At 66.8% G+C, this 54,821-nt stretch carries 60 protein-coding genes (1 of these 60 only partly in view); 24 read left to right on the forward strand and 36 right to left on the reverse strand.

Translation table 11 applies throughout. The annotated features are described in order from the left end of the window. Position 1 precedes the first annotated feature (1 nt). The 8 genes from AEB_RS14195 to AEB_RS14230 form a co-directional block, all read right to left on the reverse strand. Positions 2-397, reverse strand: coding sequence for a MerR family transcriptional regulator (locus tag AEB_RS14195; RefSeq protein ID WP_231958746.1), 396 nt, complete (start codon positions 395-397; stop codon positions 2-4). A 4-nt stretch (positions 398-401) separates the two neighbouring features. Further along, the gene (locus tag AEB_RS14200; RefSeq protein WP_119084651.1) at positions 402-698 is read right to left on the reverse strand and encodes an integration host factor subunit alpha; all 297 of its coding nucleotides are present in this window, start codon (positions 696-698) and stop codon (positions 402-404) included. Between the two features lie 102 nt (positions 699-800). Beyond that, positions 801-1,763 carry a beta-ketoacyl-ACP synthase III gene (locus AEB_RS14205; RefSeq protein WP_119083726.1) on the reverse strand — a complete coding sequence of 321 codons (963 nt, stop codon included), beginning with the start codon at positions 1,761-1,763 and terminating at the stop codon, positions 801-803. Then, a complete protein-coding gene (gene plsX, locus AEB_RS14210; RefSeq protein ID WP_119083727.1) occupies positions 1,760-2,818 on the reverse strand; it encodes a phosphate acyltransferase PlsX in 1,059 nt (352 codons plus the stop codon). Before plsX ends, AEB_RS14205 begins: the two co-directional genes overlap by 4 nt. A 24-nt stretch (positions 2,819-2,842) precedes the next feature. Then, positions 2,843-3,022, reverse strand: coding sequence for a 50S ribosomal protein L32 (rpmF, locus tag AEB_RS14215; protein WP_119083728.1), 180 nt, complete (start codon positions 3,020-3,022; stop codon positions 2,843-2,845). 149 nt (positions 3,023-3,171) lie between these two features. After that, positions 3,172-3,858 (reverse strand): MBL fold metallo-hydrolase, encoded by a 687-nt coding sequence (locus AEB_RS14220; protein ID WP_269461547.1) that lies wholly within the window; start codon positions 3,856-3,858, stop codon positions 3,172-3,174. A 280-nt stretch (positions 3,859-4,138) separates the two neighbouring features. Next, on the reverse strand, positions 4,139-4,426 hold the full coding sequence (locus tag AEB_RS14225; protein WP_119083729.1) for a GIY-YIG nuclease family protein: 288 nt from the start codon (positions 4,424-4,426) through the stop codon (positions 4,139-4,141). A gap of 77 nt (positions 4,427-4,503) precedes the next feature. Continuing rightward, complete coding sequence (locus AEB_RS14230) at positions 4,504-5,130, reverse strand: LexA family transcriptional regulator (RefSeq protein WP_119083730.1); 627 nt, start codon at positions 5,128-5,130, stop codon at positions 4,504-4,506. A 127-nt stretch (positions 5,131-5,257) separates the two neighbouring features. Between AEB_RS14230 and AEB_RS14235 the strand changes: the two genes are divergently transcribed. Then, positions 5,258-5,446 carry a hypothetical protein gene (locus AEB_RS14235; RefSeq protein WP_119083731.1) on the forward strand — a complete coding sequence of 63 codons (189 nt, stop codon included), beginning with the start codon at positions 5,258-5,260 and terminating at the stop codon, positions 5,444-5,446. Then, positions 5,436-5,792, forward strand: coding sequence for a hypothetical protein (locus AEB_RS14240; protein WP_231958747.1), 357 nt, complete (start codon positions 5,436-5,438; stop codon positions 5,790-5,792). Before AEB_RS14235 ends, AEB_RS14240 begins: the two co-directional genes overlap by 11 nt. Before the next feature lie 12 nt (positions 5,793-5,804). Here AEB_RS14240 and AEB_RS14245 read toward each other — a convergent pair whose 3' ends face one another. The 5 genes from AEB_RS14245 to AEB_RS14265 form a co-directional block, all read right to left on the reverse strand. Next, positions 5,805-6,743, reverse strand: a complete 939-nt coding sequence (locus tag AEB_RS14245; protein WP_119083732.1) for a D-2-hydroxyacid dehydrogenase — start codon at positions 6,741-6,743, stop codon at positions 5,805-5,807. A gap of 29 nt (positions 6,744-6,772) precedes the next feature. After that, entirely contained in the window at positions 6,773-8,221 is a 1,449-nt protein-coding gene (gene cysS, locus AEB_RS14250) for a cysteine--tRNA ligase (protein ID WP_119083733.1), read from the reverse strand. A gap of 59 nt (positions 8,222-8,280) precedes the next feature. After that, entirely contained in the window at positions 8,281-10,104 is a 1,824-nt protein-coding gene (cobT, locus tag AEB_RS14255; protein WP_119083734.1) for a cobaltochelatase subunit CobT, read from the reverse strand. 8 nt (positions 10,105-10,112) lie between these two features. After that, positions 10,113-10,766, reverse strand: a complete 654-nt coding sequence (gene fsa, locus AEB_RS14260) for a fructose-6-phosphate aldolase (protein ID WP_119083735.1) — start codon at positions 10,764-10,766, stop codon at positions 10,113-10,115. An 82-nt stretch (positions 10,767-10,848) separates the two neighbouring features. Further along, complete coding sequence (locus AEB_RS14265; RefSeq protein ID WP_231958748.1) at positions 10,849-11,532, reverse strand: DUF4197 domain-containing protein; 684 nt, start codon at positions 11,530-11,532, stop codon at positions 10,849-10,851. 87 nt (positions 11,533-11,619) lie between these two features. Between AEB_RS14265 and AEB_RS14270 the strand changes: the two genes are divergently transcribed. Further along, positions 11,620-13,785 (forward strand): primosomal protein N', encoded by a 2,166-nt coding sequence (locus AEB_RS14270; RefSeq protein ID WP_119083737.1) that lies wholly within the window; start codon positions 11,620-11,622, stop codon positions 13,783-13,785. Positions 13,786-13,800: 15 nt separating this feature from the next. Here the strand turns inward: AEB_RS14270 and AEB_RS14275 are convergent, their stop codons facing one another. Both AEB_RS14275 and AEB_RS14280 read right to left on the reverse strand, forming a co-directional pair. Further along, a complete protein-coding gene (locus tag AEB_RS14275) occupies positions 13,801-14,871 on the reverse strand; it encodes a methylated-DNA--[protein]-cysteine S-methyltransferase (RefSeq protein ID WP_119083738.1) in 1,071 nt (356 codons plus the stop codon). Further along, complete coding sequence (locus AEB_RS14280) at positions 14,835-15,308, reverse strand: DUF1203 domain-containing protein (protein WP_119083739.1); 474 nt, start codon at positions 15,306-15,308, stop codon at positions 14,835-14,837. The genes AEB_RS14275 and AEB_RS14280 overlap by 37 nt, the downstream gene beginning before the upstream one ends. Positions 15,309-15,402: 94 nt before the next feature. Here AEB_RS14280 and AEB_RS14285 point away from each other — a divergent pair, with 94 nt between their 5' ends. The 6 genes from AEB_RS14285 to AEB_RS14310 all read left to right on the forward strand — a co-directional run bounded on the left by AEB_RS14285 (position 15,403) and on the right by AEB_RS14310 (position 22,018). After that, on the forward strand, positions 15,403-16,968 hold the full coding sequence (locus AEB_RS14285; protein WP_331851743.1) for a S1 family peptidase: 1,566 nt from the start codon (positions 15,403-15,405) through the stop codon (positions 16,966-16,968). A gap of 130 nt (positions 16,969-17,098) precedes the next feature. Continuing rightward, positions 17,099-17,653 (forward strand): F0F1 ATP synthase subunit delta, encoded by a 555-nt coding sequence (locus tag AEB_RS14290; protein WP_119083740.1) that lies wholly within the window; start codon positions 17,099-17,101, stop codon positions 17,651-17,653. A gap of 30 nt (positions 17,654-17,683) precedes the next feature. Beyond that, complete coding sequence (gene atpA / locus AEB_RS14295; RefSeq protein WP_119083741.1) at positions 17,684-19,213, forward strand: F0F1 ATP synthase subunit alpha; 1,530 nt, start codon at positions 17,684-17,686, stop codon at positions 19,211-19,213. A 124-nt stretch (positions 19,214-19,337) separates the two neighbouring features. Then, positions 19,338-20,213 carry a F0F1 ATP synthase subunit gamma gene (locus AEB_RS14300; protein WP_119083742.1) on the forward strand — a complete coding sequence of 292 codons (876 nt, stop codon included), beginning with the start codon at positions 19,338-19,340 and terminating at the stop codon, positions 20,211-20,213. A gap of 24 nt (positions 20,214-20,237) precedes the next feature. Next, entirely contained in the window at positions 20,238-21,695 is a 1,458-nt protein-coding gene (gene atpD / locus AEB_RS14305; RefSeq protein ID WP_119083743.1) for a F0F1 ATP synthase subunit beta, read from the forward strand. A gap of 65 nt (positions 21,696-21,760) precedes the next feature. Further along, positions 21,761-22,018, forward strand: a complete 258-nt coding sequence (locus tag AEB_RS14310; protein WP_119083744.1) for an ATP synthase F1 subunit epsilon — start codon at positions 21,761-21,763, stop codon at positions 22,016-22,018. Between the two features lie 94 nt (positions 22,019-22,112). Here the strand turns inward: AEB_RS14310 and AEB_RS14315 are convergent, their stop codons facing one another. Next, on the reverse strand, positions 22,113-22,397 hold the full coding sequence (locus tag AEB_RS14315; RefSeq protein ID WP_119083745.1) for an HNH endonuclease: 285 nt from the start codon (positions 22,395-22,397) through the stop codon (positions 22,113-22,115). 64 nt (positions 22,398-22,461) lie between these two features. Next, positions 22,462-23,364 carry a DMT family transporter gene (locus AEB_RS14320; protein WP_119083746.1) on the reverse strand — a complete coding sequence of 301 codons (903 nt, stop codon included), beginning with the start codon at positions 23,362-23,364 and terminating at the stop codon, positions 22,462-22,464. Positions 23,365-23,566: 202 nt separating this feature from the next. Here AEB_RS14320 and AEB_RS14325 point away from each other — a divergent pair, with 202 nt between their 5' ends. Continuing rightward, positions 23,567-25,084: a CpaF family protein gene (locus tag AEB_RS14325; RefSeq protein ID WP_119083747.1), complete on the forward strand. Its 1,518-nt coding sequence runs from the start codon at positions 23,567-23,569 to the stop codon at positions 25,082-25,084. A gap of 29 nt (positions 25,085-25,113) precedes the next feature. On the opposite strand, the gene AEB_RS14330 is transcribed toward AEB_RS14325, so the two are convergent. Further along, positions 25,114-25,344 (reverse strand): hypothetical protein, encoded by a 231-nt coding sequence (locus AEB_RS14330; RefSeq protein WP_119083748.1) that lies wholly within the window; start codon positions 25,342-25,344, stop codon positions 25,114-25,116. 73 nt (positions 25,345-25,417) lie between these two features. On the opposite strand from AEB_RS14330, the gene AEB_RS14335 reads away from it, so the two are divergent. Next, the gene (locus tag AEB_RS14335; RefSeq protein ID WP_119083749.1) at positions 25,418-26,332 is read left to right on the forward strand and encodes a DMT family transporter; all 915 of its coding nucleotides are present in this window, start codon (positions 25,418-25,420) and stop codon (positions 26,330-26,332) included. Positions 26,333-26,558: 226 nt separating this feature from the next. Here AEB_RS14335 and AEB_RS14340 read toward each other — a convergent pair whose 3' ends face one another. The 8 genes from AEB_RS14340 to AEB_RS14375 form a co-directional block, all read right to left on the reverse strand. Further along, positions 26,559-27,152: a DUF938 domain-containing protein gene (locus AEB_RS14340; protein ID WP_119083750.1), complete on the reverse strand. Its 594-nt coding sequence runs from the start codon at positions 27,150-27,152 to the stop codon at positions 26,559-26,561. Continuing rightward, positions 27,149-27,838, reverse strand: coding sequence for an NAD(P)H-binding protein (locus AEB_RS14345; RefSeq protein ID WP_119083751.1), 690 nt, complete (start codon positions 27,836-27,838; stop codon positions 27,149-27,151). The genes AEB_RS14340 and AEB_RS14345 overlap by 4 nt, the downstream gene beginning before the upstream one ends. Then, the gene (locus tag AEB_RS14350; RefSeq protein WP_119083752.1) at positions 27,831-28,991 is read right to left on the reverse strand and encodes a deoxyguanosinetriphosphate triphosphohydrolase; all 1,161 of its coding nucleotides are present in this window, start codon (positions 28,989-28,991) and stop codon (positions 27,831-27,833) included. Before AEB_RS14350 ends, AEB_RS14345 begins: the two co-directional genes overlap by 8 nt. A gap of 70 nt (positions 28,992-29,061) precedes the next feature. Next, positions 29,062-29,757 (reverse strand): aspartate/glutamate racemase family protein, encoded by a 696-nt coding sequence (locus tag AEB_RS14355; RefSeq protein ID WP_119084655.1) that lies wholly within the window; start codon positions 29,755-29,757, stop codon positions 29,062-29,064. A gap of 87 nt (positions 29,758-29,844) precedes the next feature. After that, positions 29,845-31,302 carry an NAD(P)(+) transhydrogenase (Re/Si-specific) subunit beta gene (locus AEB_RS14360; protein ID WP_231958751.1) on the reverse strand — a complete coding sequence of 486 codons (1,458 nt, stop codon included), beginning with the start codon at positions 31,300-31,302 and terminating at the stop codon, positions 29,845-29,847. Positions 31,303-31,490: 188 nt separating this feature from the next. Continuing rightward, positions 31,491-31,775 (reverse strand): NAD(P) transhydrogenase subunit alpha, encoded by a 285-nt coding sequence (locus AEB_RS14365; RefSeq protein ID WP_119083754.1) that lies wholly within the window; start codon positions 31,773-31,775, stop codon positions 31,491-31,493. A gap of 38 nt (positions 31,776-31,813) precedes the next feature. Continuing rightward, entirely contained in the window at positions 31,814-32,935 is a 1,122-nt protein-coding gene (locus AEB_RS14370; protein WP_119083755.1) for an NAD(P) transhydrogenase subunit alpha, read from the reverse strand. 19 nt (positions 32,936-32,954) lie between these two features. Then, a complete protein-coding gene (locus tag AEB_RS14375) occupies positions 32,955-33,047 on the reverse strand; it encodes an aa3-type cytochrome c oxidase subunit IV (RefSeq protein ID WP_231958752.1) in 93 nt (30 codons plus the stop codon). A 160-nt stretch (positions 33,048-33,207) separates the two neighbouring features. On the opposite strand from AEB_RS14375, the gene AEB_RS14380 reads away from it, so the two are divergent. Next, positions 33,208-34,626, forward strand: a complete 1,419-nt coding sequence (locus AEB_RS14380; protein WP_119083757.1) for a sigma-54-dependent transcriptional regulator — start codon at positions 33,208-33,210, stop codon at positions 34,624-34,626. Positions 34,627-34,775: 149 nt separating this feature from the next. Then, entirely contained in the window at positions 34,776-35,420 is a 645-nt protein-coding gene (locus tag AEB_RS14385) for a hypothetical protein (protein WP_119083758.1), read from the forward strand. A gap of 3 nt (positions 35,421-35,423) precedes the next feature. Here the strand turns inward: AEB_RS14385 and folP are convergent, their stop codons facing one another. Both folP and AEB_RS14395 read right to left on the reverse strand, forming a co-directional pair. After that, positions 35,424-36,536, reverse strand: a complete 1,113-nt coding sequence (gene folP, locus AEB_RS14390) for a dihydropteroate synthase (RefSeq protein ID WP_119083759.1) — start codon at positions 36,534-36,536, stop codon at positions 35,424-35,426. Positions 36,537-36,703: 167 nt separating this feature from the next. Further along, a complete protein-coding gene (locus AEB_RS14395; RefSeq protein ID WP_119083760.1) occupies positions 36,704-37,831 on the reverse strand; it encodes a site-specific DNA-methyltransferase in 1,128 nt (375 codons plus the stop codon). 486 nt (positions 37,832-38,317) lie between these two features. On the opposite strand from AEB_RS14395, the gene AEB_RS14405 reads away from it, so the two are divergent. Then, entirely contained in the window at positions 38,318-38,995 is a 678-nt protein-coding gene (locus AEB_RS14405) for a sulfotransferase family protein (protein ID WP_119084657.1), read from the forward strand. 257 nt (positions 38,996-39,252) lie between these two features. On the opposite strand, the gene AEB_RS14410 is transcribed toward AEB_RS14405, so the two are convergent. Further along, positions 39,253-39,888, reverse strand: coding sequence for a ribonuclease HII (locus AEB_RS14410; protein WP_119084658.1), 636 nt, complete (start codon positions 39,886-39,888; stop codon positions 39,253-39,255). Between AEB_RS14410 and AEB_RS14415 the strand changes: the two genes are divergently transcribed. From AEB_RS14415 to AEB_RS14440, 6 genes are all read left to right on the forward strand, one after another. After that, a complete protein-coding gene (locus tag AEB_RS14415; protein ID WP_119083761.1) occupies positions 39,887-41,068 on the forward strand; it encodes a PQQ-dependent sugar dehydrogenase in 1,182 nt (393 codons plus the stop codon). The two genes, AEB_RS14410 and AEB_RS14415, sit on opposite strands and share 2 nt — an antisense overlap. Before the next feature lie 64 nt (positions 41,069-41,132). After that, the gene (locus AEB_RS14420) at positions 41,133-41,648 is read left to right on the forward strand and encodes a GNAT family N-acetyltransferase (RefSeq protein WP_172593113.1); all 516 of its coding nucleotides are present in this window, start codon (positions 41,133-41,135) and stop codon (positions 41,646-41,648) included. 25 nt (positions 41,649-41,673) lie between these two features. Continuing rightward, positions 41,674-42,222, forward strand: a complete 549-nt coding sequence (locus AEB_RS14425) for a DUF1285 domain-containing protein (RefSeq protein ID WP_119083762.1) — start codon at positions 41,674-41,676, stop codon at positions 42,220-42,222. Continuing rightward, positions 42,219-42,821, forward strand: a complete 603-nt coding sequence (locus AEB_RS14430) for a CoA pyrophosphatase (protein WP_119083763.1) — start codon at positions 42,219-42,221, stop codon at positions 42,819-42,821. The genes AEB_RS14425 and AEB_RS14430 overlap by 4 nt, the downstream gene beginning before the upstream one ends. After that, positions 42,814-43,983 carry a CCA tRNA nucleotidyltransferase gene (locus AEB_RS14435; protein WP_119083764.1) on the forward strand — a complete coding sequence of 390 codons (1,170 nt, stop codon included), beginning with the start codon at positions 42,814-42,816 and terminating at the stop codon, positions 43,981-43,983. Before AEB_RS14430 ends, AEB_RS14435 begins: the two co-directional genes overlap by 8 nt. 270 nt (positions 43,984-44,253) lie before the next feature. Then, entirely contained in the window at positions 44,254-44,799 is a 546-nt protein-coding gene (locus AEB_RS14440; protein ID WP_119083765.1) for a hypothetical protein, read from the forward strand. A 54-nt stretch (positions 44,800-44,853) separates the two neighbouring features. Here the strand turns inward: AEB_RS14440 and parC are convergent, their stop codons facing one another. Continuing rightward, the gene (gene parC / locus AEB_RS14445) at positions 44,854-47,145 is read right to left on the reverse strand and encodes a DNA topoisomerase IV subunit A (protein ID WP_119083766.1); all 2,292 of its coding nucleotides are present in this window, start codon (positions 47,143-47,145) and stop codon (positions 44,854-44,856) included. A 101-nt stretch (positions 47,146-47,246) separates the two neighbouring features. Between parC and AEB_RS14450 the strand changes: the two genes are divergently transcribed. After that, complete coding sequence (locus AEB_RS14450; RefSeq protein ID WP_119083767.1) at positions 47,247-47,792, forward strand: type 1 glutamine amidotransferase domain-containing protein; 546 nt, start codon at positions 47,247-47,249, stop codon at positions 47,790-47,792. Positions 47,793-47,832: 40 nt separating this feature from the next. Here AEB_RS14450 and AEB_RS14455 read toward each other — a convergent pair whose 3' ends face one another. The 3 genes from AEB_RS14455 to AEB_RS14465 are packed head-to-tail and all read right to left on the reverse strand — an operon-like array spanning position 47,833 to position 50,290. Next, positions 47,833-48,162, reverse strand: a complete 330-nt coding sequence (locus tag AEB_RS14455) for a 2Fe-2S iron-sulfur cluster-binding protein (protein WP_442858064.1) — start codon at positions 48,160-48,162, stop codon at positions 47,833-47,835. A 5-nt stretch (positions 48,163-48,167) separates the two neighbouring features. Continuing rightward, positions 48,168-49,253: a cysteine desulfurase family protein gene (locus AEB_RS14460; protein WP_119084660.1), complete on the reverse strand. Its 1,086-nt coding sequence runs from the start codon at positions 49,251-49,253 to the stop codon at positions 48,168-48,170. Then, complete coding sequence (locus tag AEB_RS14465; RefSeq protein WP_119083769.1) at positions 49,250-50,290, reverse strand: cysteine desulfurase family protein; 1,041 nt, start codon at positions 50,288-50,290, stop codon at positions 49,250-49,252. Before AEB_RS14465 ends, AEB_RS14460 begins: the two co-directional genes overlap by 4 nt. Before the next feature lie 97 nt (positions 50,291-50,387). On the opposite strand from AEB_RS14465, the gene AEB_RS14470 reads away from it, so the two are divergent. Both AEB_RS14470 and AEB_RS14475 read left to right on the forward strand, forming a co-directional pair. Further along, on the forward strand, positions 50,388-51,044 hold the full coding sequence (locus AEB_RS14470; RefSeq protein WP_119083770.1) for an alpha/beta hydrolase: 657 nt from the start codon (positions 50,388-50,390) through the stop codon (positions 51,042-51,044). A gap of 145 nt (positions 51,045-51,189) precedes the next feature. Next, on the forward strand, positions 51,190-51,873 hold the full coding sequence (locus tag AEB_RS14475) for an energy transducer TonB (protein WP_119083771.1): 684 nt from the start codon (positions 51,190-51,192) through the stop codon (positions 51,871-51,873). Positions 51,874-51,876: 3 nt separating this feature from the next. Here AEB_RS14475 and AEB_RS14480 read toward each other — a convergent pair whose 3' ends face one another. Continuing rightward, on the reverse strand, positions 51,877-52,089 hold the full coding sequence (locus tag AEB_RS14480) for a hypothetical protein (protein ID WP_119083772.1): 213 nt from the start codon (positions 52,087-52,089) through the stop codon (positions 51,877-51,879). Positions 52,090-52,172: 83 nt separating this feature from the next. Here AEB_RS14480 and AEB_RS14485 point away from each other — a divergent pair, with 83 nt between their 5' ends. Next, positions 52,173-54,041 (forward strand): DUF885 domain-containing protein, encoded by a 1,869-nt coding sequence (locus AEB_RS14485; protein ID WP_119083773.1) that lies wholly within the window; start codon positions 52,173-52,175, stop codon positions 54,039-54,041. A 99-nt stretch (positions 54,042-54,140) separates the two neighbouring features. Here the strand turns inward: AEB_RS14485 and AEB_RS14490 are convergent, their stop codons facing one another. Both AEB_RS14490 and AEB_RS14495 read right to left on the reverse strand, forming a co-directional pair. Next, positions 54,141-54,404 (reverse strand): hypothetical protein, encoded by a 264-nt coding sequence (locus tag AEB_RS14490; RefSeq protein ID WP_119083774.1) that lies wholly within the window; start codon positions 54,402-54,404, stop codon positions 54,141-54,143. A gap of 190 nt (positions 54,405-54,594) precedes the next feature. Then, positions 54,595-54,821, reverse strand: the end of a protein-coding gene (locus tag AEB_RS14495; RefSeq protein WP_119084661.1) for a phosphoenolpyruvate carboxykinase. 1,369 nt of this gene lie beyond the right edge of the window; 227 of the gene's 1,596 nt are visible here — the last part of the coding sequence; its start codon lies off the right edge, out of view; it ends in the stop codon at positions 54,595-54,597.

The following is a 54,821-nucleotide window of genomic DNA, read 5'->3' on the forward strand; positions in this document are numbered from 1 at the left end:
CTCAGGACAATGCGCTGGATAGTCGCGCGCGAATCGCCTGCAATTGCGGCAACACGTCCCCGGTTGCGGCAGAGAACTGCGGCGCACGGCGGTGTTCCTGCCCCTCGCCAACGGCGGCGCCTTCCTTCCCCTGATCGAGCAGCTGGCGCGCGCCTTTCAGCGTATAGCCTTCGCGATTGACCAGCCGGTCGATGGTGGAGAGCAACTCCACATCCTCCGTCCGGTAGTAGCGGCGGCCGCCGCTGCGCTTCAGCGGGCGGAGCGCGGGAAACTGCTGTTCCCAATAGCGGAGAACATGCTGCTTGATCCCCAGCGCGGCGGCCACCTCCCCGATGGTGCGCAGCGCCTGCGGATCCTTCCCGTCGTCGAAACGCAGCTGGCGGGGCTCGTCACTCACGCCGTCAGGCCCCGGCCACGCGGTCCTTCAGCTTCTGGCTGGCGCGGAAGGTCAGCACCCGGCGCGGGGTGATCGGCACTTCCACCCCGGTCTTGGGGTTGCGGCCGACGCGTTCCTTCTTGTCGCGCAGCACAAAGCTGCCGAAGCCCGAAATCTTCACATTCTCGCCGTCGCTCATCGCATCGCACATCTTCTCGAGAATCGACTCGACAAGGTGCAGGCTTTCGGCGCGCGAAAGGCCCATCTTGCGGTTCACTGCTTCAGCCAGGTCAGCGCGGGTGAGTGTTCCCACGGATCGCATCATAGAAATGCGCCCCCTCTCATAAGTGCATGAACAACCCGCGGGCACGAATGGCGGATTTGCGCCGCTTTGGCAAGCGCACCCGCGGAAATCGCCTGGCCGTCAGACGCGCAACAGGCTTGCCCCCCAGGTGAAGCCGCCGCCCATCGCTTCCAGCATCACCAGATCGCCCGGCTTGATCCGTCCATCGCGCCGGGCGACGTCGAAAGCCAGCGGGACCGAGGCGGCCGAGGTGTTGGCGTGGCGATCCACGGTGACGACGACCTTTTCCGCCGGCAAGCCGAGCTTGCGCGCGGTGGCATCGAGGATGCGCAGATTGGCCTGGTGCGGCACCACCCAGTCCACATCTTCCGCGGCAGTACCGGTCGCTTCCAGCACCTCTTCGAGAACCTGCGCCAGATTGACGACGGCGTGGCGAAACACCTCCCGTCCCTTCATCCGCACCTTGCCGACCGTTCCGGTGGTGGACGGACCGCCATCGACGTAAAGCAGTTCGCGATGCTGGCCATCGGCGTGGAGCCGGCTGGCAAGCACGCCCGGCCCGTCCTCCGTCACATCCTCCGCCCGCAGTACGAAGGCACCCGCGCCATCGCCGAACAGCACGCAAGTGGTGCGATCCTCCCAGTCGAGGATGCGGCTGAACGTTTCCGCCCCGATGACCAGCGCCGTCCGCGCAAGGCCGGTGCGCAGCATGGCATCGGCCGTCGCCAGCGCATAAAGGAAGCCGGAACATACGGCTGCCACATCGAAGGCCGCGCCGTGGCAGCCGAGCGCCGCCTGTACCTGCGTGGCCGTAGCGGGAAAGGTGCTATCGGGCGTCGCGGTGGCGAGCACGATCAGATCGACCTCGCCCGCGTCGATTCCCGCATCTGCCAGTGCAGCCCGCGCCGCAGCGGTGGCGAGCGAGCCGGTGGTCTCACCCTCCCCCGCGATATAGCGATTGGTGATGCCGGTCCGCTCGCGAATCCACTCGTCGCTGGTGTCCACCGTCTTCGCCAGCTCCGCATTGGAGACGGCGCGTTTCGGCAAGGCAGAGCCCGCCCCCTTCAAGACGCTGCGAATCACTTGCCGGCCCCGACCATTCCGTTCTCGCGCAGTCGCTCCTCACCCAGTTCGGCAAGGTCGGCGGTAATGCGCTCCGTAAGACTTTCCTCCAGCAGCCGCGCCGCGACCGCCACCGCATTGGCGACGCCCCCGGCGGTGGCACTGCCGTGCGATTTCACCACCACGCCGTTGAGGCCGAGGAAGACCGCGCCGTTGTGATTGTTGGGATCGAGATGATGGCGCAGCAGTTCGGTGGCCGGCCGTGAAATCAGGAAACCGATCTTGGACCGGAGCGAGCTGCGGAAGGCATCCTTCAACAGGTCGGTAACGAAGCGGGCCGATCCCTCGATCGCCTTCAAGGCGATATTGCCGGAGAAGCCATCGGTCACCACCACGTCCACATCGCCGCGGTTGATCTTGTCGGCTTCCACGAAGCCTTCGAAGCTCAGCGAAAGGCCGTGCGCTGCACGCAGCATCTGCGCGGCGTCCTGCAGCCGGTCAGTGCCCTTGATCTCTTCCGTCCCGATGTTCAGCAGCCGCACTCGCGGCGCCTCGCGCCCGGTGACGATGCGCGCATAGGCCGCGCCCATGATGGAAAACTGCACCAGATTGCGCGCGTCGCATTCGGTGTTGGCGCCGAGATCGAGCATGATCACGTCATTCTCGCCCAGCGTGGGCATCAGCGCCGCCAGCGCCGGGCGATCGATGCCCGGCATGGTGCGCAGGGCGAGCTTGCTCATCGCCATCAGCGCGCCGGTATTGCCCGCGCTCACCGCGGCGCCGGCATCGCCGCGCTTTACCGCATTGATCGCCAGCCCCATGGACGTGGTCTTTGCGCGGCGCAGCGCCTGGGTGGGGCGTTCATCCCCGCCCACGACATCCTCGCAATGGAGGATTTCAGACGCCTCGCGCATGTTCGGGTGACTTTCCAGCGCGCGTTCGATGCGTGCCTGGTCACCCACCAGCAGGAATTTGAACTGTTCATGGCGACGGCGCGCGAGCGCCGCGCCCGAGATCATCACGCGCACGCCCTCATCGCCGCCCATCGCATCCACAGCGATACGCGGCAGGCTCATGCGTTCATTCCTTGACCAGAGGGCTTAGAGCCCGACCGAGACGATCTCGCGCCCGTTGTAATGGCCGCAATGATTGCAAAGGTTATGCGGACGCTTCAGTTCCCCGCAGTTCGAACATTCATGGAATGCCTCGACCTTCAGCGAATCATGCGACCGGCGGTTGCCCCGGCGATGCGGCGATACTTTTCTTTTAGGGACAGCCATTGAGGCACCTGTTCCTTGAAATCTTGTCGTCTTTTGCGGTCGCCCTAGGCCATGCACCTTGCATAGGCAAGGGCAGTGGCGGCAGGTGCAACCATGCGGCGAAGGCGCGCGCTATAGCGATTTTTCAGCCATGCGCAAGGCATCCGGCATCACTTCCCTGCCGCGATCGCAGCATCGCCGACATAGGGATTGCTACGCCTTTCCTGCCCGAAGGTGCTGTGCGGGCCATGCCCCGGCACGAAGGTGACATCATCGCCCAGCGGCCACAGCTTGCCCGTGATCGCATCCAGCAGATCCTGGTGGTTGCCCATGGGGAAATCGGTGCGCCCGATCGAGCCCTGAAACAGCACGTCCCCCACGAAGGCGAAGCGCGTGGGGCGATGAAAGAACACCACATGGCCCGGCGTGTGACCGGGGCAGTGAATCACTTCCAGTTCCACCTCGCCGAAGGACACGGTGTCGCCATCCTCCAGCCAGCGTGTCGGTTCGAACACTTTGGTGTGCATCTGGAACCGCGGCCCGTCGTCCTCCAGCCGCGAAATCCAGAACCGATCATCCTCATGCGGGCCTTCGATCGGCAGCGCCAGTTCGGCCGCCAGCATCCCCGCCTGCCCGCAATGATCGGCATGACCATGGGTGAGCAGGATCTTCTCCAGCGTCACCCCCGCCCGCTCAACCGCGTCCTTCAGCTTGTCGAGATCACCCCCGGGATCGATCAGCGCGCCCCGCATCGTCCTGCTGCACCATACCAGCGAGCAGTTCTGCTGGAACGCGGTGACGGGAATGATCGCGGCGCGCAACGGCGCCTCCTGCCGGCTGTCCTGAGTGGCTGTCATGCCCCCGAAAGTGGCGGCACGATCCGCCGATTGCAAGCCAGGCCTGGAACACGCTGGAACAGGGTTCATGGCAGAAAATCCTGGGGCAGCAGGACGGGGTGTTTTGTCGGGGTTACAGAAGGTTGGGCGGGGTTTTTGCGCATTGGTGGAAGAAGGCACAGAGGTGGCGGTGTAGGAAAATGTGTTGGATTGTTTGGCGAGGCAGCGGCGGGATCGCCAGCACCCTCTCGTCATCCCAGCGAAAGCTGGGATCGCTATCGGCCCGGCAGATCCACCCGCTTCACGCGAGCAGCACCTCGAACAGATCGCGCCATTCCGGATTGCTGCGCTCGATCAATTCGATCTTCCACGCCCGCTTCCAGGCCTTCAGGGCTTTCTCGCGGGCGATCGCTGTGGCGATGTCGGTATGCTCTTCCGCCAACACCAACTGCCTCAGGCCATAGCGGCGGCAGAAAGCCGAGCCGGTGCCCGCTCGGTGCTGCATCATTCGCGCGGCCAGATCGGCCGTGACGCCGATGTACAGCACGCCATGAGGCTTGTTGGTGAGGATGTAGGTCCAGCCGCTCATCGGAAAGCTTATACCAAGAGGCCAGCGATCCCAGCTTTCGCTGGGATGACGATGGGGTTTGACTGGGCCATCAACCCCTACAACCGCCCGCTCTTCCACACCACGCGCCCCACCAGATCGACCTCGTCCAAACCCACTTCAATCGGATCATAGGCCTCGTTCGCGCTGATCAGGCGCAGCGTGCCGGGGGCGCCGGACTGGACGCGCTTCACATGCAGTACCTCGCCCATGCGCAGCACGTGCACACCTTCGCGGAAAGGGCGCGGGGTGCGGTCCACCAGGATCTCGTCGCCATCGCGCAGCAGGGGGTCCATCGAATCGCCCATCACACGGATCGAGGACAGCATGGCCGGGTCCAACCCCTGTTCGCGCAGCCAGCGGCGCGAGAAGCGGAAGGCGTCGAAGGGAATTTCCTCCGCTCCCAAGGCGCCGGGCCCGGCCGAGGCGTCGAGCGGCAGCCGCGGCACTTCCACCCATTCGCCTGTCTCGGCGTAGGACATTTCCTCCGAACCGCCGAGTTCCGATTCGGCCACGCCGAAGAAGCGGGCGAGATGCCGACGATCCTCCTCCTCCAGCTTTCGCGGGCTGCCTTTGGTGATATATTGCTGCAAATAGCTGGAATTGCGCCCCAACATACGAGAGAGGGCAGCCAGGCTGCTGCCCCGCTCCCGCGCCAGAGCAGCAAGTTTTTCACGCGCGGACATGGCGGATTTCCTGCGATGTGATCACGCATTCTTCCTACACGTAGGATTTTTCCTAGACAAGTAGGATTTCCCGCGCGAACTGATTCCCTGTCGATTCGCCCGCTACGGGTTCAGCAGAGGACAGGCCATGCTCATCCGCAAGATCGAGGTTTTCCTGCGCCACACCGGCATGACGGCCACCCGCTTCGGCCGGATGGCAACGCATGATCCGCGTTTCGTGCTCGACCTCCGCAACGGCCGGACGCCGCGCCCGCATACGGAAAAACGGGTGGAACATTTCATGAACATTTATTGGGGAAAAGGCGATGTATTCTGATCTGACCTTCGCGAACGGCCTGCCGCGGCCATTCCGCCGCGCGCCGGGCGAACGACTGCGCGATGCGGTGCTGGCGCTCGCGCAAGGCAAGGCGCGGCTGGTGCGCCACAGCGAGAATAGCTGGGCAAGCATCACCTTCGCCGGGGCGCGGCATCGCCTGACGCTGCAATTCGCCGGGTCGGAGGCAGTGCAGGCGGGGGAGAATTTCATCGCCTTCCTGCCCGAGCATGAATTCGCCCTGCCCGGCCAGCTGGTGGCCGATGCGGCGGTGACCGAGGTGGACCATCATCTCGAGCCGCCGCTGCTGGTGATTACCTGCGAGGTGCTGGTGGTGGAGGAAGGGTGAAGGGGGCGCCCCTCAGTATCCGCGGCCCAGCTCCACCTGCGCTTCCAGCAGTTCGCCGGCCCGGAACCGCGCGCAATTGCGCAGGAAGCGCTCGGCCGCGCGCGCCTGGCTCGCCGGAGTGGGAATGCCGGACAGATGCATGGTGATATGCGCATTTTCCAGCTGCCACAGCGGATGGTCGGCCGGCAGCGGCTCGGGATCGGTGAGGTCCAGCACGGCAGCGTGGATGCGCCCTGTGCTGAGCGCCTCGACCAGCGCGGGCTGGTCCACCACATCGGCGCGGGCGAAATTCACCAGCACCGCTTGGGGATGCATGGCCGCCAGTTCCGCCGCGCCGATCGTGCCGCGCGTGCCCGGCGTTCCCGGCAAGGCCAGCACGATCCAGTCGAAGCTGCCGAGCGCCCCGCGCCAGTCGTCGGGGCCGAGCGCACCTTCGCCGGCGCGGCTGCGCACCGGCACAACCTCCACGCCGAAACCCTGCAGCGCGCGGCCAATCGCCTGCCCGATCGCCCCATGGCCGAGGATCAGCGCCCGGCTGCCCGCCAGATCGCGGACGGCGGGCGGCACGGCCAGCCATTCGTGCCGCGCCTGCGCCTGCACCACGGCGCGATAATCCTTGGCGATGGCCAGCATGGTCATCACCGCGAATTCCGCCACCTGCCCGGAGGTAAGGCCCGATCCGCAGGTGACGGCGACGCCCCGCCGCGCAAAGTCGGCCAGCGGCATCCAGTCCACCCCGGCATAGGAGCTGTTGAGCCAGCGCAGGCCCCGCGCCAGCTCCACCCCGCGCAGGGCAGCGGCCTTCTCGTGCAGGTCGAACCAGCCGATCTCGGCCTGTGGGGCGAGCTCCACCAGCATCTCCGGATCGCGCCACCAGCGGGGCTCCAGCCATTCGGGCAGGCGCTGCTCCACCAGCGGGCGCAAGCTTTCGGGCAGCACGGCGATCGTCATTCCATCCCCTCCTGACCGCGCGCCGGGCCTCAGCCCAGCTTCCATTCCCAGCCGAGCGGATCGCCGTCCATCACTTCGACGCCCTGCGCCGCCAGCTCGTCACGGATCGCATCGGAGGCGGCGAAATCCTTCTCCGCCCGCGCCCCCTTGCGGCGGGCAAGCGCGGCGTCGATGTCGGCTTCGGTGATGACCGCAGCTTTCGGCCGCAGGCGCAGATCCGCGCGCGCAAGGTCGAGCAGGCCGAGCCCCAGCACCGCATCCATCTTCGCCACCACCGCGCGCTTCACCCCGGCATCGACCTTCTTCATCGCCAGCACCTCTTCCAGCGCGGTCAGGGCGATGGCGGTGTTGAGATCGTCGCTGATCGCGGCATCGAACTTCGCCAGCAGCGGCGCGAATTTGGGATGGTCGGGATCGCCCTCCCCCGCATCGGTAAGCCGCTCCGCCGCCATGACCATGCGCTTGAGCCGGGTCAGCGCCGCCGCCAGCCCGTCCCAGCTGAATTCCAGTTCGCTGCGATAGTGCGCCTGCAGGCACATCAGGCGGTAGGCCAGTGGATGATAGCCCCAGTCGATCAGCAATTGCAGGCGCAGGAACTCGCCCGCGCTCTTGCTCATCTTGCCGGTGCGATCGACCAGGAAATTGTTGTGCATCCAGATCCGCGCGCCGGAATTGGCCGGCACGGACAGCCCGTTGGTGCAGCAGAAGGCCTGGTTCTGCGCGATCTCGTTCGGATGGTGGATCTCGCGATGGTCGATCCCGCCAGTGTGGATGTCGAAGGGAAAGCCCAGCAACTGGCCGCTCATCACCGAACATTCGAGATGCCAGCCGGGCGCACCCTTGCCCCAGGGCGAATCCCATTCCATCTGCCGCGTCTCGCCCGGCGGGGTCTTGCGCCAGATGGCGAAATCCGCGGCATTGCGCTTGCCGGCCACGGCCTCGATCCGCCCTTCCCCCTCTTCCGTCACCGCACGGGCAAGCCGGCCGTAATCATCCACGGTGGAAACGTCGAAATAGAGCCCGCTGTCGAGTTCATAGCAGTGCCGCGGCGCGATCTGCTTCGCGAAGTCGATCATCTGTTCGATGTAATTGGTGGCGATCGACCATTCGGCCGGCTCGCGGATGTTGAGCGCCTTCACATCGGCCCAATAGGCTTCCGTATAATGGCGGGCGATATCCCAGATGGACTGCGCCTTCGCGGCCGCCATCTTCTCCATCTTGTCCTCGCCCGCATCGGCATCGTCGGTGAGGTGGCCGACGTCGGTGATGTTGATCACATGGGTCAGCCGGTAGCCCTTCCAGCTGAGCGTGCGGCCGAGCACGTCAGCGAAGACATAGGCGCGCATATTGCCGATATGCGGATAATTATAGACCGTCGGCCCGCACGAATAGACCCGCGCCTCACCGGGATGAACCGGCTCGAAGGTTTCGAGCTTGCGGGTGAGGCTGTTGAAGAGCTGGAGCGGGGCGTCGTTCATGGCGCGGGGGATAGGTGCGTGCGCACCCTTCGACAAGGGCAGGATATACCCGCCCAGCGTCACTCCACCTCGAACAGATCCGCCAGCTGTTCGATGATCGTGCCGCCGAGTTGCTCTACGTCCATGATGGTGACGGCGCGCTTGTAATAACGGGTCACGTCATGGCCGATACCGATGGCGACCAGCTGGACAGGGCTCTGCCGCTCGATCCAGTCGATCACCTTGCGCAGATGGGTTTCGAGATAGCCCGCGTTGTTCACGCTCAGCGTGCTGTCGTCCACCGGGGCGCCGTCGGAGATCACCATCAGGATGCGGCGGTCTTCCGCCCGGGCAAGCAGGCGGCTGTGCGCCCACAGCAGCGCTTCCCCGTCGATATTTTCCTTGAGCAGCCCCTCGCGCATCATCAGGCCGAGATTGCGCCGCGCGCGGCGCATCGGCTCGTCCGCCTTCTTGTAGATGATGTGGCGCAGGTCGTTGAGCCGGCCGGGACTCGCCGGGCGGCCCCCCGCCAGCCATTTCTCGCGGCTCTGCCCGCCTTTCCAGGCGCGGGTGGTGAAGCCGAGGATCTCCACCTTCACGCCGCAGCGTTCCAGCGTGCGGGCCATGATGTCCGCGCTGATCGCCGCGATGGAGATCGGCCGGCCGCGCATGGAGCCTGAATTGTCGATCAGCAGGGTGACGACGGTGTCCTTGAAATCCTGCTCATGCTCGACCTTGTAGGACAGCGAATGGCCGGGGCTGACGATCACGCGGGCGAGCCGCGCGGCATCCAGCAGGCCTTCTTCCTGGTCGAAATCCCAGCTGCGGTTCTGCTGCGCCATCAGCCGCCGCTGCAGGCGGTTGGCGAGGCGCGTGACGATGCCCTGCAGCCCCGTGAGCTGACTGTCGAGATAGGCGCGCAGGCGGGCGAGTTCGTCCTGGTCGCAGAGTTCCTGCGCCTCCACGACCTCATCGAATTCCTCGGTGAACACCTTGTAGTCGAAGCTGTCGGGCAGGTCGGTCCACGGGCGGTTCGGGCGCACGGGCATCATGCCCTCCTCGCCCTCGTCGCCGATGTCCCCCTCGGTCATCTCCTGATCCTGCTCGATCTCCTGCTGCGAATCCTCGTCGCCTTCCCCTTCACCGCTTTCGGAGGAGGTCTGCTCGCTGCGCGTTTCCTGATCGCTGCGCTGGTCTTCGCTCTCGTCGCTCTGCTGCTCGTCCGGGCCTTCCTGCTCCTCGCCCGAATCGTCCGTCGCCGGCTCGTCCACCTCTTCGGCGCGGACGAGTTCGAGATGGCGCAGCATGTCGAGCGACAGCGACTGGAAGGCGCGCTGGTCGGTGAGCGATTCGGACAGCCGCTCGAAATCGTCGCCGGTGCGGCTTTCGATGAATTCGCGCAGCATCTCCACGCCCGGCCGCGCGGCCTGCGGGATCGGCTGCCCCGTCAAATTCTCGCGCAGCATCAGCGCCAGAGCGGTCTCGATCGGCACCTCGTCCGCACTGGCGGCACGGGCGATGGGATCGGAGCGCATGCGCATTTCCAGCGCCGCATCCAGATTGGCGCGCATGCCCGCGTAATTGTTCTCGCCCAGCGCCTCGTAACGGACCTGCTCGATCGCATCGTAGCAGGCGCGTGCGCCCGGCTCGGCCGGCATGTTGCGACGATGCAGCCCCTCATTGTGGTGGCGCAGCCGCAAGGCATAGGAATCGGCAAAGCCGCGCGCTTCCCGCGCCTGTTCGGGCGGCAGGCTGCGCGGCGGCATGGGGACGCGGATCGCGTCACCCTGCATGCCCGGCCCGTCCGGCGACCACGACACATCGACTTCCGCATCATGGGAAATCGCGCGCGCGGCGCCGGTCAGCGCATGCCGGAACCGGTCGAGAGGCGTTTCTTCTGCCAAGTCGTGCCTTAGCCGATGGTCTGCCCGGTCTTGGCCCAATCGGCCAGGAAGCCGTCGATGCCCTTGTCCGTCAGCACATGCTTCACCAGGCTCTTGATGACGGCCGGCGGCATGGTGGCGACATCGGCGCCGATGCGGGCGCTTTCCAGCACATGGGTGGCATGGCGCACGCTGGCGACGAGGATCTGCGTTTCGAAGGCGTAATTGTCGTAGATCAGGCGGATGTCGCGGATCAGATCCATGCCATCGAAGCCATTGTCGTCATGCCGGCCGACGAAGGGGGACACGAAAGTGGCCCCGGCCTTGGCGGCGAGCAGCGCCTGATTGGCGGAGAAGCACAGGGTGACGTTCACCATCGTGCCATCGTCCGTCAGCGCCTTGCAGGTCTTCAGGCCGTCGATCGTCAGCGGCACCTTGATGCACACATTGTCCGCGATCTTGCGCAGGACTTCGGCCTCTTTCATCATCGTCCCATGGTCCAGCGCGACCACTTCGGCGCTCACCGGCCCATCGGTGAGGGCACAGATTTCCTTCGTCACTTCCATGAAGTTCCGTCCGGACTTGTGGATCAGCGAAGGATTGGTGGTAACGCCATCGAGCAAGCCCGCTTCGGCCAGTTCCTTGATGTCGGCAATTTCGGCGGTGTCGGCGAAGAATTTCATCTACTGCTCCGGTCGGTGCGAATCTCGTGTGCGGCTATAGGTTCCGCTGCTGCCGGGGGCCACCCCTCACACGTGGGGCAGCTCACAAGGCCGCTCCGGCCCCGAATACTGCGGTGAGCAGCGGATCACGCGTGGCAGCAGGATCGGCACGGATCGCCGCCTCTTCCCGCCCGATCTCCTGCCAGATCACCTCCTCCACCTCTCCGGCGAAGCCGCGCGCGACCCCCGCCACATCCACGCCGGTGAGGCCGGCCAGCAGCTGGCCGACCAGCGGATCGTCCGCCACGCGCAGCGCATCGCCGACTTCAGGAACCATGGCGTCGATCAGGCGCATGCCCATCTCCTGCCGCAGGAAGGCGGTGGCCGCCGTGGGGCCGCCGCGCACCAGCGCCACCGCGTTGGTAATGCCGATCGCGCGCACCGTGTCCGTCACCACCGGCGCGGCGCGATAGGATGCGTCCACGGCGATTTCCGCCACTGCATCTTCCAGGCGCGATTTGAACAGCGCGGAAGTGAGTATCCGCGACAGCACATCACCGCGCGCGCCGAGAAACTCGTCGAGCCCCAGCCGGGCGACCGACTCGTCCCAATAGCCCCCGGGTGCAGTCAGGCGGGTGAAGGCCCGTTCGCTCGACAGCACCAGCAGGCGCCGCACCGCCTCCGTCAGGCTGATGCCCCCGCCATAGGTGGCGCAGCCCGACAAGGCGAGGACGCTGCCCGCCCCGAGGGCGGCGAGGAAGCCCCTCCGGCGGACCGGCCCCGTCATATTCGTCTCTCCCCACATTTCCTTGCTCCTCTTTGGCGCGCGGTCCTTGCTGCGCGGGCGCTGCCAAGCCCATATAGGCAGGCATCCATGAACCGCGTCCGACTTCTCATCTTCAACGCCGCGCTCGGCGCGCTCGACTATCGCGTGCCGGACGGCATGGATGTCGTGCCCGGGTCGGTGGTGGTGGCGCCGCTGGGCCCGCGCCAGATCGTCGGTATCGTCTGGGACGATGGACGCCTGCCGGGCGACCCCGTTCCCGATGCGCGGCTGCGCCCGCTGCTGGGCCGGCTGCCCGTGCCGCCGCTGCGTGCCGAATTGCGGCGGCTGATCGAATGGACAGCAGACTATTATTGCGCGCCGCTTTCGGCAGTGGCGCGGATGGTGCTGTCGAGCGGCGGGGCGTTGAAGGGCCCCGCGACCATGACCGAATATCGCCTCTCGGGCGGATTGCCGGAGCGAATGACGCCAAAGCGAGAGCTTGCGCTGGCTGCGCTGGAGGGGGAGCAGGCGACGCTGCGCGAACTGGCGGCAATCGCCGGCGTGAGCGAGGGCGTCCTGCGCGGGTTGGTGAACCAGGGCGCGCTGGAGCCGGTGGAGGTGGATTGCGATCGCCCCTACCCCCGCGCCGGCGCGAGCTTCTCCGAACCGGAGCTGAGCGCCGAGCAGGCCGAGGTGGCCAGCCGCTTCGTGGCGGCGACGCGCGACGGGGGCTTCGCGCCCTTCCTGCTCGACGGCGTGACCGGCTCCGGCAAGACGGAAACCTATTTCGAAGCCATTGCCGAATCTCTGCGGAACGGGCGGCAGACGCTGGTGCTGCTGCCCGAAATCGCGCTCACCGAAGCCTTCCTGCGACGGTTCGAGGAGCGCTTCGGCGCGCCGCCGGTTGTGTGGCATTCCTCGCTCAAGTCCACCGAGCGGCGGCGGGCCTGGCGGGCGATCGCAAGCGGAGCGGCACAGGTGGTGGTGGGCGCGCGTTCGGCGCTGTTCCTGCCCTATGGCCAGCTCGGCCTCATCGTGGTGGATGAAGCGCATGAGGTGAGCTTCAAGCAGGACGAAGGCGTGCGTTATAACGCGCGCGACGTGGCGGTGATGCGTGCGCGGTTCGAACACATTCCGGTGATCCTCGCCAGCGCCACCCCCGCCCTCGAAAGCCTGCAGATGGCGGAAGCGGGCATCTATGAACGGCTGGTGTTGCCCAGCCGCTTTGGCGGCGCGAGCATGCCGAAGATCGAGACGGTCAACCTCACCGAGGAACAGCCCGAGCGCGGCCGCTGGCTGGCGCCGCGGCTGGCGCGCGAATTGTTCGCGCGGCTTGAGCGCGGCGAACAGTCGCTGCTGTTCCTCAACCGCCGGGGCTATGCGCCGCTGACGCTGTGCCGGCATTGCGGCTATCGCTTCCAGTGCCCCAACTGCAGCGCCTGGCTGGTGGAGCACCGCCTCAGCCGCCGCCTCGCCTGCCACCATTGCGGGCATCAGGCCGAAACGCCCGACCGCTGCCCCGAATGCGGCGAACCCGATTGCCTGGTCGCTTGCGGGCCGGGCGTGGAGCGGATCGCGGATGAAGTGGCCGAGATCCTGCCCGACGCGCGGGTGGCCGTGGCGACCTCCGACACGCTCAATTCGCCGGAAAAAGCCGCGGCTTTCGTCGCGCAGGCGGAGGCCGGGGCAATCGATGTGATCGTGGGCACGCAGTTGGTCACCAAGGGGTTCCACTTTCCCGAACTGACGCTGGTGGGCGTGGTGGACGCCGATCTCGGGCTGGAAGGCGGCGATCTGCGGGCGGCGGAGCGGACCTATCAGCAGGTAGCGCAGGTGGCGGGCCGGGCCGGACGCGGCGCCAAGCCGGGCGAAGTGCTGATCCAGACGCGCCACCCCGACGCGCCGGTGATCGCCGCCCTCGCCGCAGGGGATCGCGATGCGTTCTACGAAGCCGAGACCGAAGCGCGCCGCCATGCTGGCGCCCCGCCCTTCGGCCGCTGGGCCGCCATCATCGTCTCCAGCGAGGACGAGTCCGAGGCGCGTGAGGCGGCCAACCGCATCGGCGCCACCCGTCCGCAGCTGCCTGATGTGCAGATCCTCGGCCCCGCGCCGGCGCCGATGTCACTGCTGCGCGGCCGCTATCGCTATCGCCTGCTGCTGAATGCCCGGCGCAGCGCGGAAGTGCAGAAGGTGATCCGCGAATGGCTGGGCGCGCTCAGCTTCCCGCAGGGCGTGCGGGTGGGCGTGGATATCGACCCCTACAGCTTCGTGTAGCGGCCCGCCGCGCGATCAGCCCTTGCGCTCCCGCGCCAGCAGTTCGCGCTTGATCTCCAGCCCCCAGGCATAGCCGCCCAGCGAGCCGTCGGAACGGATCACCCGGTGGCAGGGGATCAGCACGGAGACATGGTTGGCTCCATTGGCGCTGCCCGCCGCCCGCACCGCACCGGGATTGCCCGCGGCGGCCGCGATTTCGGCATAGCTGCGCGTCTCCCCCGGTGGGATACGCCGCAATTCGCGCCATACCTTCTCCTGGAAGGCTGTGCCCTGCACGTCGAGCGGAATGTCGGCGCCAAGGCCGGGCCGCTCCACTTCGGCAACGACGGCGGCGAGCAGCGCGGCGAAGGCCTCGCCTCCCTCAACCAGCTCCGCGGCGGGGAAGCGGGCGCGCAGTTCCGCCTCCCCTTCCCCGAAGGAAAGGCGGCAGACGCCCTTCTCCGTCGCCGCGACGAGCATCGGCCCGAGCGTCGTGTCCACCACTGCCCAGTGGATCGCCACGCCGCGTCCGCCGTTCTTCCATACCGATGGCGCCATGCCCATCCGCTCCTTATTATCTGCGTAGAACCGCGATGCCGCGCCATAGCCCGCCTCGTAAAGCGCCCCCGTCACCGAATCGCCGCCGCTGAGGGCGTCGCCCGCCCTTTCGCGGCGCAAGGCCCGGGAATATTCGGCGGGCGAGAGCCCGGTCGCGCGCTTGAAGATGCGCTGGAAGTGGCTCGGCGAGTAACCTGCTGTGGCCGCGAGATCGACCAGCGCCGGCGGGGTTGCGGCGTCCTTGATCGCCGCGATGGCCGCCAGCACAGCCTGCCCATCGCGCGCCGCGTCGTCCGGAAGGCAGCGCAGGCAGGGCCGCAGCCCGGCCTCTCGCGCGGATTCGCCATTCGCGAAGAAGCGGACATTCTCGCGCCGCGGATGGCGCGCCGCGCAGGACGGCCGGCAATAGATCCCGGTAGAGAGAACGCCGGTCACGAAGCGGCCGTCATAGGCTCGGTCCCGCCGCAGCACCGCCGCCCATGCATCTTCCGCCTCGATCTGCTGCGCGAGAATCACGGCTGGTCCCTCTCGATGCGAGCCGCGAAGCATCCATAGGCGGCATTGTGTGCATCGATATAGGCGATGCGCCCGTCCGCCTCCAGCAGCGCCCTGATCGCTTCATCGGCCTCGCCCGGCATGGCGAGCCGCGCACTCACCAGCGTGCCTTCGTGATCGAACCCCCGCAGCGAAAGAATGCGGCCTTCGAATACCGGGGGCGTGCAATCGACGAATTCGGCGCGCTCGGCGCCCTCGCGGATATAGATGGCGAAGCCGGCGCGATAGGGCGTCTCGACATCATGATGGATGTGGTGGACGAGCAGCACCCGGTCGCCCCGGCGCGCTTCACTCAGGCTGGCGCGGCAGGGGTAACCGCGATCCGCATCGGCAATCGCAAGGCGGGCGCGGCGGCGATGCAGTGCATCCTCCTCCATGGCGAAGAGTGGCATGAACGGGGCGGGGTCGAGCCCGGCAATGCGATAGGCCATTCCGATTTCCTTTCATGGATCGGATATCGCGCCTCCGGGTGACATGCTTCCCGCGTCTTGCGCTCAAAGCAATAGACAGCAAGAAGGCGCAGCCATGGCGCAGATGCCCCGACTCCTTGCTTGGCTCGTGCGGCTGCTTGTCGCCGCGGCGGTGCTTGCCCCTTTGCCGGCCCTGGCCGATCCCGGGGATATAGAAGCCGCCTCGCGCGGGGTCGTGCGCATCGTGATCGTGGAGCACGATGGCGATGACGTAACTCCCGTCTCCCACGGCACCGGCTTTGCGGTGACGCCCGAGCGGATCGTGACCAATGCCCATGTGGTGCAGGATGCGATCGACAATCCGGACCTTGCAATCGGCATCGTCCCGTCAGACGGCGAGAATGCGATGTATGGCCGGCTGGTGACCGTATCGAAGCGGACCGACCTGGCGCTGATCGCCACTACCAAGCCAATGAACCTTCCCCCCCTGACCATCTCGGGCAATCCGCCGACCGGCAGCGGCCCCGTGACGGCGGTGGGCTATCCGATGAATGTGGACCGCGCGCAGGGCCTGTCCATCAGCGACCTGTTCCGCGCCCAGCCCCCGGTCACCAGCACCGGCTTTCTTTCCGGCCGGCGCCCGACGCGCGAATTCGATTCGCTGCTGCACACTGCGCCGATTGCGCGCGGCAACAGCGGCGGGCCACTGCTGGACGAATGCGGCCGGGTGATCGGCGTCAACAGCTTCGGCGCCGAAAGCGGGAGCGCGGACGCGGAGTTCTTCTTCGCCGTGTCCAACCGTGAGCTGCTCTCCTTCCTCCGCGCCAATGATGTGACGCCGCAGGTCAACGGCCTGCCCTGCCGCAGCCTGGCCGATCTCGACGCGCAGGAACGCGCGCGGGCCGAGCAGGAGCGGCAGGCGGAGCAGGCCCGCAGCCAGGCCGCTGAGGAAGCCCGGGCGCGCCGTCGTGACGAGGCCCGGCGAACGGTGGAATTCGCTATCATCGCGGAGCGCGAAAACCACATGGCGCTGGCTGGCCTGCTGCTGATCGTGGCGCTGGGCGCCGGCGGCTATCTTATCTACGCGCGCGAGCGGAATGAGGCGCGGCAGGTGAAGTTCGCCGGCGGCGTGATCGCAGTGGCTGTGATCGGTGCCGGTATTGCCTGGCTCACCCGCCCTGGCTTCGACGAGGTAGAGGACCGGCTGCAGGAGATACTGCGGGCGGAACTGGCTGCGGAGGATCAGGGCGCGATCAAGCCCCCCGCCACGGGCGGGCAGATGCTGTGCGTGCTCGATCCGGAACGCAGCCGCGTGACCACCTCCGCCACGGATGACCTGCCGCTGGAATGGTCGGCAGACGGCTGCGTCAACGGGCGCACACAATATGGTCTGGCGAAAGGGGGATGGAGCCGCGTGTTCGTCCCTTCGGGCGAGGCCGCGGTTTCGGTCAGCCGCTATGACCCGGCCACGCACGAGTATCGCGTCGATCGCTATCTTCTCGGGCATGAGGAGATGGCGGCGGCCCGCCAGGCGCGGGGCGAGTTCCAGGCCCCCGCCTGCGGGGCCGGCGCGGAGGCCGCACAGCAGCTTGGCGCGCAGCAGGAGCTGGTCGTGTCGCAATTGCCGGACCAACCGAACGAGCGGCTGGTGTATAAATGCGCGGCTCCTGCCCGGAATTGAGAACAGAGGCCGGTTGCATCCCCTGCCCCCCGATGCTAGGCGCGCGCCAGCTTTGCCGGGGTGCGGCTTCCGCGCCCTTTTCGGCGGGCCCAAGTTTTCCGTTTTCTCGGACCCAAGAGGACAATAGCGCGTGGAGCTTTCCGCCGGTATTCAGGCAAGCCTAGCCGGGCGTTACGCATCGGCCCTGTTCGACCTCGCAAGCGAGGCGGGCATCGTTTCTGCAGTCGAGGCTGATCTCGACAAGCTCTCGGAATCGCTCGCCGATTCGGCGGAGCTGCGGGCGCTGATCCGCAATCCGGAGATCAGCCGCGCACAGCTCGGCAAAGTGCTGGCCGGGATCGGCGAGTATCTCGATCTGTCGGCTCTCACCCGCAAGTTCCTGGGCGTGCTCGCCGGCAATCGCCGGGCGGGTGAACTGCCCGGCATCATCCGCGCCTTCCACGCAATCGCTGCCGCGCAGCGCGGGGAAGTGAATGCGGAAGTGGCCAGCGCCCACCCGCTCAGCGCCGAACAGCTGGGCGAGCTGGAGCGCAAGCTGCGTGCCCGCGAAGGCCGCACGGTCAAGCTCAAGTCCCGCGTCGATCCCGACCTGCTCGGCGGGCTCGTCGTCACCATCGGTTCCAAGCGGATCGACAGTTCGATCCGCACCCGTCTCAATTCTCTCGCCCAGGCCATGAAGGGCTGACGCCGCAAAGGCTGATGAAAGGCAAACCACATGGAAATCCGCGCCGCAGAAATCTCGAAGGTCATCAAGGACCAGATCGCCAATTTCGGCACCCAGGCTGAAGAAAGCGAAGTCGGCTCCGTCCTCAGCGTGGGTGATGGCATCGCCCGCATCCACGGCCTCGACAAGGTCCAGGCCGGCGAAATGGTCGAATTCGCCAACGGCGTTCAGGGCATGGCGCTGAACCTCGAAGCCGACAATGTCGGCGTCGTGATCTTCGGCTCCGACGCCGAAATCCGCGAAGGCGACAGCGTCAAGCGCACCGGCACCATCGTGGACGTTCCCGTGGGCAAGGGCCTGCTCGGCCGCGTGGTCGACGCGCTCGGCAACCCGATCGACGGCAAGGGCCCCATCCAGGCCGACCGGCGTGCCCGCGTGGAAGCCAAGGCCCCCGGCATCATCCCGCGCAAGAGCGTGCACGAGCCGGTGCAGACCGGCCTCAAGGCGATCGACGCGCTGGTGCCCGTCGGCCGCGGCCAGCGCGAACTGATCATCGGTGACCGCCAGACCGGCAAGACCGCCGTCGCCATCGACACCTTCATCAACCAGAAGGGCGTCAACGCGGGCGATGACGAGAGCAAGAAGCTCTACTGCATCTATGTCGCTGTCGGCCAGAAGCGCTCCACCGTGGCGCAGATCGTCCGCCAGCTGGAAGAAAACGGCGCGATGGAATATTCCATCGTAGTCGCCGCCACCGCGTCGGAGCCCGCGCCGCTGCAGTACCTGGCACCCTACACCGGCGCTGCCATGGGCGAATTCTTCCGCGACAACGGCATGCATGCCGTGATCGTGTATGACGACCTTTCGAAGCAGGCGGTCGCCTATCGCCAGATGTCGCTGCTGCTGCGCCGCCCGCCGGGCCGTGAAGCCTATCCGGGCGACGTGTTCTACCTGCACAGCCGCCTGCTGGAGCGCGCGGCGAAGATGAGCGACGAAATGGGCGCCGGTTCGCTGACCGCCCTGCCGATCATCGAAACGCAGGCTGGCGACGTGTCGGCCTACATCCCGACCAACGTGATCTCGATCACCGACGGGCAGATCTTCCTCGAAACGAACCTGTTCTACCAGGGCATCCGTCCGGCCATCAACGTGGGCCTTTCGGTGAGCCGCGTGGGCGGTTCGGCACAGACCAAGGCGATGAAGAAGGTCGCCGGCTCGATCAAGCTGGAGCTGGCGCAGTATCGCGAAATGGCCGCCTTCGCGCAGTTCGGCTCGGACCTCGATGCCGCCACGCAGAAGCTGCTCAATCGCGGTGCACGCCTGACCGAGCTGCTCAAGCAGAAGCAGTTCAGCCCGATGCCCTTCGAAGAGCAGGTTCTGTCGATCTACGCCGGCACCAATGGCTATCTCGACTCCGTCCCGGTGAACCAGGTGACGGATTACGAGCAGGCGATGCTGAGCTTCATGCGCAGCGAGCATGCCGACATCCTCGGCGAAATCCGCAGCACGCAGAAGTTCGAAGGCGAAGTGGCCGAGAAGACCAAGGCGGCGCTCGACACCTTCGCCAAGCAGTTCGCCTGATCGCAGGAAGATTGAACACCAACCCCTCGTCATCCCCGTGCAAGCGGGGGTCCAGGGCAGCAAGGCGCAAGATCGCGCTGGATTTCCGCCCTCGCGGGAATGACGAAACGGGAGCTTAAGACGAGTGGCAAGTCTCAAGGAACTCAAAGGTCGGATCAACTCGGTCAAGTCGACCCAGAAGATCACCAAGGCCAAGCAGATGGTTGCGGCGGCAAAACTGCGCAAGGCGCAGGCCGCCGCCGAAGCTGCACGCCCCTATGCCGAACGGCTGGCGGGCGTGATGGCCAGCCTCGCCGGCAAGGTAGCGGGGCAGGACAATGCTCCGCTGCTGCTCAAGGGCACCGGGTCGGATCAGCGCCACCTGCTGGTGGTGGTGAACACCGACAAGGGCCTGTGCGGCGGCCTCAACTCCAACATCGTCCGCGCGGCGCTGCGCAAGGCGCGCGAGTTGGTGAATGCGGGCAAGAGCGTGGAGTTCTATCTTGTTGGTCGCAAGGGCCGCGCACCCATCAAGCGCGCCATGCCCGAAAAGGTCGGCCATCACTTCGACACGTCGGAGGTTCGCAATCCCGGTTTCGAGGAAGCCGAAGCGATCGCAAGCGAGCTCGTGACGATGTTCGAAGCCGGCAAGTTCGATGTTGCCCATCTCGTCTATCCGATCTTCAAGTCGGCGCTGGTGCAGGATCCGACGGTGCAGCAGATCCTGCCCGTCCCCGCCCCGACCGCGGTTGCCGACACCGGCGGCGCGGTGGTGGAATATGAACCGGGCGAGGAGGAAATCCTCGAAGACCTGCTGCCCCGCTATCTGAAGACGCAGATCTTCGGCGCGCTGCTCGAAGTCTCCGCCTCGGAACAGGGCGCCTCGATGACGGCGATGGACAACGCCACGCGCAACGCGGGCGAGCTGATCCAGAAGCTGACCATCCAGTACAACCGCAGCCGCCAGGCCGCGATCACCACCGAACTCATCGAAATTATTGCTGGCGCAGAAGCGCTCTAAGGCATCGAAGGCAAGGAAACCACCATGGCCACCGCACCCGTGCTCAACCAGACCACCAATGGCACCATCAGCCAGGTCATCGGCGCTGTCGTCGACGTGACCTTCGAAGGCGAGCTGCCGCCCATCCTCACCGCGCTGGAAACGAAGAACGGCGAAAACACGCTGATCCTCGAAGTCGCCCAGCATCTCGGTGAAAACACCGTGCGCACCATCGCCATGGACGGCACCGACGGCCTCACCCGCGGCCAGCCGGTGACGAACACCGGCGCGCAGATTTCCGTGCCCGTCGGCCCGAAGACGCTCGGCCGCATCATGAACGTGGTCGGCGCGCCGATCGACGAGCGCGGTCCCGTGGGTGCGGAGCAGACCGCGCCGATCCACGCCAAGGCTCCGGAGTTCATCGAACAGTCCACCGAAGCAGCGATCCTCGTCACCGGCATCAAGGTGATCGACCTGCTCGCCCCCTATGCCAAGGGCGGCAAGATCGGCCTGTTCGGCGGTGCCGGCGTGGGCAAGACCGTGCTGATCCAGGAACTGATCAACAACATCGCCAAGGGCCACGGCGGCGTGTCCGTCTTCGCCGGCGTGGGTGAGCGCACCCGCGAGGGCAACGACCTCTATCACGAATTCCTCGACGCCGGTGTTATTGCCAAGGACGCGGAAGGCAATGCGACCTCCGAAGGGTCCAAGGTGGCGCTGGTGTTCGGCCAGATGAACGAGCCGCCGGGGGCCCGCGCCCGCGTGGCCCTGTCGGGCCTGACCATGGCGGAATATTTCCGCGATCAGGAAGGCCAGGACGTGCTGTTCTTCGTGGACAACATCTTCCGCTTCACCCAGGCGGGCTCGGAAGTGTCCGCGCTGCTCGGCCGTATTCCTTCGGCCGTGGGCTATCAGCCCACCCTGTCCACGGACATGGGCGCGCTGCAGGAACGCATCACCTCCACCACCAAGGGTTCGATCACCTCGGTGCAGGCGATCTACGTTCCCGCGGACGACTTGACCGACCCGGCCCCGGCAACCTCCTTCGCCCACCTCGACGCGACCACCACGCTGAGCCGCGCGATCTCCGAGCTGGGCATCTACCCGGCCGTGGACCCGCTCGACTCCACCTCGCGCGTGCTCACGCCGGCCGTCGTCGGCCAGGAGCACTACGAAGTCGCTCGCAAGGTCCAGGAGACGCTGCAGAAGTACAAGTCGCTGCAGGACATCATCGCCATTCTGGGCATGGACGAGCTTTCCGAAGAGGATAAGCTGACCGTCGCCCGCGCGCGCAAGATCCAGCGCTTCCTCTCCCAGCCGTTCCACGTGGCCGAGGTGTTCACCAACATCCCCGGCAAGTTCGTGCAGATCGAAGACACGGTGAAGTCGTTCAAGGCCGTGGTCGAAGGCGAATACGACCACCTGCCCGAGAGCGCCTTCTACATGGTCGGCGGCATCGACGAAGCGGTCGAGAAGGCCAAGAAGATGGCTGACGAAGCCTGATGACAATCTCCCTCCCCCTCGCGGGGAGGGACGCCCTCCTGCAAGGGAGAGGCAAAGGAAGTGAAATGGCACTGCATTTCGAACTGGTGACCCCGGCCAAGCTGGTCCGCTCCGAAGAGGTCCACATGGTGGTCGTCCCCGGCAGCGAGGGCGAGTTCGGCGTGCTGGAGGGCCACGCCCCCTTCATGTCGACGATCCGCGATGGCGCGGTGCAGGTGTTCCGCACCGCAGGCGCCGCGCCCGAAGTGATCGAGGTCCGCGGCGGCTTTGCCGAAGTGGGCGATAGCGGCCTCACCATCCTCGCCGAACACGTCGAGGGCTGACACTCGCCTTGCGCGGGCGGCCCTGCGCCGCCCGCCGCTCCTCCCACCTGAATTTCCTGACAATGCGCCAGCCGGCCCTGCAGGCCACCAGCCCCTAACGCGGCTTGCGCGTGGGGGCGTGAAAGTCGGGCGGCTTGTCCGCCACCCACTGCACGAACCGCGCCAGCGCTTCCCGCTCGATCAGCCGGTCGCGGGAGCCTCCCAGGCGCGCCAGTTCCGCATTCGTGAAACTGGCATGGATCGCGCGGTGGCAGATGGGATGCACCGGCACGGTTTCCCGTCCCCCCTTGGCCTTGGGCACCGCATGATGCGCCTGCACGCGCCGCCCCAGCGGTCGGCCGCAGAGCCAGCAGGTTCCATCTTCAGCGCCGCTCGTCATGCACCTGCGCCTGTGAGAAGAACTGGGCCACCGCATCCATGCGGTTCCAGCCCCCCACCGATGGTCACACCCCCTCAGGCGGCTGGCGCACCTTGCCCTGAGCCCAGAGGACCAGCCCCGCGCCGATAATGATCGCCGCGCCGAGCAAGGAGATTGCGTCGGGCGCCTCGTTGAAGAAGAACCAGCCAATTACGGAGGCGACCAGCAACTGGCCGTAGGTCATCGGCGCCACCGTGGCGGCGCCGGCCTTGGCGGTCCCCATGTAGATCAGCCAGTGCGCCACGCTGGCACTGACGGCAATAAAGGCGCAGCGTGCCAGCACCGTCCAGTCCGGCCAGTGCATCTGCAATTGCGGAAGGCCACTGAGATGCCCCAGCACGGTGGCGATCACCAGGAATACAGAGGCCGTCATCGCGATATAGGCCTGCATGGCCAGCACGCTGGCCGAATGTGCAGCCGCGCGATTGGCGATCATCAGCATAGCCATCGAGCTGGCGGCGAGGAGCGGAAACAAAACCGCCCAGCCCACCACGGCGAAATTGGGCCGCAGCACGATCACCACGCCGACAAAGGCGGCCAGCGTGCACAGCACTGCCACCGGGCGCAGCCGTTCTCCCAGGATCAGCACGGCGAGCAGCGCGGTGATCATTGGCTGGGTGAAGGTGATGGTCGTCGCCTCCGCCAGCGGCATCAGCCACACGGCGGTGAACATGCCGAAGGTGGCGAAGCAGACAGACAAGCCGCGTACCCACTGGATCCGCGCCTTGGGCATGCGGAACAGCGCACCCACCCCTTCCCTCGCGGCCAGCATGCCGCAAAGGCCGATGGCCGCCAGCACATAGCGTGTCGCGCCCATCGCGGTGGGCGGCCACAGCCCGGCCATGCTCTTCACGATCGCATCACCGATCGAGAGGGTGCTGAACCCGGCAAGGGCATAGAGCAGCCCCGCGCGGTCCGATTGCTGCATGTCAAAACCCCTGTCGGTGTGGAAGGATCAGCCGCCCGGAACGGGCACCCGGGCCGGACCATGAGGGCTGGCCCCGGCGGCGTCAATCCGGCGCTGGCCGCCGATCGGCAGCGGAATCCCCACACAATTAGGGAGTTATCAAAGTTTCAACCTTACTGATGCGTTCACATCGCAGCCGGCCCACCGCGGAGGAAGAAGACTGATGAGCGCTTTTGGACGCAAGAACGGAGTGAGCGGGATGATGCCAGGGGCACGCCCGAGCTTCGGCGTGGCGCGGCCGATGAAAGGTCCCACTCCCCCGTCGCGCGACGCCAGCGGATCCGCCTCGGACGATCAGTTTCCCCCGATTCCCTCCGATGTGCCCGCACCCTCGCAGGGCGGGCGCAACGGCGATGCCATGGCGCGCCTGGCGGACCGCGCCAATGCGGTGAACGAATCGCAATCCGAGGTCGGGGGCTTCGAGGCCAGCGTCCACAAGATCAAGGAACAGGTGTTGCCGCGCCTGCTCGAACGCGTGGACCCCGAGGCGGCGGCGACGCTTTCCAAGGAAGAGCTGTCGGAAGAATTCCGCCCGATCATCATGGAAGTGCTGACGGAGCTCAAGGTCACGCTCAACCGGCGCGAGCAGTTCGCTCTGGAAAAGGTGCTGATCGACGAATTGCTCGGCTTCGGCCCGCTGGAGGAGCTGCTGAGCGACCCCGAAGTGTCCGACATCATGGTCAATGGCCCAGACCAGACCTACATCGAAAAGAAGGGCAAGCTGCAGATCGCCCCGATCAAGTTCCGCGACGAGCAGCACCTGTTCCAGATCGCCCAGCGCATCGTGAACCAGGTGGGCCGCCGTGTGGACCAGACGACGCCGCTGGCCGACGCACGCCTGAAGGACGGCAGCCGCGTGAACGTGATCGTGCCGCCGCTCAGCCTGCGCGGCACCGCGATCTCCATTCGTAAGTTCTCCGAAAAGCCGATCACGCTGGATATGCTGCGCGATTTCGGTTCGATGGACGATGCGATGTGCACGGCGCTGAAAATCGCCGGCGCCAGCCGCATGAACATCGTCATCTCCGGCGGCACGGGCTCCGGCAAGACGACCATGCTCAACGCCTTGTCCAAGATGATCGACCCGGGCGAGCGCGTGCTGACGATCGAGGACGCGGCCGAACTGCGGCTGCAGCAGCCGCACTGGCTGCCGCTGGAAACCCGCCCGCCGAACCTGGAAGGCCAGGGCGCCATCACCATCGGCGATCTGGTGAAGAACGCGCTGCGTATGCGCCCGGACCGGATCATCCTGGGCGAAATCCGCGGCGCAGAATGCTTCGACCTGCTGGCGGCGATGAACACCGGCCACGACGGCTCGATGTGTACGCTCCACGCCAACAGCCCGCGCGAATGCCTGGGCCGTATGGAAAACATGATCATGATGGGTGACATCAAGATCCCGAAGGAAGCGATCAGCCGCCAGATTGCCGAATCGGTGGACCTGATCGTGCAGGTGAAGCGCCTGCGCGACGGTTCGCGGCGCACCACCAACATCACCGAGGTAATCGGCATGGAAGGCGATGTGATCGTCACCCAGGAGCTGTTCAACTTCGAATATCTCGACGAGAGCGAGGACGGGAAGATCCTGGGCGAGTTCCGGAGTTCCGGCCTGCGCCCCTATACGCTGGAAAAGGCCCGGCAGTACGGCTTCGACCAGGCCTATCTGGAGGCCTGCCTCTAACTGGCAGCAGGCACAGTTCCTGCCGGGGATCAGGCGCCTGCCCAGCCCTTCAGCGCGATCAGCAGCAGCGTCGCCGCAGCGAAGCTGGCAGCCATGAAGATGCCCGTCCAGGGCACCCAGCCGACGGAATCGATCCGCCGCCGCTTCAGCCGGCGCCGTTCCGCGATCAGCGCGGACAATGCCAGGATCAGGCAGGCACCGGCCCACAGCGCCGCGAATGTGGCATCGCTGGCGAAGCGCAGGAAGGCGGGCTCGTGCATCGGCGCGCATATGGCGGCGCCCCTCCGGGCGGGCAATGCTTGATCGCCTCTCCTGCCCGGCTATGGCGGCGCCATGCAAGCCGCCCCCGGCCATCGCCCGCTGCTCGCCCTGCTGATCCGGCTGGGCGCGATCGCTGCCCTGGCGACCATGTCCGCGCTCATCAAGCTGGCTTCGGAGCGCGGCATCCATCTGGCGGAGATCATCTTCTGGCGCCAGTTTACCACCATCCCGATCCTGCTCTGCTGGGTGCTGGCCACCACCGGGCTTGCGACGCTGGGGACGCGCCGGCCGCGAACCCATGCAATTCGTGCGCTCTATGGGCTGGTGGGCATGATGCTCAATTTCGGGGCGGTGATCCTGCTGCCGCTGGCAGAGGCAACCACCATCAATTTCTCCGTGCCGATCTTCGCCGTGATCCTCTCCGTGCTGCTGCTGAAAGAGCCCGTGGGCATTTGGCGCTGGTCCGCCGTGGCGCTGGGCTTCACGGGGATCCTGCTGATTACCCAGCCGGGCAGCGGCCATGTCCAGCTGCTCGGCGCGGCAGTGGCGCTCGGCGGCGCCTTCATGGTGGCGCTGATCTCAATCCAGATCTCGGATCTCAGCCGCACGGAAAAGCCCATCACCATCGTGTTCTGGTTCGCGGCGATCAGCACGCCCATCGCTGCCCTGGCCCTGCCCTTCTATGCGGCGCCGCATGGCTGGCAGGACTGGGCGCTGCTGGGGGCGATCGGCGTGGCGGGGTCCGTCGGTCAGTTGCTGCTCACCGCGGCGCTCCGGTTCGGCACTGTCGCCAGCGTGATCGTGATGGATTACTCGGCGCTGTTCTGGGCAACGCTCTATGGCTGGCTGCTGTTCGATCGCCTGCCGCCCGCCAGCACCTGGCTGGGCGCTCCGCTGATCGTGGCGGCGGGGATCACGATCGCCTGGCGAGAACATCGTCTCACTCGCCCCACCGCGCGCGATCTCGCGCGGGTGGAGGGAACCTAGCGGGCCCTTGCTCGTTAACCACGCAAGCCCGGCGCCCCTACTTACTCGTGCTTCAGCGGGTGAGTGGACGCCGCGCCGGACACTTATCTTGAAGGCGGACAGACCGCTTTCGGCGGAGCGCAGCGTTTACGGATGCCCGCGTGGAGGCCCTTGGCCACGCGCGGGAACTGCCCCCGCTCAGGGTCGCAGGGTGCCCGTCGGAGAAATCCGGCGGGCGCTTCTGCATTCAGCGCCGGCGATAGATCAGCATGATGTTGTTGGCCGGCAAGGCGGCACGTCGGCTGCGCGCCATCCCGGCCTCTGCCGCAAGATTGTCCATCCACTCGGTGCTTCGCAGGCCCCAGCGGGGATCGCGCGCCTTAAGGCTGCGATCGAATTCCAGGTTGGATGGCGCCGTTTCGACCCCCGGTTCAAGATAGGGCCCATAAAGGATCAGCGGCGCACCGGGCGGGAGCAGGCGCGCGGCACCGCGCATCAACCCCTCGGCGGATTCCGGCGGGCTGATATGCACCATGTTGATGCAAACCAGCGCATCCGCATGCTCGACCGGCCACTCGGGCGCCGCAGCATCAAGCGCGAGCGGCGGCAGGAGATTGGGGAGACCCCGTTCCTCCCGCCACGCCGCAATGGACTGCCGGGCGGCCGCGTCCAGGTCGGTCGGTTGCCAGCGCAGCGCCCGAAAGCGGCCGGCAAAATGCACGGCGTGCTCGCCCGTGCCGCTGGCGATTTCCAGCACCAGCCCCTCGGCCGGCAACTCCTCGGCGAGGATGTCTGCAATCGGCTCGCGATTGCGCAAGGCGGCGGGTGCGGATCGCTTCATCGGCCGTTGTCCTTCTGGATGGCGAGACGGCAGATCGCATCATGCTCATGCACGAAGCGCCCCGCTGCCCGCTGCCGCAGGCAGCCCAGCGCGGCACCGGCGACATTGCGTGCCGTTACGGAGCGGTACTTGCGGCGGCTCCCCTGCATCAGCAGGTCGGCCAGCGGGCTCACCACTCCGCCCAATCGCTCCAGCCAGCGGGTTTCCCCGCTTCGCGCACCGCGCAGCAGGCCGGGGCGCAGGATGTCGAGCCGGCGGAAGCGTAGGCGAGTGAGGGCATCTTCTACCTCGGCCTTGGTGCGCAGATAGAGCTGCCTTGCGGCACGATCCGCGCCCACGGAGGAGATCAGCACGAACTGGCTCGCCCCCGCGTCGCGCGCCGCGCGGGCGACGGCGAGCACCAGATCGTGGTCCACCGCGCGGAAAGCCTGCTCGTCCCGGCCCGCCTGCCGCCAGGTGGTGCCGAGCGCGCAGACCACCGCCTCGGGCGCGATGGCGGCGATGGCCTGCGTCCAAGAGGTGTCGGGCGCGACCAGCATCTCCATCCGCCCCCCGCGCGGCAGCGGCTGTTCGCGCCGGGCGAGGGCCACCAGCCGGAGGTCGGGCATGGCGACCGCCTGCTCCATCACGCAGCCGCCCACCAGCCCGGTCGCCCCGACCAGCAGCACCCGCCGCGGGTCAGACATTGGACAGGCCTTCGGGCACTTCCCCGAAGATGCGGCGGTGCTGCTCCATGGCATAACGATCGGTCATGCCGGCGATGAAATCGGCAATATGGCGACTGCGCGCCGGTTCCTCATCCGGCAGATGCTCCCTCCACCCGGCGGAAAGCAGCGCTGGGTCGGCACGATAGGCAGCGAACAGCCGGGCGATCACGCTATGCGCTCGCTCCGCCGTCGCCTTCTGCTCCTGATGGTAATAGAGCCGTTCGTAGAGGAAGGCCTTCAGCTTGCGCTCTTCCGCCGCCATGCCGGGGGAGAAGGCGGCAAGCGGGCGACCGGCGGCGCGCACAGCCTGCGCCGAGGCCATGTCGGCGGCATTGCCCCGCGTGGTCTCGATAAGATCGTTCACCATCAGGCCGATCTGGCTGCGCACCAGCTCGCGCAGCAACAGCTGGCGATCCTGACCAGGAAAGAGTCGCTCGATCGCGCGCCACTGGTCGGCGACGAAGTCCAGCGTCAGCAGATCGTCCAGCTGCAGGAAACCGGCGCGCAGGCCATCGTCGATGTCGTGATTGTCATAGGCGATGTCGTCCGACAGAGCGGCGATCTGCGCCTCCAGTGAGGCGTGGCTGGCAAGCTCCAGCGGAAAAGCCGCGTCCAGCTCCGCCAAGGCCCATGCGGGCGTGAGGATCGGGCCGTTGTGCTTGGCGATCCCTTCCAGCATCTCCCACGTGAGGTTCAGCCCCCGATGGGTGCAATAGGGGCTCTCCAGCCGCATCAGCACGCGCAGGCAATGCTCGTTATGGTCGAAGCCGCCCTGCGGCTCCAGCGCCGTGTCCAGCGCGGTCTCCCCGGCATGGCCGAAGGGGGGATGGCCGATGTCATGCGCAAGGCACAAGGCCTCGGTCAGATCCTCGTCCACCCCCAGCGCGCGGGCGGCCACGCGGCCGATCTGCGCAACCTCCAGGCTGTGGGTCAGGCGGACGCGGAAGTGATCGCCATCGGGCGCGATGAAGACCTGCGTCTTGCCCGCCAGGCGGCGGAAGGCGATGGAATGGATGATCCGGTCGCGATCGCGCTGGAAGGCGCTGCGCGGGCCGCGTGCTCCATCGTTCGGTTCGGGAAATTCCCGCCCGCGCGTTGCGGCGGGATCGGCGGCATAGGGCGCGCGGTGCATGCCCGCTCGCTAGGCGGGGGCCACGCGCTTTACAACGTGAACGGATGCAGAACCGCGACGGATCGCCTGGTCAATCCGATCCGAGGATCCATTCGGCCGCCGCCTCGGCATGGATATGCGTGCTGTCATAGATGGGCAGCACATTGGCGTCCACATCCACCACCAGTTCCAGCTCGGTGCAGGCCAGCACAATCGCCTTGGCGCCTTCCTGTTCGAGCACGGTGATCATGGTCTTCAGCTTGCGTTCGGCATCGCGGGTGGCCTTCCCCACGATCAGCTCGTCATAAATGATCCGGTCCAGCGTCTCGACATTGGCCATGTCCGGAGGAAGCAGGTCCACGCCATGTGCCACCAGCCGGCGGCGATAGAAGCTTTCCGTCATCACATTGCTGGTGCCGATCAGCGCCGCCGTCTCCACTCCATCGGCTTCCATCCGCTGACCCACGCATTCGGCGATATGGATCACGGGCACGGACACCGCCTCTGCCACGCGGTCATAGACGCGGTGCATGGAATTGGCGCCGATCGCGATGGCACCCGCGCCGGCATTCACCAGATTCTGCGCAGCGGCGATGAGAATTCCGGCCGCGCGGTCCCAGTCCGCCTCGTCCTTCAGCGCGCAGAGGTTCGAGAAATCGAGGCTCTCGATCACCAGCGGGGCGCTGGTGTGGCGATCCGTCCTCTGCTGCACGATGCGGTTGATGTGCTCGTAATATGTGCGGGTCGAAACCCAGCTCATCCCGCCGATAAGCCCCAGCTTGCGCAAATTCATTCCCCTCGGTGGCTGATCGCCAGCGCTCCCAGGCGCCGCCAGCGAAGCCGACCCTAACGCAATTGGAGTGCCCGCGAAAACCTACTCCGCCAGTGCCTTGTTGATTTCCTCGACCATTTTCTTCGCGTCGGACAGGAGCATCATCGTCTGGTCGAGGTAAAACACTTCGTTGTCCACCCCGGCATAGCCGACGCCGCCCATGCTGCGCTTGATGAACATGATCGTCTTGGCCTTATCCACGTCGAACACCGGCATGCCATAGATCGGGCTGGATTTGTCGGTCTTCGCGGCCGGATTCACGACGTCGTTCGCGCCGATGATGAAGGCCACGTCCGCCTGCGCGAATTCGCTGTTGATGTCCTCCAGCTCGAACACTTCGTCATAGGGAACATTGGCTTCGGCCAGCAGCACATTCATATGCCCCGGCATACGCCCTGCGACCGGGTGGATGGCGTATTTCACCTCCACCCCTTCCTGCTTCAGCAGATCGCCCATTTCGCGCAGCGCATGCTGGGCCTGCGCCACCGCCATGCCATAGCCGGGGATGATTATGACCTTTTCGGCCTGCTCGAGCATGAAGGCCGCATCATCGGCGCTGCCCTGCTTGTAGGGCCGCTGCTCCCGCGGACCCCCTGCAGCGCCTGCCGCGCTCGAATCGGCACCAAAACCACCCGCTATCACGCTGATGAAGCTACGATTCATTGCCCGGCACATGATGTAGCTGAGGATCGCGCCCGAACTGCCGACCAGCGCGCCGGTGATGATCATGGCCGTGTTGTGCAGCGTGAAGCCCATAGCCGCCGCCGCCCAGCCCGAATAGCTGTTCAGCATCGAGACCACGACCGGCATGTCTGCCCCGCCGATCGGGATGATCAGCAGGAAGCCGATGGCAAAGGCCAGCGCGACCACGATCCAGAACAGTGGATTCTCGCCGGGTCCGCCGACTGGCGAAATGGTGAACAAGGCGGTGAGGACAAGGATCGCAAGCAGCGTGCCCAAATTGATGACATGCCGCCCCGGCAGTAGGATCGGCGAACCGGACATGTTGCCGTTGAGCTTGGCAAACGCGATCACCGAACCGGAGAACGTGATCGCGCCAATCGCCGCGCCGAGTGTCATCTCGATACGGCTCACAGTGAGGATATCGCCGCCGGCACCGAGGATGCCGAAGGCGTCGGGATTGAGGAATGCCGCGACGGCGACGAGCACCGCTGCGAGGCCGACCAGCGAGTGGAACGCGGCGACGAGTTGCGGCATCGCCGTCATGGCGATGCGCCGCGCGGTCGTCAGCCCGATGATCGCGCCGATGGCGATGGCGGCGAGGATTTCGCCCGCAGTGGCCCAGTCCGGCACGTAAGCGATGTCATCGAGCGAAAGAATGCGCCGCTCGTAGGGAAAATGCGTGACCAGCGTCGTCACCACCGCGATCAGCATGCCCGCCATGCCGAAGCGGTTGCCCGCGCGGCTGGTTGCCGGCGAGGAGAGCCCGCGCAGGGCGAGGATGAACAGCACGCCGCTGACCAGATAGGCGAGTGCCACCCAGGGGTTTACTGCGTGGGCGGTGGCGGCCGGGGCGGCGTGAGCGGGTGACGACGCGCAGGCGGCTAAAACGATGAACGTCACCCCGGACTTGATCCGGGGTCCAGCGCCTTGGAGTCGGGGGGGCGAAGCAAGCGGGGCCCCGGCTCGGGGGCCGGGGCGACGAAGGAGAGCGGACGCGCTGCGCATCACTTGCGCTCCTTCTTCTTGTACATCGCCAGCATCCGGGCAGTGACGGCGAAGCCGCCGAAGATGTTGACGCTCGCCAGCACCACCGCCGCCAGCCCCAGCCATTTTGCCCCCGGCACGCCGGCGGCCGCCGCGGCAATCAGCGCGCCGACGACGATGACCGAGGAAATTGCATTGGTGACCGCCATCAGCGGGGTGTGCAGCGCCGGCGTGACCGACCACACGACATAATAGCCCACGAAGCAGGCCATCACGAAGATCGACAGGATGCTGATGAAGTCCATGGGCTACTCCCGGTATGCTCCCCTGGCCGACACCCTGCTCATCCCGCCAGCCTTTCGTTCACCACCTTGCCGCCCTGGGTCAGGCGAACGGCGCTGCCGATCTCCTCGTCGAGCACGGGGCGGCCCTGCTCCTTGTCCCAGAAGGCGGAGAGGAAGTTGAACAGATTGCGTGCGAACAGCGCGCTTGCATCGGCGGCCAGATGGCTGGGCGTGTTGGCATAGCCCATGATGGTGACGCCATGCCGCTCCACCAGCTGGTCCGCCACGGAGCCTTCCACATTGCCGCCCTGCGCCGCCGCAAGATCGAAGATCACGCTACCGGGCCGCATGGAGGCCACCTGCGTGTCCGTGATCAGGCGCGGCGCCGCCCGGCCGGGGATCAGCGCGGTGGTGATGACGATATCCTGCTTGGCGATGTGGGCGGACACCAGCTCGGCCTGGGCCTTCTGGTATTCCTCGCTCATTTCGGTGGCATAACCGCCGCTGCCCTCACCCTCGATCCCGGCCACGCTTTCGACGAAGATCGGCTTGGCGCCGAGCGACTGGATCTGCTCCTTCGTGGCGCTGCGCACATCGGTGGCCGAAACCTGCGCACCCAGCCGCTTGGCCGTGGCAATCGCCTGCAAGCCCGCGACACCCACGCCCATCACGAAAACGCGGGCGGCGGACACGGTGCCCGCTGCCGTCATCATCATCGGAAAAGCGCGGCCATAGGTATTGGCGGCGGCCAGCACGGCCTTGTAGCCGGACAGGTTAGACTGGCTCGAGAGCACATCCATGCTCTGCGCCCGGGTGATGCGCGGCATCAGCTCCATCGACAGCGCTTCGAGCCCCGCATCGGCATAGGCGCGCACCCGCTCCCCCTGTGCGAAGGGATCGAACAGCGCAGCCACCCATGCGCCGGCGCGCACGCCCGCCAGCGCCGAAGGATCGGGCGCCTGCACGGCGAGCACGATGTCGGCGTCCTTCACCACCGCGGCCGCGGTGCCAAGCGTCGCACCCGCATCGGCAAAGGCCGAATCGGCAACCGAGGCGGAGAGGCCCGCCCCGCTTTCCACGGCCACATCGGCGCCGAGGCCGATGAATTTCTTCAAGGTTTCGGGGGTGGCTGCCACGCGGCGCTCCCCCGCTGCCGTTTCCTTGAGGACCGCGATCTTCATTTCCCGGTCCCCCTGCCCGTCAGGCGATCAAATAGACTACGATGGCCACGATCACCACGATGACCGGGACGGCCCACTTGATCATCCCGACGAAGCCCTCATACGTCTTCATCGCAGCGTTCATGTCATTGGCGGCCATTTATCCTTGCCCCTTAGAAAATTTCTGTCCCCGCTGCTCTATCGCCCGACAGGCAGCCGCTCAAGCTGCTTAATCGGCTCTTTACTCCCGGTGCGTAAGGAAGCGGCTCCGACAGGCTCAAGGTAGGGGACGCATGGCCGAGCCCGAACAGCGTTTGCTGATGTTGATCGATGACGAGCCGGCGCAGAGCCGGCTGATCACTGCGCTCGCCGCGCGCGAGGGGTGGCGCACGATCGTCGTGCGGGATTCCGAAACGGCCATCGCCACGCTCGGCACCCGCCAGGGCATGCAGCTTTCCGCGATCATCCTCGATCAATGGGTGCCGGGTGACCAGGCCGCAGCCCTGATCGAGGAGCTGAAGAGCCGCCGCCCCGCCTTGCCGATCCTCATGCTGACAACCAGCACCTCGCCCCAGCTGGCGGTGGAGGCGATGCGCGCCGGCGCCACCGACTATCTGGTAAAACCGATCGCGCCCGATCGGATGATGCAGGCGCTGCGCAACACCACCACGCGCGAGGCGCCGAGCGACGAACTGACGCCGCTGACCGAGAAAATGCCCGCGGTGCTCGATTTCGACGCCATGGTGGGCACTGCCCCCACTTTCCGCGATGCACTCGCCAAGGCCGCCAAGGCGGCGCGCGGGCATGGCGCGGTGCTGATCGAGGGGGAAAGCGGCACGGGCAAGGAGATGCTCATCCGCGCGATGCACGGCGCCTCGCCCCGCGCCAAGGCGCCGTTCCGCATGATCAGCATCGCGGGCGTGCCGGCCAACAGCCTCGAATCGGTGCTGTTCGGCCATGAGAAGGGCGCCTTCCCCGGTGCCTTCGACCGGCAGGTGGGCGCGCTGCAGAATTGCGACGGGGGCACTCTGGTGCTCGACGAGATCGATCGCCTCTCGCTCGAACTGCAGGATCGGCTGGCCGAGGCGCTGGCCGCCCGGCAGGTGCGCCCGATCGGCGCCAAGCACAGCTTCAAGGTGGACGTGCGGGTGATCTCCGCCAGCAATTTGCCGCTCACGGATCTGGTGGCGACGGGCCATTTCCGGCAGGATCTGCTCGATCTCATTTCGCCCACCGCCATCACCCTGCCGCCGCTGCGCGGCCGGGCCGGCGACATCCCCGCCCTCACCCGCCACTTCCTCGCCCGTATCGGCGAACAGCCGGGCCTGAGGGAACTGGGCATCACCGATGGAGCGCTGCATCTGCTCTCGGCCTTCGACTGGCCGGGCAATGTCCGCCAGCTGCAGGCGGTGCTGTTCCGCGCCGCGGTGTTCTGCGACGGCAATGCCCTGACGGCGGAGGATTTTCCGCAGCTCAGCGAAATCATCGGCGAAATGCGCGAGAACCCGCAGCCGATGCAGGAGAGCGGCGGCGTGCAGATCTATGCGGCCGACGGCCATCTGCGCCCGCTGGACGAAATCGAGGCCGACGTTATTCGCCTGGCGATCGGCCACTACCGCGGCCGGATGACCGAAGTAGCCCGCCGCCTGGGGATCGGCCGCTCCACCCTCTATCGCAAGCTGAGCGACCTGGGCATCGACAACGCGGCGTGACGTCACGCCGCCATGGTGCGATGCCGCCTGTTCCAGCCTGCGCCATGCCGTCATGGAAGCTTGACCTCCGGGGCGATTTTGCGCCACGCGGGCCGCACAAAGGCGCGGGACTTAGCGCCGCCCTTGATGCAGGAACCCCCGGCCGTCTGATGCGCTTGACCAAGATGCTCCGCCTGGCTCACCCGATGATGCTGAGTGTTGCACTCGGCCTGGTGGCCTGCCACGGCCAGCAGGGCGGCGAAGCGGGTGCGGGGCTGGCGACATCGACCGAGACGGAGGGGCCTTCCACGCCGCTGCCGATGGGGCCCGCGGGGCATGGCATGATCGGCCCGGTCGCCTATACCTTCGATGACGAAGAGCTGACGCGCACCGAAGTGCAGCTGCCCGTGCCTCCCCGGTACCGCGACGAGGTCTGGGCAGTGAAGCTGATCCCGCGCGAACGGGCGGAGCTGCTGGGGCAGGTTGCCTGCCGCTATGGTGATTCAGCGCGGGACGAAGTCTGCACCGTCGAAGATGAAGCGGGGTTGGCGCTGGCGATGCTGGAGCGGCCGATCGCGGATTATCGCAAGAACTTTGCCGACAGCGGCTTCGGCGAGGAGCAGCTCGGCTCTGTCGAGATCGGCGGCCGGATCGGGTTCCGCTACACCGCCAGCGGTGAGAACGGCGGCGTGGAATACAACTTCCTTCCCGTCGCCGGGCGTACGCTGATGATCGCGCGGAAGACAGAGCCCGACGCAGCTGCGGCGAACAATGCGATTGGCGCGGTCGTCGCCGGGCTGCGGCTGGAGGACTAGCGCTCAGGCCGGCAGGCCGCCGAAATCGGTGAGCGCCGCATCGCGCAGCCCCCGCCACACATTGCGCGCCTGCACCGTGTCATGCACGTCATGCACCCGCAGCAGCTGGCATCCCGCCTCCATTCCCCGCAGCGCCAGTGCGACCGAGCCGCCGAGGCGGCGATGCGCCGGCGCCTCGTTCGACAGGGCGCCGATCATCCGCTTGCGGCTGGCCCCCAGCAGGATCGGCTGGCCCAGCGCATGGAACAGCTCCAGCCCGTTCAGCAACGCAAGGTTTTCCGCCATGCTCTTGCCGAAGCCAATGCCGGGATCGAGGATCACCTTTTCGCGCGCAATTCCCGCCGCGACGGCGCGGTCTCGCGCCGCCCTCAACCAGTCGAACACGTCGAGCAGAACGTTGGCATAGGCCCCGCCCGAATGGAGATCCTCGCCATCGCCCGGCGCATGCATCAGCACCACCGGCGCGCCACTGGCCGCGGCAAAGCCCAGGCTGCGCGGATCATGGCGCAGGGCGGACACATCGTTGATGATATGCGCCCCGGCGGCCAGCGCCGCCTCCATCACTGCCGGGCGCCGCGTGTCGACGCTGACTGCCGCGCCCATGGCGACGCAGCGTTCGATCGCCGGCACCACGCGGCGGATCTCGTCACCCTCCCACACCGCCGCGGCGCCCGGCCGCGTGCTTTCGCCGCCCACGTCCACGATCGCCGCCCCGGCCTCCAGCATCGCGCCGGCATGGGCCTGTGCTTCCGCTGCATCATCGAGGAACTTGCCGCCGTCCGAAAAGCTGTCGGGCGTGACGTTGAGGATGCCCATCACCTGCGGCTGGTTCAGCGGGATCACCCGCTCCCCCAGTTGCAAGGAGGCGTGGACGCGCGCGAGGTCGGCCCATTGCGCCTGCGCCTCCTCCACCAGATGCGCCGGCAGGCCGGCAATCGCCTCCGCCATGGCTGATGCGGTCGCGAGAATGCGATCTGCCACCCGCCCATCGCGCCGCAGCAGCAAGGCGAATTCGCGCGCATAGGCGAGCGAGCCGCCCAGCCGCACAGCGTCACCTTCCACCGCCTGCGGGCCGGTGACGAGGGTGATCGGCTGGATATAGATCTGCTCGGCCATGGGCTTATCCTGGAACACGCTGGAACACGCTGGAACAGGGTTCATGCACAAATAATCTTTGCCAACAATCGCCCCTAACCAGCTGTTTTAGCAGGAAGGGGTGAAAGAGGCGCATCGCCGGCCCGCATAGGGCCGACCCCTGCTGTAGGACAGACCCGCGCCCCGGCTCAATCCTCCACGGACAGCAGATAGAGCTGGCGCAGCGCGTCGATCGGCTTGGCCTGTCCATCCTGCTCCACATGCCAGAAGGTCCAGCCGTTGCAGCTTGGCGCGTCCTGCAGCACCTTGCCCACGCCGTGGATCGAGCCGACTTCCTTCCCGCATTCGATGGAACCATCCACCCGCACCCGGGCGGTCCAGCGGCGCTTGCGATCGAACAGTTCGGCGCCCGGAGCGAGGAAGCCCGCCTCCACCAGCGCACCGAAGGCGACGCGCGGCGCATCCTTGCGGCTCTGCATCGTGCGCAGCGCACTTTCATCCAGCGGCAGCTGCTTTTCGATCCGCTTCAGCGCGATCTCGCGATAGAAGTCCTCCCGCTCGCAGCCGATCCATTGCCGGCCAAGCCGCTTCGCCACCGCGCCCGTGGTGCCCGTGCCGAAGAAGGGATCGAGCACCACGTCGCCCCGTTCGGTAGTGGCGAGCAGCACGCGATAGAGCAGCGCTTCCGGCTTCTGCGTCGGGTGGGCCTTGTGCCTCCCCTCCTTCAGCCGTTCCTGCCCGCTGCAGATGGGGAACATCCAGTCGCTGCGCATCTGCAATTCGTCGTTCAGCGTCTTCATTGCGCGATAGTTGAAGTGATACTTCGCCTTCTCGCCCTGGCTGGCCCACAGCAGGGTTTCATGCGCATTGGTGAAGCGCGTGCCGCGGAAGTTGGGCATGGGGTTGGCCTTGCGCCACACGATGTCGTTGAGGATCCAGAAGCCCAGATCCTGCAGGATGGCGCCCACGCGGTAGATGTTGTGATAGCTGCCGATCACCCACAGCGAGCCATCGGGCTTGAGCACGCGGCGCGCCTCCGTCAGCCATTCGCGGGTGAACTGGTCATAGGCGGCGAAGCTGTCGAACCGGTCCCACTCGTCGGTCACTGCATCCACATGGCTGCCGTCGGGCCGGTTGAGATCGCCGCCGAGCTGGAGGTTATAGGGCGGGTCGGCAAATACCAGGTCAACGCTCGCATCGGGCAGGCTGCGGATCGCTTCCACACAATCGCCGGGCAGGATTTGCCCCAGCGGCAGCACCACCGGCGCCGCGGCCACCTCCGCCTGCGGCGGCCTGATCTTCGTAAGTTGCCCCATGCTGTCTCGTTCCGTCCCTGATTTATCCACAGGGTGAGTCAGCGGAGTCCGCAGGTCAAGCGGCGATTTTGCCGCAGGTCGGCGGCCGGAATCCACATTTTGCAGGGAACGAAAGGAGTCCCCCACATCATCTGGAGTCGCAGGCGCAGAACGGGACTCGATATATGGGGGTGTGGCGCGAAGGACTCGGGTCTCGATTTTGCGTGCTTGCCGGGAGGTGCGGGTGCGCGTCCTTCGACAGGCTCAGGACGAGCGGGACTGGTGATGCGCCCTCTCTCCTCCGCTGCCGCCCACTTTCCTCGTCATCCCCGCGCAGGCGGGGATCCAGAGCAGACAGCCCCGGGCTCTCACTGGATTCCCGCCTGCGCGGGAATGACGAAGGGTCTGATTGGTTCTTCGTCGAAATGGCGATGTGTCCCGATGAAATAGTATGTTCCGCCGCACCCCGCATGCTATTCACGGGGCGGGATCATCGGGGGGATGAACATGGCATTGGACGTCATCTGTGCCGGCCTTGGCAGGACGGGCACGCTTTCGCTCAAACTGGCGCTCGAACGATTGGGCTTTGGCAAATGCCACCACATGGTGGAAGTGCTGGCGGATGTGCGCCGGCTGGCGCCCTTGTGGGAACAGGCCGCTGCGGGGCAGCCGGATTGGGACGCGATCTTTGCCGGCTTCGCCTCCACCACCGACTATCCCGCCTGCCGCTTCTGGGAGCAGCTGGCGCAGTATTACCCGCAGGCCAAGATCGTGCTTTCGGTGCGCGATCCGGATTCCTGGTTCGATTCCGTCAGCAAGACGATCTTCGCCCCGCCGCATATGGCCTTCTTCGGGCAGACGGCGATCGGCGGGGTGATGCGCGATACGGTGTATGACACCTTTGGCGACCGGATCGGCGATCGCCAGTTCATGACCGACTGGTTCCGCGCCTGGAACAGCGCCGTGATCGAGCGCGCACCGGCGGACCGGCTGCTGATCTACGAAGTGAAGCAGGGGTGGGAACCGCTGTGCGAGTTCCTGGGCGTCCCCGTGCCGGCCGAGCCCTTCCCCCGCGTCAACAGCTCCGAAGACATGCAGGAAGGCCTCGATTTCGCCGAGCCCCCGCCGCCCGAGGGGCTGGAGGCAATGGGCAAGGGCTATCTGGCGCAATTGCGGGCTGGGTAGGCTTAGGTCGCGGGCTTCAAAGCGCGTCCTTCGACAGGCTCAGGACGAGCGGGGGTGGTGGTGGCGCCGCTAAGGGCAAGGCGCCGCGCCGCCCTCCTGAGTCATCCCCGCGCAGGCGGGGATCCAGAAGCGGCCCGCTCCGGCGCCAACTGGATTCCCGCCTACGCGGGAATGACGAGGTGTGTTTGCTATGCTGTCGCGCCCCCTCCCAACCCCGCTCAGCCTGAGCCTGTCGAAGGCCCCGCGCGACGGCAGGCCTAGATCAGCTGCATCTGCGCCACCGGCGCGAAGCTGCGGCGGTGGAGGGGCGTGGGGCCGTGGAGGCGCAGAGCCGTGACGTGGTCGGGCGTGCCGTAGCCCTTGTTGCGGTCCCACCCATAATGCGGGTGCTGCCGCGCGGCTTCCACCATCAGCCGGTCGCGATATTCCTTGGCGAGGATGGAGGCGGCGGAAATGCTCGGTTCCAGCGCATCGCCGCCCACGATGGCGCGGGCGGGCCACCGCCATTCGCTGCGGCGGCCGGCCGGGGTGAGATTGCCGTCCACCAGCACTTCACACGGCTCGGTGCCCAGCACCTCGCACAGCCGCGCCACCGCGTGGCTCATCGCCAGCATGGTGGCGTGGAAGATGTTGAGGCGGTCGATCTCCTCCACCTCCACCACGCCAATGCCGAAGGCACAGCGGCGGCGGATCGACTCTTCCAGCTGCGCGCGTCGCGAGGCCGAGAGTTTCTTGGAATCGTCCAGCCCCGCCGGGCGCGGCTTGCACAGCAGCACGGCGGCGGCCACAACGGGGCCAGCCAAGGGGCCGCGGCCCGCCTCGTCGACGCCCACGACCAGTCGCCCGCCGGCAAGCGAGGCACAGAATTCGCGCGAAGGAGTTCCGGATAGCATGCGACCGACCATCAAATCCGCCACCATCCTTTCCACGGCATTGATCGGCCTTGCAAGCTGCGGCGCCGCTCCATCGGGGGAAAAGACCGCCGAACCGTCCGAGAGCGCGAGCGAGGCAAGCCCGCAACCGACGGGCGAACCGTTCAGCGTGGCCGCGCATGGCAGCTTCAACGAGCCATGGGCGCTGGCGATCGAGCCCGGCACCAACCGCATCTTCATCACCGAACGGCCCGGGACGATGAAGTTCTACGATCCGGCCAGCGACACCACCGGCACAGTGACGGGCGATCTGCCCAAGGTCGCCTATGCGGGCCAGGGCGGCCTCGGCGACGTGGCCTTCGCCCCCGATTATGCCACCAGCAAGGCGATCTATCTCACCTGGGCGGAAGCCGGCGACGGCGACACGCGCGGTGCGGCGATGGGGCGCGGGACGCTGAATTGCAGCAGCGCCACCAGCTGCACGATCAGCGACCTCAAGGTGATCTGGCGGCAGGTGCCCAAGGTAACGGGTGCTGGCCATTATTCGCACAAGATCGCCTTCTCGCCCGACGGGCGATACCTGTTCCTCTCCTCGGGGGAGCGGCAGAAGGGCGATCCGGCGCAGGATCTGGGCACCAATCTGGGCAAGGTGCTGCGGCTGAACCTCGATGGCAGCCCGGCGGCGGGCAATCCCTTCACCGATCGCGGCGGGGTGAGCGCGGAAATCTGGAGCTATGGCCACCGCAATGTGCTGGGCCTGCAATTCGATGCGCAGGGGCAATTGTGGGATCTGGAACACGGACCCAAGGGCGGCGACGAGATCAATCTGGTGAAGGAAGGCCAGAATTACGGCTGGCCGATCGTGTCCAACGGCGTGAATTACGATGGCTCGCCGATCCCCGATCATTCCACGCGCCCGGAATTCGCCGCCCCGGCGATCAGCTGGACCCCGGTGATCGCGCCGGGCGATTTCATCTTCTACAGCGGCAAGCTGTGGCCGGAATGGCGCGGACAGGCGCTGATCCCCGGCCTCGCCACCATGGCGTTGGTGCGCGTGTCTTTCGACGGCGCCAAGGGCACCGAACAGGCGCGCTATCCCTTCGACCGGCGGCTGCGCGACATTGTCGAGGCGTCCGACGGCTCCGTGTGGATCGCGGAGGATGGCGAAGACGGGCGGCTGCTGCGGCTGACGCCGGGCTGAGGGGGGGCGTCCACCCTCGCTTTTCATTGCCAAGGCAGGGTGCGGGGCCTATCGGCGCGCGGCCATGACGGGTGCCATTTCCACGCTGATTCCCTATGCGGAGCTCGATCCGGCGCTGGCCGAGCAGCTGCTCGATCGCGCCTTCGGTCCCAATCGGCACGGCCGCACCGCCTATCTGATCCGCGGCGATGCCGAGTATCTGCCGGCGCTGAGCTTCGCCGTGCTGGATGCGGAGGACTATCTGGTCGGCACGATCCAGGCCTTTCCCGTGGCGCTGGCCGATCCGGAAGGGCGCGCCCATCCGATGATCATGGTCGGCCCCGTGGCCGTGCTGCCCGAACGGCAGGACCAGGGTTATGGCCGCGCACTGATGGCAGCGCAGGCGAGCGCCCTCGATCCGCAGGCGCCGCTGCCGCAGGTGCTGATCGGCGATGCGCCCTATTACGGCCGCTTCGGCTTCACCGAGGCGCCGCGCGGCTGGCACTGCCCCGGCCCGTGGGACCCCGCGCGCCTGCTGATCCGCGGCGCCAATCCCGCCGTGCTGCCGCGTGAAGGCATGCTGGGACCTTGGCGCGGGTGAACCGATCTGGCATCGCGGAGCCGCGATGCCCTATGCTCCCCTGCCCGACCTGTCTTCCCTCTCCCTGCTGGAGATCGCCGAGGCGGTGGACCAGCGCCGCCTGCCCCCGGTGGAGCAATGGCAGCCGGGCGAGAAGGCGGACAGCCACATGCGCATCGCCGCCGACGGCACCTGGTATCACGAAGACCGCCCGATCCGCCGCCCGGCGATGGTGCGCGCCTTTTCTTCCCTGCTGATGCGCGATGCGGAGGGGCAGCACTGGCTGATGACGCCGCAATGCCGCCAGTCGATCGCGGTGGAGGATGCCGCCTTCCGCGCGGTGCACATGCAGGTGAAGGAGGGCGCGCTGGCCTTCCGCCTCAACACCGAGGAGTTCGTGCTCGCCGGCCCCGACCACCCGCTGCGCGCGGAAGGCGATGCGGAGACGCCGGCGATCTATCTCGCCGTGCGCCACGGCTGCGAAGCGCGGCTGGACCGCGCGACCTGGCTGCAGCTCGCCGAACATGCGCTGGCCGCCGGAGACGATCTGGCCGTCGAAAGCCTGGGTGCCCGCTTCTCGCTGGTGCCGGCATGAGCGCGCTGTTCGATCGCCTCCGGCAGCTGTTCGACGAAGGCCACGGCGTGGAACTGCCTGACCTGCGCAGCGATGCGGGCTTCGCCCCGCCCGAGGTGCGCCCCGCCGCGGTGCTGATCGCGGTGACCGATCGCAGCGAGCCCGGCGTGCTCCTGACCCACCGGCCGGAGGGAATGCGCGCGCATCCGGGCCAGGTGGCCTTCCCCGGCGGCAAGCTCGACCCCGGGGAGGACGCGGTGGCCGCGGCGCTGCGCGAGGCGAAGGAGGAACTGGCCATCGCCCCCGCCGACGTGCGGATCATCGGCGCGAGCGACCGCTTCGTGACCGGCAGCGGCTATGACGTGACGCCGGTCCTCGGCCTCGTGCCGCCGGATCTACCGCTCGTGCCCAATCCGCTGGAAGTGGCGGCGTGGTTCGAAGCGCCGCTGCATTTCATCCTCGATCCCGGCAACCATGTGCAGCGAGTGGGTGAATGGCGCGGGCGGCGCCGGCCCTATCTGGAGATCGAGTGGGAGGGCCACCGCATCTGGGGTATCACCGCGGCGATCATCGCCAATCTGTCGCGCCGCATCGCCTGGCGGGATCTGGCGAATGGCTGAGCTGCCCCCCGCCCCCTGGACCGCGCGGGAGGATCTTGCGCAGCTCGTGTCCGCGCTCGGCGCGGGCAATGTCCGCTGGGTCGGCGGTGCAGTGCGCGACACGCTGCTGGGCGACGAAGTGGCTGATATCGACGCGGCAACCGTGCTGCCCCCCAAGGAGGTGATGGCGCGGCTGCGGGAGGCGGGCATTCGCGCCGTTCCCACCGGGATCGAGCACGGCACCGTCACCGCCGTGCTGGCCGGCGGGCCGGTGGAGGTCACCACCCTGCGCCGCGACGTCGCCACCGACGGGCGCCGCGCCACCATCGCCTTTTCCGACGACTGGCGCGAAGATGCCGCGCGGCGCGATTTTACCATCAATGCGCTTTATGCCGATCCGGCGACGCTCGAGATCGCCGACTATTTCGGCGGGCTGGACGATCTCGCCGCGCGGCAGGTGCGCTTCATCGGCGACGCCCGCCAGCGTATCCGCGAGGATCATCTGCGCATTCTGCGCTACTACCGTTTCCAGGCGCGTTTCGGCAGTCTGCTGGACGGCGAGGCGGAGGAAGCCTGCGCCGATCTCGCCGCGACGCTGAAGGGCCTCAGCCGGGAGCGGGTGGCGATGGAGCTGCTCAACCTCCTGGCCCTGCCCGATCCCGCCGAGACGGTAGAGCGGATGCTGCGGCGCGGCGTGCTTCCCGTGGTGCTGCCCGAAGTTGGCAGCGACGGGATCGCTGCTCTCATCGCGCTCATCGCGGCGGAGCGCAAAAGCGGCACGCCGCCGGCCGCACTGCGCCGCCTCGCCGCCCTGCTGCCCCCGGATCCGCGCGTGGCCGAACAGGTGGCATCGCGGCTGCGCTTCTCCGCCGCGCAGAAGAAGCGCCTCGCCACGGCCGCCGGCCGCACGGCCGCGCCAGACGATCCCCGCGCGCTCGCCTATCGCATCGGCAGGGAGGAAACGCTCGATCGCCTGCTACTGGCGGGGGCGGATATCGCGCCGCTCACCGGTTGGGAGATTCCCCGTTTCCCGTTGAAGGGCGGGGAGATCGTGGCCCGCGGTGTTTCCGCCGGCCCCGAAGTCGCGCGGCTGCTGCGGCGGCTGGAAGATCAATGGATCGCGGAAGGCTTCCCCGGCCGCGATCGGATCGAACAATTGCTGGACGCGGCATTGGCGGGCTGAGGCGCGGAATTACGCCAGATTTGGGTTAACGTGGGCCTTGCGCAGGCTTCATCCCCGCTTCATAACCATTTGGCTAAATTCTGCATGAACCTGCCGTCCCATCCCTGATGCATCGGCAGGCCGGGTTGAACCTGCGGGCCGCCATTTTTTCGTGGCACTTCAACCGGGCTCAGGCGTTAATGCCGGCCCCGCTCGCGTAATTAGCCCCGGTTAGTCTTTGCGCCATCTCCGGCGCGTGGTTGTATTTTGTTAGAACGGAGAAACGACATCATGAAGCTTTCGCATTTCGCAGCAGCGGCTGCACTGACCCTGGCCGGCGTTTCGGCCCCGGCCTTTGCGCAGGATGCCGGCGTTGCTGTTGGCGCCACCGTCTATGGGCCGCAGGGTGGCCAGGTGGGCACCGTCGAGAAGGTCGAGGGCGGCAATGTCGTAGTGAACACCGGCAGCATGACTGCCACCCTGCCCGCCAATGTGTTCGGCAAGGGCGAAAACGGCCCGACCATCGGCTGGAACAAGGCCGACCTCGAAGCGGCGATCACCGCGGAAGAACAGAAGAAGGATGCGGCCTTCGCGGCTGCGCTCATCCCCGGCGCACAGCTTTATAGCGTGGACAGCGTGCTGCTCGGCTCCGTGGAAAGCATCGGCGCCGATGGTCTTGTGGTCGTCAACCTCGTCGATGCCGATGCGGTCCAGCTCCCCAAGGAGCAGATGACCATGCAGGCGGGCAAGCTGACCTTCCTTGCGACCGCGGCCGATCTGAAGGCAGCGGTTTCGGCCCAGGCTGCCCCGGCCGCTGACGAACAGTCCGGCGGCTAAGCCCCCGGGATACGGAAAGAGGAGGCCGGGCGTGCACTGCGCGCCCGGCCTTTTTCATGACTGGAACTTGTTGTCCTTGGGAAAGCCGGTGGGCGGCATCCGCCCCGCGGCCCCGCGGGCCACCTTCCACATGTGAATTTCGCCTTCGGTGCGGGTGCGGCCGCTGTCACCGCCCATTCGCCAGGAAAGGCCGTCCGCCAGCGTCAGCGTGGTCGCATCGGACAGCCCGCCGTCGCGATAGCGTTGCAGGGTCACGCCCTGCCCGCGCGCCATCACCGGCAGCTCCTCAAGGCTGAAGATCACCAGCTTGCGATTATCCCCCACCACGGCCACGTGGTCATGCTCCGGCGCGATCGGATGGACCACCGCCAGCCGCGCATCGCCGCGCAGGTTCACGACCTGGCGCCCCTTGCGCGTTTCGGCCAGCAACTCGTCGGTGATGGCGGCAAAGCCCTTGCCCGGCGTGGAAGCGAGCAGCAGCTGTAGCTGCGGCTTGTGGACGATCAGCGCCACGATCTGCGCCGCCGCATCGATATCCAGCGTGTTGCGGATCGGCTCGCCAAAACCGCGCGCGCCGGGCAGCTTGTCCGCCCCCAGCGTGTAGAACCGGCCGTCGTCCGCCGCGATAAGCAGCTTGTCCGTGGTCTGCGCATGCAGGGCGAAGGCGGGGCCATCGCCTTCCTTGTATTTGAAATCGGAATCCAGCGGCACATGCCCCTTGGCAGCGCGGATCCACCCCTTCTGCGAGAGGATCACCGTGACCGGCTCCTTCTCGATCATCGCATCCATGGTGAATTCCACCGCCGGCTTCGCTTCGGCGATGGTGGTCCGGCGCCGGCCGAGCGCGGTATCTTCCCCATATTCCTTGCGCAGGGCATTGAGATCGCGCTTCAACCGGGTGCGCTGGCGCGCCGGGCTGGCGAGCAGCTTGTCCAGCTCCTCCCGCTCCGCCAGCAGATCCTCCCGCTCCTTGCGCAGTTCCATCTCTTCCAGCTTGCGCAGGCTGCGCAGCCGCATGTTGAGGATGGCTTCGGCCTGGCGGTCGGTCAGTTCGAACTCGGCCATCATGATGGGCTTCGGCTCGTCCTCCGTGCGGATGATCTCGATCACCCGGTCGAGGTTGAGGTAGGCCGCGATATAGCCTTCGACCAGTTCCAGCCGCGCCGCGATCCGGTCCAGCCGGTGCTGGGTGCGGCGCTGCAGGATGTCGATCTGCGCTGCCACCCAATGGCCCAGCAGTTCCTTCAATCCCATCACCATCGGGGTGCGCGTGCTGTCCAGCACGTTGAGATTGAGCCCGAAACGCGATTCCAGATCGGTCAGCTTGTAGAGCGATTCCTTGAGCAGTTCGGGATCGACATTGCGGCTGCGCGGCACCAGCACGATGCGCACCTGCTCGTCGCTTTCATCGCGAACGTCTTCCAGGATCGGCAGCTTCTTGTCCGCGATCGCCTGGGCGATCTGCTCGATCAGCTTGCCCTTGGGCACCTGATACGGAATTTCAGACACCACGAGCTGATACTGGCCGCCGCCCAGCCGCTCGATCCCCGCATCGCGATCGGCGGGATCCTTGGCCTCGGCGGCGTAGAAGCGCCCGCGCACGCGAAACGATCCGCGCCCCGTGACATAGGCGTGGGAAATCGCCTCTGGGCTGTCCACGATCAGCCCGCCGGTGGCGAAGTCGGGCCCGTGGAACAGCTCCATCAGCCGGGCATGTTCGACATGGGGATTGTCGATCAGTTCCAGCGTCGCATCGATGATTTCCGCAACATTGTGGCTGGGGATGCTGGTGGCCATGCCCACGGCGATGCCGCTGGCGCCATTGGCCAGCAGATTGGGGAACAGGCCGGGGAACAGCTCCGGCTCTTCCTCCTCATTGTTGTAGGTGGGAATGAAGGTAACGGTGCCTTCGTCCAGCCCATCCATCAGATGCAGGGCGGTGCGCGTCAGGCGGCATTCGGTGTAGCGATAGGCGGCGGCGTTATCGCCATCGATATTGCCGAAATTGCCCTGCCCCTCCACCAGCGGATAGCGCAGGGTGAAATCCTGCGCGAGGCGGACCATCGCATCATAGACCGCCACGTCGCCATGCGGATGATACTTGCCGATCACATCGCCCACCACGCGGGCCGATTTCTTCGGCGAATTGTCCGGGGTGAGGCGCAATTGCCGCATCGTCCACAGCAGGCGGCGATGCACCGGCTTCAAGCCGTCGCGAAGATCGGGCAGCGAACGGGCAGTGATCGTGGACAGCGCATAGACGAGATACCGCTCGCTCAGCGCGCTGTCGAAGGGGGCGTCGACTATGGCGTCGAACGGATCCTTTTCGTCATCGATGGTGGCCATGCGGCTCGCCTTATCACCGGCACAGCTGGCGGGACAGCACGGAACGTGCGCCTTTCCCCACTCATTGCAGGGGCAAACCCCCAAGCAAAGGAGTTCACACCATGACGCAACGCGTGATGATCCTCGCCACCGACGGTTTCGAACAGGTCGAGCTGACCGGTCCCAAGAAACGCCTCGAAGATGCCGGCTTCGAAACTGTCGTCGTCAGCCCCAAGGAAGGCGAGATCAAGGGCTGGGACCAGACCGACTGGGGCGACAGCGTGAAGGTTGACCGTAAGCTGAGCGACGTTTCGGCTGGCGAGTTCGACGCGCTGGTGCTTCCCGGCGGCCAGATCAACCCGGACAAGCTGCGGCTGGAGGACAAGGCCGTGACGATCGTCCGCGAATTCTGCAGCTCAGGAAAACCGGTGGCCGCAATCTGCCACGGCCCGTGGCTGCTGGTGGAAGCCGATGCCGTGCGCGGCAAGACGGTGACCAGCTGGCCATCCATCCGCACCGATCTGCGCAATGCGGGCGGCAATGTGGTGGATCAGGAGGTCGCGACCGACGGCAATCTCATCACCAGCCGCAAGCCCGATGACGTGCCGGCCTTCAGCGATGCGCTGATCGCCGCGCTGAAGCAGGCCAAGGTGGGCGAGCCCGCCTGAACGGCTAACTGTGCGGAACGGGCGCTCCCCCCGGGGCGTCCTACCCGCGCTGCATGTCGTGGCTAGTGGGCGGGATGCGCACCGTCAGCCCGTCCAGCTCGTCCACGAGATCGATCTGACAGGACAGCCGGCTGGTGGCACAGACGCCGGGCGCTAGGTCAAGCATGTCTTCCTCATCTTCGCTGGCGGGTGGAAGCTGGGCGAACCATTCCTGCGCCACGATCACGTGGCAGGTGGAACAGGCCATCTGCCCTTCGCAGGTCCCCTCCAGCGGCATGCCGGCCGCCTGCCCCAATTCGAGCAAGCTCGTGCCGGCGGAGCCTTCCGCCTCCACTGTTTCCCCATTGCGTGTAATAAACCTGACGTGGATGTCGCTTACCCCTGTTGCGTCGCAGCATTATCGATGAGAACGGCGGCTTCTTCAAGCTCTGCCATCGTCGTGTAACGGCCGAAGCCCAGACGGATCGAACTGCGCGCCTCTGCAGGGGTGAGGCCAAGAGCGGACAGGACATGGCTCGGGCGCCCCGATCCGCTGGCACAGGCCGACCCGGCGGAGAAGCACAGCTGGCGTAGGTCCGACATCAACCGGGCCACATCCAGCCCTTCCCGCCGTAAATTGAGATTGCCGAGATAGCGTTGCTGCGCGCTGCCGTTGAGTTCCCACTCCGCGAGCAAACCCCTCGCCCGATCCCATAGCGCGGCGACATGCGCGGCATCCGCCTCCATCCGCGCCAGCGCCAGTTCCGCCGCAGCGCCGAAGCCGGCACACAGCGCGGGGCTGAGGGTGCCCGAACGCAGCCCGTTCTCCTGCCCGCCGCCGGTGATGAGCGGGCGCAGCGGCACTCCGTCCCGAACCCATAGCGCGCCAATACCCTTCGGCCCGTGGAGCTTATGTGCGCTGATGACGATGAAATCCGCCTCCGCCACCAGCATCTTCCCCGCTGCCTGCACCGCGTCGCACAGGAACAGCGCGCCGTTGGCCCTGGCGCGGGCATAGAGCTCGGCGACCGGCTGCACCGTGCCGATCTCGTTGTTCACCTGCATCACCGCCAGCAGCCCAAGCCCCTCGGGCAGCGGCACCTGCGGGTCGACAACCCCCTCGGCACCCACCGGCAGCAGGTGGCACGGCCCTGCAAGGTCGCGCGCCGTGTCCAGCACCGCCGCATGCTCGATCGCACTGACCGCCATTGGCATGCCCGCCAGAGCCGGCTCGCAGCCGCGCAGGGCGATGTTGATCGCTTCGGTGGCGCCGCTGGTGAAGGTCACCGTGCCACCGGGCGGCAGCAGCGCCGCGACCTGCTCCCGCGCCAGCTCCACCCCCGCCGCGGCCTGTCGTCCCATGCGGTGGGGACTGTGCGGATTGCCGAAGCCGGTGCCGCCCGGCCCGTCGAGCCAGCGCAGCATCGCCTCACGCGCTTCGGGCGCCAGCGGCGTCGTCGCCTGATAGTCGAGATAGATCACGCCGCCGCCCTGCCCCCGGCGATCGCCTGCCATTGGCGTAGGAACGCGGCGATCTCGTCCTCCGTCGTCTCGCGCCCGACACTGACGCGGATCACCTCGCCCGGATGGGGGTAGCCCATGGCTTCGAGCACATGGCTGGGCTTGAGACTGCCGGAGGAGCAGGCGCTACCAGCCGAAACGGCAAAACCCGCCCCGTCCAGCCGGATCAACTGCGCCGCGGCGGAAACGCCCGGCATGCGATAGGCACCGATGGTGGCGATGCGCGGGGCCTCGCCTGCAACCACCTCGCCCCCCGCATCGCAAATGCCGCGCTCCAGCACGGTGCGGAGCCGGGCCGCTTCCTCCATCCACCCGTTCCCCGCCTCCAGCGCCGCCGCCATGGCCATGGCGCCGGGCAGGTTCTCGGTGCCGCCGCGATAGCCGCGTTCTTGCCCCCCGCCGGCATGGAGCAGCGCAAAGTCGCGCAGCAGCAGCGCACCCACGCCTATGGGTCCGCCGAACTTATGCGCGGAGATCGTGATCATAGCCGCGGGCGGCAGGGCGATCTTGCCGGCAGACTGCGCGCAATCGCACAGCAGCGCACCGCCCGCCGCACGAAGCTCCGCCGCGATCTCGGCCACCGGCTGGATCACGCCGGTTTCGTTGTTCACATGCTGCAGCGCGAACAGCGCATCCGGCGCTTCAGGCGCAGGAGTGATGCGCCCGCTGCCCGGCTCAACGCCCCAGCGCTGCGCCTGCCCCGCGTGGCGCAGCACCGCCTCGTGCTCCACCACGGAGACATGAGCGAGCGGCCGGCGTGAATGGCGCAGCGCCAGCGCCAGCGCCTCGCTCGCGCCGCTGGTGAAGATCACCTCCCCCTCCCAGTCGAGCGCCGCCTTCACGCGCGCCCGAGCCTGTTCCAGCGCGGCGCGGGCACGCCGCCCTTCGGCATGGGGGCTCGACGGGTTGGCCCACAGCGCCCAGCCTTCTTCCAGCGCCGCATGCGCGGCCGGCAGCAGCGGCGTGGTGGCCGCGTAATCGAGATAGATGCGCGTCATGCGTCAGGAATTGCGAAAATGAGCATTCGCACTATATAGCCCCGCACTTCGGCCGCGCCACCTGCGCGGCCTTTCCACTGATACGAGCAACGCACGAATGCCCTCAGTTATCTTTCCCGGCCCGGAAGGGCGCCTCGAAGGTCGTTACTCCCCCGCTCCGCGCCCGCGCGCACCGGTGGCGATGATCCTGCACCCGCATTCGCAGGGTGGCGGGACGATGAACGATCGCATCGTGCAGCACCTCTACAAGACTTTCGTCGATCGCGGATTCGCCACACTGCGCTTCAACTTCCGCGGCGTCGGCCGCAGCCAGGGCAGCTTCGACAACGGCATCGGCGAATTGTCCGATGCCGCTTCGGCGCTGGACTGGGTGCAGACGATCCACCCCGAAGCGCAGACGACCTGGGTCGCGGGCGTCAGCTTCGGCGCGCTGATCGGCATGCAGCTGCTGATGCGTCGGCCGGAGATTCGCGGCTTCATCTCGATCGCGCCGCCGGCCAACATGTATGACTTCTCCTTCCTCGCGCCCTGCCCGGCTTCGGGCATCTTCATCCAGGGCACGGCGGACACGGTGGTGCAGCCCAATTCCGTGCAGAAGCTGGTCGACAAGCTGCGCACGCAGAAGCACATCACGATCCATCACGAGGAAATCCCGCGGGCGAACCATTTCTTCGAGAACGAGATGGAACCGCTGATGGGCGCGGTGAACAATTACCTCGATTTCCGGCTGGATCCGAGCTGCCCGATCAAGTGATTTCGCGCATCTGACAGGGCAAGCCCCGGCGCAGTGCAGCCGGGGCTTGCCGAGTACGGCTCCTTCGGTGTAATGTTACATCATAATAAGGACCGCCCCGACTCCTTCTGCCCATGGGGCGGCCAGAAAAGGAGAGGATGCGACCATGACCTACCTCAGCCGTAACTCTGATCCGCGCGGCCGTGCCGCCGCACTTGCCGCAACCGTGGCGATCCATGCCGTGATGGGCGTGGTCGTGGTGGCCGGGCTCGCCGTCAGCGGCGTGATCCCGCTGGAAAAGGGCAAGCTCATCGGCGTCAACATTCCGCTGACGCCTCCCCCGCCCCCGCCGCTCGACGTGGTGGAGATGCCGAAGTCCAAGGTGCAGCCGCCGGTAGCGCCCAATCGCGAGATCGTACTCAACACCGACAGCACCCAGACCGTCGATGTGTTCGATCCGGCGAAACCCGAGGCGGAGGTGTGGTCGGATTATCCGGACGTCAGGCCGACGGTCACCCCACCGCCGCTGCCGCCCCGGCCGACGCCGTCCTTCACGCCCACCGGCGCAGCGCCGCTCAGCAGCCCGGCAAGCTGGATCACCGCAGATGATTATCCAGCTAGCCCGCTCCGCCAGGGGATCGAAGGCACAGCAACCTATCGCCTGGTGATCGCCACCAGCGGCAAGGTGAGCGCTTGCGAGATCACCGCCTCCACCGGCAACCGCCAGCTGGACGCGGCAACCTGCCGCGCGCTGACCCGGCGGGCGCGCTTCGAAGCGGCAACCGACGGCAGCGGAGCGCGGGTCGTCGGCACCTACACGGGCCGCGTCACCTGGCAGATTCCGGACTGAGGCCTACTGCGGCGCCGCGATGTCGCCGGCGCGGTCCAGCGGGGCCGTGCCGTCGGCATCGGGCACCGTCCAGATCAGCACATTGACGACCATGACCATGGCGAGGATCAGCATCAGCCACACCTGCCGCCGGGGGCCACCCTTGCGCCACAGATAGATCGCGCCGATCACCAGCGCACCGGCCACCAGCATCAGCACCGAAAGGATCGCGTTCATGACGACCCGATAGGGCCTCGCTGCGCGAAGGGGAAGCATCGGGTGCGATTGACAGGCTCCGGCGCCGGTTGCACTGATTGCCTATGCCGATTTCACAAGAAACCTTCACCCGCCGCGGCGCCCTTGCGTCGCTTGGCGCCGGGGTCTCGCTGATCGTCCTCTCCGGTTGCGCACGCGGCGCGCTGGTGGCGGCCGGCGACACACCCGCTGCCGCCGGTTCGGAAGCCGTGCTGGACGATATTGCCTTCGACCTGCTGCGGCACGAGCCGGAGCGGGCCACCTCGCTGGGCGTGGACACGGGAGAGCATGCCGCGTTGCGCGCGCAATTGCGCGATACCACACCCGCGGGCATCTCTGCCTATGCCGAAAGCCTGCGGGAAAGGCTGCGGCAGGCTCGCGCCTTCCCGCGCGAAGGCCTGGATCCGGCACGGCGGACCAGCTTCGAAGTGGTGGAAAGCGCCTATGCCAATGCGCTGGAAGGCTTTGCCCTGCCCTATGGCGATGTGGCCGTGGGCGGCTGGCGCAACGCACCCTACGCGGTGATCCAGAATGTCGGCGGCTATCTCGACCTGCCGCGCTTTCTCGATTCCGATCATCCCATCCGCGATGCGCAGGACGCGGAGGCCTATGTTTCGCGGCTGGAACAGATCCCGGCCTATCTCAATGGCGAGCTGGAGCGGATCCGGGCCGCGCGGGAGATGGGGCTGGTGCCGCCCGACTTCCTGCTCGACAAGGCAATCCCGCAGATGGAAGCCTCGCTGGCAGACGCCCGCGCGGGCGGAGCGCTGGTGGACTCGCTGGTGCGGCGCACGGCGGAACAGAACATCGCCGGAGACTGGGCGCGCCGCGCCACGCCGCTGGTGACGGGCCCGATTGCCGATGCGCTGGCGGCCCAGCTGGCCGAGCTGAAGGCAGAGCGCGCCATCGCCACCGGGGAGCCCGGCATGGGGGCCCGGCCGCAGGGCGCGGAATGGTATGACTGGGCGCTACGCGCCAGCACGACCACACGGATGACACCGGACGAGATTCACCAGATGGGGCTGGAACAGCTGGAGGAAATCCACGGCCGGATGGACCCGATCCTGCGTGATCTTGGCTATACGAAGGGCAGCGTGGGCGATCGCATGAATGCGCTCGCCACGGACCCGCGGTTCAAATTTGCCGAAGGCGATCCGGGACGTGCCGAGATCATGGCCTTCATCCACGAACGGATCGACTGGATCACGGCGCAGATGCCGCGTGCCTTCAACACGCTGGTGGATGCGAAGCTGGAAGTGCGCCGCCTGCCGCTGGCGGAGGAGCCGGGCGCCCCCACCGCCTATGGCGGCGCGGGATCGAAGGACGGCACGATTCCCGGCAAGATGTGGATCAACCTGCGCACCACCGATCTGCACCGCAAATACACGGTGCCCACGCTGGTGCATCACGAGACGATCCCAGGCCATGTGTGGCAGGGCGAATATGCCAACCAGCTGCCGCTGATTCGCTCCATCTTGGCCTTCAACGCCTATTCGGAAGGCTGGGCGCTCTATGCCGAGCAGCTTGCGGACGAGCTGGGCGCCTATGCCGAGCATCCCGCCTGGCGGCTGGGCTATCTGCAGGATCAGGCCTTCCGCGCCTGCCGGCTGATCGCCGACACCGGGCTGCACCACAAGCGCTGGAGCCGCGAGCAGGCCGTGCGGCTGTTCACCGAACGCAATGGCGACGATCCGACCGAGATCGCCAGCGAGGTGGATCGTTATTGCTCATGGCCGGGGCAGGCTTGCGGCTACAAGGTCGGGCACAGCGAAATCCTGCGCCAGCGCAGCCGCGCAATGGCCACGCTGGGCGGACGCTACGACCTGCGCGCCTTTGACGATGCGGTGGTGCTGGGCGGCAACGTGCCGCTGGACGTGCTGGCGAAGAACGTGGACCGCTACATCGCGGCCCCCGCTCCGGCGCAGGGCGCCTGAGGCGGAACGGGCGGCGCGGCGCCGCCCGTTCGCTCAGAAATCAACCCTTGCGGAAGAACTCGCTCGCCTTGTTGGCGAGACCGTGAGCGGATTGCCGTCTCAGTCGCGGTCCAGCATGTTGGCGAATTCCATCAGCGAGCCTTCGCCGCCGATCTGCTCCACGATCTGGCTGAGCGTGCCGGTGGGCAGCCCCGTCTTCGCCGCGGCGGCTTCCACCGTATCGCCTTCCATCTGATGCGCATGGGCGAGTGCGGCGATCGCCTTCTCTGCCGTCGCCGGCTCGATCCCGACCTTGTTGGCAAGATTGACGACATCGTCCGGGGTGCCGGAAAGGCTTCTCAGAATATCATCGAATATGCTCATTTCATTTCTCCTGACTGGCCCACCCGCTCGTGGATATGATGCGCGGCCCTGCCATTGTTACAAGTCAAATCTGCGCAGGATGTTTCGATGATTGCGCCGCGCAGGGCGAAAACAGAAACGGCGCCCGCATCGCGGACGCCGCTTCTCATGTTCGCACGGGCCGGGGCGCGGTCAGCACCCCCCACCCGGTTCAGGCCGACTGCGGCGCCGCGCGGCGCACGCCTTCATCCACATGCGCCTCGAACTCAGCGAAATTGTCGATGAACAGCTGCATCAGCTTCTGCGCCGTGCGGTCGTAATCTTCCTTGTCCGCCCAGGTCGAACGCGGATCGAGGATCGCGTCGTCCACGCCCGGCACCGAAACCGGCACTTCGAAGCCGAAGTTCGGATCGACGCGGAATTCGGCATTGTTCAGCG

The sequence above is a fragment of the Altererythrobacter sp. B11 genome (assembly GCF_003569745.1).
GTDB lineage: Bacteria > Pseudomonadota > Alphaproteobacteria > Sphingomonadales > Sphingomonadaceae > Croceibacterium_C.

Bases quoted from the DNA above. Each gene is read 5' to 3' on its own strand.
- AEB_RS14200 (WP_119084651.1), bottom strand. From the start codon at position 698: ATGCGATCCGTGGGAACACTCACCCGCGCTGACCTGGCTGAAGCAGTG.
- plsX (WP_119083727.1), bottom strand. From the start codon at position 2,818: ATGAGCCTGCCGCGTATCGCTGTGGATGCGATGGGCGGCGATGAGGGC.
- rpmF (WP_119083728.1), bottom strand. From the start codon at position 3,022: ATGGCTGTCCCTAAAAGAAAAGTATCGCCGCATCGCCGGGGCAACCGC.
- AEB_RS14220 (WP_269461547.1), bottom strand. From the start codon at position 3,858: ATGACAGCCACTCAGGACAGCCGGCAGGAGGCGCCGTTGCGCGCCGCG.
- AEB_RS14225 (WP_119083729.1), bottom strand. From the start codon at position 4,426: ATGAGCGGCTGGACCTACATCCTCACCAACAAGCCTCATGGCGTGCTG.
- AEB_RS14230 (WP_119083730.1), bottom strand. From the start codon at position 5,130: ATGTCCGCGCGTGAAAAACTTGCTGCTCTGGCGCGGGAGCGGGGCAGC.
- AEB_RS14235 (WP_119083731.1), top strand. From the start codon at position 5,258: ATGCTCATCCGCAAGATCGAGGTTTTCCTGCGCCACACCGGCATGACG.
- AEB_RS14240 (WP_231958747.1), top strand. From the start codon at position 5,436: ATGTATTCTGATCTGACCTTCGCGAACGGCCTGCCGCGGCCATTCCGC.
- AEB_RS14245 (WP_119083732.1), bottom strand. From the start codon at position 6,743: ATGACGATCGCCGTGCTGCCCGAAAGCTTGCGCCCGCTGGTGGAGCAG.
- cysS (WP_119083733.1), bottom strand. From the start codon at position 8,221: ATGAACGACGCCCCGCTCCAGCTCTTCAACAGCCTCACCCGCAAGCTC.
- fsa (WP_119083735.1), bottom strand. From the start codon at position 10,766: ATGAAATTCTTCGCCGACACCGCCGAAATTGCCGACATCAAGGAACTG.
- AEB_RS14265 (WP_231958748.1), bottom strand. From the start codon at position 11,532: ATGACGGGGCCGGTCCGCCGGAGGGGCTTCCTCGCCGCCCTCGGGGCG.
- AEB_RS14270 (WP_119083737.1), top strand. From the start codon at position 11,620: ATGAACCGCGTCCGACTTCTCATCTTCAACGCCGCGCTCGGCGCGCTC.
- AEB_RS14275 (WP_119083738.1), bottom strand. From the start codon at position 14,871: ATGCTTCGCGGCTCGCATCGAGAGGGACCAGCCGTGATTCTCGCGCAG.
- AEB_RS14280 (WP_119083739.1), bottom strand. From the start codon at position 15,308: ATGGCCTATCGCATTGCCGGGCTCGACCCCGCCCCGTTCATGCCACTC.
- AEB_RS14285 (WP_331851743.1), top strand. From the start codon at position 15,403: ATGGCGCAGATGCCCCGACTCCTTGCTTGGCTCGTGCGGCTGCTTGTC.
- atpA (WP_119083741.1), top strand. From the start codon at position 17,684: ATGGAAATCCGCGCCGCAGAAATCTCGAAGGTCATCAAGGACCAGATC.
- atpD (WP_119083743.1), top strand. From the start codon at position 20,238: ATGGCCACCGCACCCGTGCTCAACCAGACCACCAATGGCACCATCAGC.
- AEB_RS14310 (WP_119083744.1), top strand. From the start codon at position 21,761: ATGGCACTGCATTTCGAACTGGTGACCCCGGCCAAGCTGGTCCGCTCC.
- AEB_RS14315 (WP_119083745.1), bottom strand. From the start codon at position 22,397: ATGACGAGCGGCGCTGAAGATGGAACCTGCTGGCTCTGCGGCCGACCG.
- AEB_RS14320 (WP_119083746.1), bottom strand. From the start codon at position 23,364: ATGCAGCAATCGGACCGCGCGGGGCTGCTCTATGCCCTTGCCGGGTTC.
- AEB_RS14325 (WP_119083747.1), top strand. From the start codon at position 23,567: ATGAGCGCTTTTGGACGCAAGAACGGAGTGAGCGGGATGATGCCAGGG.
- AEB_RS14330 (WP_119083748.1), bottom strand. From the start codon at position 25,344: ATGCACGAGCCCGCCTTCCTGCGCTTCGCCAGCGATGCCACATTCGCG.
- AEB_RS14335 (WP_119083749.1), top strand. From the start codon at position 25,418: ATGCAAGCCGCCCCCGGCCATCGCCCGCTGCTCGCCCTGCTGATCCGG.
- AEB_RS14340 (WP_119083750.1), bottom strand. From the start codon at position 27,152: ATGAAGCGATCCGCACCCGCCGCCTTGCGCAATCGCGAGCCGATTGCA.
- AEB_RS14345 (WP_119083751.1), bottom strand. From the start codon at position 27,838: ATGTCTGACCCGCGGCGGGTGCTGCTGGTCGGGGCGACCGGGCTGGTG.
- AEB_RS14350 (WP_119083752.1), bottom strand. From the start codon at position 28,991: ATGCACCGCGCGCCCTATGCCGCCGATCCCGCCGCAACGCGCGGGCGG.
- AEB_RS14365 (WP_119083754.1), bottom strand. From the start codon at position 31,775: ATGGACTTCATCAGCATCCTGTCGATCTTCGTGATGGCCTGCTTCGTG.
- AEB_RS14370 (WP_119083755.1), bottom strand. From the start codon at position 32,935: ATGAAGATCGCGGTCCTCAAGGAAACGGCAGCGGGGGAGCGCCGCGTG.
- AEB_RS14375 (WP_231958752.1), bottom strand. From the start codon at position 33,047: ATGAAGACGTATGAGGGCTTCGTCGGGATGATCAAGTGGGCCGTCCCG.
- AEB_RS14380 (WP_119083757.1), top strand. From the start codon at position 33,208: ATGGCCGAGCCCGAACAGCGTTTGCTGATGTTGATCGATGACGAGCCG.
- AEB_RS14385 (WP_119083758.1), top strand. From the start codon at position 34,776: ATGCGCTTGACCAAGATGCTCCGCCTGGCTCACCCGATGATGCTGAGT.
- folP (WP_119083759.1), bottom strand. From the start codon at position 36,536: ATGGCCGAGCAGATCTATATCCAGCCGATCACCCTCGTCACCGGCCCG.
- AEB_RS14395 (WP_119083760.1), bottom strand. From the start codon at position 37,831: ATGGGGCAACTTACGAAGATCAGGCCGCCGCAGGCGGAGGTGGCCGCG.
- AEB_RS14405 (WP_119084657.1), top strand. From the start codon at position 38,318: ATGGCATTGGACGTCATCTGTGCCGGCCTTGGCAGGACGGGCACGCTT.
- AEB_RS14415 (WP_119083761.1), top strand. From the start codon at position 39,887: ATGCGACCGACCATCAAATCCGCCACCATCCTTTCCACGGCATTGATC.
- AEB_RS14410 (WP_119084658.1), bottom strand. From the start codon at position 39,888: ATGCTATCCGGAACTCCTTCGCGCGAATTCTGTGCCTCGCTTGCCGGC.
- AEB_RS14420 (WP_172593113.1), top strand. From the start codon at position 41,133: ATGACGGGTGCCATTTCCACGCTGATTCCCTATGCGGAGCTCGATCCG.
- AEB_RS14425 (WP_119083762.1), top strand. From the start codon at position 41,674: ATGCCCTATGCTCCCCTGCCCGACCTGTCTTCCCTCTCCCTGCTGGAG.
- AEB_RS14430 (WP_119083763.1), top strand. From the start codon at position 42,219: ATGAGCGCGCTGTTCGATCGCCTCCGGCAGCTGTTCGACGAAGGCCAC.
- AEB_RS14435 (WP_119083764.1), top strand. From the start codon at position 42,814: ATGGCTGAGCTGCCCCCCGCCCCCTGGACCGCGCGGGAGGATCTTGCG.
- AEB_RS14440 (WP_119083765.1), top strand. From the start codon at position 44,254: ATGAAGCTTTCGCATTTCGCAGCAGCGGCTGCACTGACCCTGGCCGGC.
- parC (WP_119083766.1), bottom strand. From the start codon at position 47,145: ATGGCCACCATCGATGACGAAAAGGATCCGTTCGACGCCATAGTCGAC.
- AEB_RS14450 (WP_119083767.1), top strand. From the start codon at position 47,247: ATGACGCAACGCGTGATGATCCTCGCCACCGACGGTTTCGAACAGGTC.
- AEB_RS14465 (WP_119083769.1), bottom strand. From the start codon at position 50,290: ATGACGCGCATCTATCTCGATTACGCGGCCACCACGCCGCTGCTGCCG.
- AEB_RS14470 (WP_119083770.1), top strand. From the start codon at position 50,388: ATGCCCTCAGTTATCTTTCCCGGCCCGGAAGGGCGCCTCGAAGGTCGT.
- AEB_RS14475 (WP_119083771.1), top strand. From the start codon at position 51,190: ATGACCTACCTCAGCCGTAACTCTGATCCGCGCGGCCGTGCCGCCGCA.
- AEB_RS14480 (WP_119083772.1), bottom strand. From the start codon at position 52,089: ATGAACGCGATCCTTTCGGTGCTGATGCTGGTGGCCGGTGCGCTGGTG.
- AEB_RS14485 (WP_119083773.1), top strand. From the start codon at position 52,173: ATGCCGATTTCACAAGAAACCTTCACCCGCCGCGGCGCCCTTGCGTCG.
- AEB_RS14490 (WP_119083774.1), bottom strand. From the start codon at position 54,404: ATGAGCATATTCGATGATATTCTGAGAAGCCTTTCCGGCACCCCGGAC.